Below are 56733 nucleotides of genomic sequence, written 5' to 3'. Positions count from 1 at the left end.
CTTGACGGCGATAACGAATTCGTGACTGACTCTGATGCTGGTGACTTGGCGTGAGTCCGCGTCTCCGGCCCTTCTTCGCCATCTGTCGGCAGCGTGCTCATGTGGTTCGGTACTCCTTGAATGGTAGGCGAATCTGGCACATGTACACTCTTCCCACAGTGGTCTAATGTCCTGTGGGCCGAACCCTTGAAGCTTGCTTTCGCTTGCGCTAAAAGGGGAACGGAGGAGGAACATGAAGGCAGTGACTCGGGCTCATGATGTATCGGCATTCATCGTCGATTGGTTCGCCAAGGACGAGATGAGCGACCTTGTGACCAATCTGAAACTCCAGAAGCTTCTGTACTTTTCACAGGGCTTGTTCGGGGCTCTCTACGACCGTCGCCTGTTCGATGAAAGCATTGAGGCATGGGATATGGGACCTGTAGTCCCGGACAGTTATCATGAATTCAAGGCATGCGGCCGTCATCCCATCGAGACTGTCGAAGGAGCGATAGCCATCGCCGACAAGGAAGCTGAAATCGCTCTACGGATAACGTGCGAGAAGTTCGGAAAATACTCGGCTGGTTATTTGGTCGATCTTACTCATACGGAGCCGACGTGGATTGGCTCCTACAAGCGGGCGAGGAGCGCGGAAATCGCGTTTGAAGATATGACACAGCATTTTAAAGAATACTGGCTTCCCAAGCTTGACCTGAACGATGAGTATAAAGACAGCTTTGTCGCTCGCGTTCATGGAGCCTTCGAGTCCGCCCAAAAAGCTCCCGAGCAGTCTGCCGACGATTTGCTGGCCGAACTGAACATTTAAACCAAATCATAAAAAGCGCGAACTATGGCGGATGATCAAAAACGAGAAGCAAGCTTCAAAAAATCAATCGAATTTAAGGAAAATTATATCGAACATCTGAAGAAGAATCCTGATATTGCCAAGCGGTTTGCAGAGTTCGTCGCCGCCAAAAAGAAAAGGCCTCCAGACAGGATGCCGAGCGACCATAAGCTCAAGGGTCGCTTAAGCGAGTATTCGGAATGCCATTTGGCTGGCGACTCCTGCCTCGTTTATCGCGACAAAGATAATATCGTCCATCTACTGATAATTTGCAGTCACGATGATCTCTGTGGCCCGCGCGAAAGGTCCATGGCGAAGCGGCTTAGCATGATGTGACGAATCCACCGTTGAGTCCGCTGTGGTGAGTGGCGAAAGTTTGATCCTCGTCAATATAGGTAGTTCTTTATTGTGTCATCGCAGCGCTATGGTAAGAATTGTCGTGGGGCTCATTCGCTTGGGATATCGCTGAACATCATAGTTTATTCAATTCCGCAATGCCGATTTCATTATGTCGCCTCAAGGTTTCAAATGTAAATTCAAGGACAATCTAGATATGTCACAGCCGCTTTGTTTCGTCATTGGTCCCATCGGTGAAGAGGGGTCGGACTTCCGCCAACATGCTGATGACCTATTCGACCTCATCATCAAGCCGGTTGTCGAGTCAACGGAGTTCGGGTACCGAGCTGATCGAGCCGACAAGATACGTAAGCCAGGGCACATCACCAACCAGATTATCAAGATGATCAAAGAAGCAGATCTGGTGGTGGCTGATCTCAGCCACAGGAATCCAAATGATTCTATGAACTGGCATTAAGGCACGCGCTCGGCACGCCGATAATCCACATGATCCGAGACGCAGATACAATCCCATTCGATGTGACATCCTACCGCACGATCAAGTTCAACCTCGATCTAAGAGGGGGTGAGAAGGCTAAGGCTGAACTTGCCAATCAAGTACGAAGCACCAAGGAAGATGGTTTCGAACCCCAGAACCCCATTTTGGATGCACTCGGTGTTATTGAACTGGAGAAAAGCAGCAATCCGGTCGATAATGCTCAAGCTGTTGTCTTGCAGAGCATCACTGATCTTCGGAACCAAGTTACAGAACTTGGCGTAGTATACGCAAATTTGTATGATTATTTGGCTTCAAAAATTCAATTTACGCAGCCACAATATTTTCAAACTCCGCGCGTGCGCACAGCAGCTGAGACCAAAGAAATAAATATTGGCGAAAGTTGGAAAGATTTTCCTGATGCGGAGACAGAATATCAGTTCAATTTTGTGAATGATGCTGCAAGGAAATACGTTCAATCAAGATTATATGCACAGCTTAAAGCAATTTAAAAAAATATATTTACTATAATAGGTAAAAATAAATCATAGTTATTATATATTTCAGTTATGACAATTACTTAGATCTTGCTTGATAAGTATTACACAACATGTCCTATTGTATGTTGCAAGGCACTTAACCACAGCAGGATATATGTTTTCCGAATTATCAAACGGGCTCTAAGCATGCAGCATGCTATCTAGTCGATAGATTACTCGATCAATTCCAGAAAAATGCGTTGATCGTTATCGCTAAAGAACACCTTTTGTGATTTGCTCCCTTTATGCACGAGTTAGTGTGCAGGACCGAGAAGAGAATGGCTTGTGGCGAGCAACATCCAGGATCGCCTTCTAAAATCTCCATTGCCATAGCGTCCAGAAAGCCTGGGCGCAGCGCACGCCTGCGTCCACCCCCCTCCCTACCCCGTCTCAGAACGGCAGAATCACCCGCCCCCAACCCCGCGTGTCATTCCCGCCGTAGTTCTCCTGCGCGACCGTGCTGGTCAAATACGCCTGCACCGTCAACTGGTCGACCCCATACCCAACCAGACCGCCCATGGCGAACTGGCTCTGCTTCTTATAAGTGGCGGTCGGCTTGTTGACATCCCATGACGCGAGAGCGACGGGGCCAACCGACCACTTGCCCAGCGACTTCGTCGCGGTCAGGTCCAGGTTGACGAAGTCGGGGTTGGTCGTCTTGGACACGGAATCCGTGGCGATGCCGTAGATGCCGTTGGCGGTCAGGTTCCAGCCGTCGGCGGTGTAGCTGACGGCGGCGCGCTGGGTGATCGACGTCGTGTCGAAGCCCAGCTTGTTCCCGACCGGCAGGTAGATGCCGAGCATATAGCTGACGCCAAAGCCGCTTCCCAGGTCCCAGGCGAGTTGGGCGGCGAGGAAGGGGTTGTAGAGGCCGCTGTCGTGGTCGGCGTCCTGGACTCCGACTTCAAGTGCCGGCAAGGCGCCCAGCAGTTGCAGGCGGCCTCCGGCGATCGTCGTCGGCGTGGCCCAGGCGAGCACGGGGATGTTGACGCCCAGCGTCACGTCGTCGGCGCCGTTATCGCCCTTGCGGACACCCCAGTTGAGCGTATTGACGAAGTAGACGCCCTCGGGCAGCGGCGCTCCGGCAGCCAGACCGATGGTTTCGCCCGGCTGGGTCACCGATCCGGCAAGAGCCGGCGAGACTACGGCGCAGAATGCCGCCGCGACGGTCGTGCCCAGAAATGCGCGCATGGTTCTACGAGCCTTGACGCCAAGGTTCTTCAGCATTGTTTCCCCCTAAACTCTTAAAAGCGCCGCTTTCCCCAAGTCCTCGCGCATGGCAGCCTCGTTCCGGTCCTTCAGTCGGAAGGATCGGTGAGTAATTGCCGGCTCGGGACTCTGAAACGGCCTCAGGGGTAATACGAAATACGTCATATGTTTGGATATACTACTTTCGGGCTGGCGCAGACCGCCCGCGTCCACCGCCCGTATCATGAAAGACCCGGCATTCGTGAAGCGCGTCCCTGATGATCCTGGTGGAAAGCCGGCGTGCAACGCCGAAGCCTTTTCCATTACGGCGGCGCTGCTCGCTCTGCCAGCCGTGGGTCGGTGGAGCGGGTTTTGTTTTCTGTCGCCGTTCCAGTGAAATGACGGGGTGTCGGGCTGAAGAGGCCCGACCTACGAGCGACATTCCCAGCAGCGTCAACCGTAGGTCGGGCCTCTTCAGCCCGACACCACGTCGTTCGATCATCCACACACCATGCCGGAAAACACCGCCCATATGAATGGGCTTGCGCTTCGCCCAAAATATAGGATAAATTTCCTTATATCGTTCCTAATCCTCCTGCCGAAGAGTCCCCACCATGCCGCCAGTTCCAGCCACCGCCCTGCCCGTCATCCGCCTGACCGACCGGCAGGAGGCTTTCTGTCAGGCCATGGCCTGCGATGTGGGCGGAGCCGAAGCGGCCCGGCGCGCGGGATACTCGGCGAAGGGCGCCAAGCAGCGCGGCGCGTTGCTGATGAGCCAGCCGGAAATCCGCGTCCGGGTCCAGCAACTCCGCGCCAATCGCCGGGCCGACCATCAGACCCTGCTCGACGAAGCCACCGTTCTGGTCGGGGACATCATCACCGACGCGATGGAAAAGAAAAGCTGCGGTCTAACACTCCGCGCCATCGAGTTCCGCCTGAAGCTGGGCGGCGTCATCCAGGACCGGCGCATCGCGCACCACTACAACCTGGACCGGCGCCACCCCGACGCCGATCAGGAAGACCTCGATTGCGATCCGGAAGAGGAACTCGACCCCCTCCCCCAGCCCGCCAAGGCGATCACGCCCAAGGCTGAGGCGTTGCCGTCCCCGATAGTGACGTCGGTTGATGACCTTACTCAAGCGGCAAGGATAGTGACCCCAGTTAATGACCTGTCCCGTGTCCTCACCAAACCACCCGCCGCCAATTCCCTATTCGCCTCAACCGCCATGGCGGCGCTGACGCCGGCATTGACGCCAACGCCAGCAGCCCGCTTCCGCCTCCCCGTTGCGGCCTGACAGGGTGATCCGCCTCATCGATCCATCGGCCCCTTTCCCTTTGCTCCGGCTCCAGATGCAAGCTACCACTTTAGACGGGTGTTGATTTTATACCCTGCAGGGGATATTCTGGAGCATGAAGCGATGGACGAGGAAAAGACCCTTGTATGGATCGGGTCCTCAAAGAAGGATTTGCTGAAGATGCCGGAGGACGTTCGCCGGACAATGGGCTACGTCCTCGGCAAGGTCCAAAATGGAGAGAGCGACGAGGCTATCAAGTTCCTGACTGGACGGAAGGAATTCAAGGGCGGTAAGGTTCGCGAGATTTGTGATGACGAAGGCGGGGATACCTATCGGTCAGTCTTCACAGTTGAGCATGAGGAAGCCGTTTATATCCTTCACTGCTTTCAGAAGAAGTCGAAGCGGGGCATAGAAACACCTCAAGAAGATATCGACAGGATCATAGAGCGCCTCAAGGCGGTCGACCGGTTCCGGGCATCGGTTGATGGACTGAATCTGATCGCATGCTGCAAAGCAGATAAGACGCGTCAATAGATCAGGAGGCTGAAGATGGCCGACGATAAGCAAGTTGTTGACCAGGACGCGACAGGCGACCTGCTTGTTGAAATCGGAAGCGGCAATGTCTTCGCCGATCTCGACTTCGCCAACCCCGATGAAGAGGCGGTCAAGGCCAGGATCGTGCGCAAAATCCAGAAGGTGATAGACGAGCGCGGCCTTACGCAGAAACAGGCCGGTGATATCATCGGCCTGCCCCAGTCGAAGGTGTCCACCCTGCTGCGCGGCAAATGGGACAGCGACTATACTGTGGATCGCCTGACCCGCTACCTGAACAAGCTTGGCGTCAGCGTCACCTATTCCTTCAAGGACCAACCCGATTGGCGCGAAGGCCGCCTGGTGGTGATCGACTGACCACGCGGCCTGCCCTTCCCCACAACCCTACATCATACGCTCCGGCCCAAGCGCCGCGCGTACCGCCGCCGGGGACATGCTGTCGGCCAGATAGCGGGAGGCCACGCGGCGGAGTTCCGCCGGGTCGTCCTGCAAGACCAGTCTCAGGAGTATCTTCTGAGCCTGCGTCAGCAGATCGGCTTGGCCGAAGTCCAGGTCTTCCTCTTCCAGTTCCTCGCCGATGTCGACCGTCTGATTTATTGCACCCATTTCGGCACCCTCGGTTGATGTCCTAGAAATGTCACCCTTTTTCAGGGCCTCGATGAATTAGGATGGTAATGTGTAGCTTCAGGCATGATACCCAACAGTCGTGTTTTGGGTGATACCCTTTTGGGTATCCGGGGGTGTGTTCCGTATGCGACATCACCCTTCTGATATTCCCCGCAAACGGCTGTGAAGCGTTTCTCGCCATGCCTGACCTTTACCATGAAATAGCAGCCGGTTACGGTACCGGCGTCATCGTCTGCGGTGTCGACGAAGTCGGGCGCGGTCCGCTGGCCGGTCCTGTCGTGGCGGCAGCCGCCGTCCTGCCGCCCGAAGGACTGCCGCCGGCCCTGGCGGCCCTGGTCAACGACAGCAAGCTGCTGAAGCCGAAGGTGCGGGAGGAGTTGGCGCCGCTGATATTGGGGTGCTGCCGCGTAGCGGTCGGGATGGCCGATGTCGGGGAGATCGACCGGCTCAACATCTTACACGCGAGTCTGCTGGCCATGAAGCGGGCGGTCGAGGGGCTGGGAATCACCCCCGGCGTGGCATTGATCGACGGCAACAGGACGCCCGACCTGAGTTGCGCCATGCGTACCATCGTGGGCGGCGACGCCGCGTCGCTCTCGATTGCCGCCGCGTCGGTCGTTGCGAAGGTGGAACGCGACCGGATCATGGCAGAACTGGCGCTGGCATATCCCGGCTACGGTTGGGAGAGAAATGCCGGGTATCCAACGATCGAACACCGCAAAGCACTGATTTCACTGGGAATTACACCGCATCACCGGCGCAGCTTCGGTCCCGTCAAGGCTGTGCTGGCGGCAACGGTATGATCTAAAAACGTTTACGACTCGACAAGCCGCAAATAAGGATTGACGCGGATTCGCGCACGACTCATCTTGCGCCGATGAGTCAAGCACTTTCCCCCAAGGCCCTCAGCAGGCCCCTCGCCAAGGCATCACCGACCGTGGTTCCCTTGCACCAAAACCGCATCCTGGTCGGCGACTGCGTCACCGTGATGAACGGCCTGCCGGCCGGCTCTGTGGACATGGTCTTCGCCGACCCTCCCTACAATCTCCAGTTGGGCGGCGACCTGCTGCGCCCGAACCACTCGCGGGTCGAGGGGGTGGACGACGACTGGGACAAGTTCGCCGACTTCGCCACATATGACCGCTTCACCCGCGACTGGCTGTCGGCGGCGCGGCACGCGCTGAAGGACGATGGGTCGCTGTGGGTGATCGGCAGCTACCACAACATCTTCCGCGTCGGCTCGATCCTCCAGGACCTCGGGTTCTGGGTGCTCAACGACATCGTGTGGCGCAAGACCAACCCGATGCCCAATTTCCGGGGTCGGCGCTTCACCAACGCGCACGAGACGCTGATCTGGGCCGCCAAGTCCAAGGACGCCAAGTACCACTTCGCCTACGAGGCGATGAAGAGCCTCAACGACGACCTCCAGATGCGGAGCGACTGGCTGTTCCCGCTCTGCACCGGGCCGGAGCGGCTGAAGGACGCCGAGGGCAACAAGGCGCACCCGACCCAGAAGCCGGAAGCGCTGCTTTACCGCTGCATCATGGCCGGGACCAAGCCGGGCGACGTGGTGCTGGACCCGTTCTTCGGCACCGGCACGACGGGGGCGGTCGCCAAGCGGCTCGGCCGGTCGTGGATCGGGGTGGAGCGCGAGCACCAGTATGCCCAGATCGCCAACGCCCGCATCGCCGCCGTCAGCGAGGCGCCGGACAAGGAACTGCTCTACGCCCCGACCAAGCGTCAGGCGCCGCGCGTGCCGTTCGGCTGGCTGGTCGAGCGCGGGCTGCTGCATCCGGGGACGACGCTGTTCGACCAGCGGCGCAAGCACACCGCCCATGTCAGGGCCGACGGCATGCTGATCGGCACCAACCATCTGGGCAACCATTGCGGCTCGATCCATCAGGTCGGAGCGGCAATGCAAGGGTTGCCCGCGTGTAATGGCTGGACTTTCTGGCACTTCGAGGCCACTTCGGAGGAGTTGCGGCCGATCGACATGCTGCGACAGAAAGTTCTCGCAGAGCTGCATTGCTAGGCCGCTCTTAATTGTTTCACAGGCGACGCTTGGCTTCAGGGGTATGGGGATGATAAATCAGCGCGCCATGAACAAGCTTTTCGCCCAAGTCGTCGCACCGGTGGCCCGTCCCGCCGCCGACCGCCCCCTCACCCATGTCTTCGTCCGTGATCTGGTGCTCGATGCGATGATCGGCGCCTATGACCATGAACGCGACAAGCCCCAGCGCGTCCGCGTCAACCTTGACCTCAAGGTCGAGCTGCGGCCCGGCCCGCCGACCGACAACCTTGCCGACGTGGTGTCCTACGACACCATGATCGCGTCGGTCCGGGAGATCGTGAACGCCGGCCACGTCAACCTCGTCGAGACGCTGGCCGAGCGGATCGCCGACCGCTGCCTGATCGACCGCCGGGTCAAGATCGCCACGGTGCGGGTCGAGAAGCTGGACGTCTTCCCCGAAGCCGCCAGCATCGGCGTCGAGATCGAGCGCAAGCAGGTCTGAGGCATCGATCAAGTGGTGTTGGGCCACGGCCCAACCTACGGAACTTCGTAGGTTGGGCCGTGGCCCAACACCACGTCCGTAAGTGCCGCCTCCCCCTCTCCCCCGCCCGGCACGCCTGAGATTTCCTCGACCAGCTTGTGCAGGATCGCATTCGCGAAGCTGTCGCGGCTTTCCGCTGTGCGGACGAAGGCGAACGGTCCGCCGATCACGCTTTCCACGTAATACTCTTCCAGCCAGTCGTACTCGTCCAGGATCGCCAGCGCGTTGACGGTCACGCCCCGCGCGACAGCACGGTCGCGGGCGCCGGACACATCGACGCCGGCATTGCTGAAGCCGTTGCTGCATATGTCGATCACGCGCCGGGACGCCGTGAAGCCGTTGCCGTCGAACAGGTCCACCGCCCGGTCGATGGCGCTGCCCATCGCGGTGCTGCCGTCGCGCGGCGGGCGCGTCATGTCGGCGATGCTGTCGGCGAACCGCTTGGCATCGGCCGGATCGGCGATCCGGGTCCAGGGCACCACCGTCTCCAGCGTGTTCGGCCCGGCCCACTGGACCAGAGTCACGGCTATCGCTCTGTTGCCGCCGACCGTCAGCGCATCCGCTACCTGGGGGTCGCGGAAGGCGGCGGCATGGCCGCGCAACTGGAACTCCAGCGCGCCGGTCGTGATGCTGCCGGACGCATCGACCGCCAGCACCAGTTCCAAATCCACGGATCTGCCGGCATTGCCGCCCGCCCAGGCGCCGGGCGGATTCGACACCAGCAGCGCCAGCACCGCGAAGACCAAGCCGCGAATCCGCATCGTTCACCCCAATCCCAATCTTACACCGACCCCAGGGCGTGGCGGACGACCTTCCGCATCACCGTGGGGATCGCGTGCTCGGACAGGCGGTCCACCGGCACCCAGATCCCCTCGGCTCGTTTCCAGCCGTCGCCGTCCTTCGGCCCAAATCGCGCCGCCGCGAGGCCAAGTTCAAGGTGAAAGTGGGTGAAGGTATGGCGGACCTGCCCCGGCAGCATCCGCCACGCCGCCTCGACCGGGGCTTGCTCCTGCACAGCACCCAGTCCGGGAGCCGCGCGCTCAAGCCAGTCGCTCGACGGCACCTCGATCATCCCGCCCAGCAGCCCGCTTTCGGGGCGGCGGCGCAGCAGTACCGATCCCTCAGGATTGATCAGCCAGAACGCCATGCCGCGCCGAATCGGCTTCTCCGCCTTGGCGGCCTTGCGCGGCAAGGTTTCGGCGATGCCGGCCGCCCGCGCCGCGCAGGCGTCGTGCCAGGGGCACTGGCCGCAGCGCGGCCGGCGCGGGATGCAGACGGTGGCCCCTAAGTCCATCACTGCCTGAGCGTAGTCGCCGGGCCTGCGCTCAGGCGTGATCGTGTCGGCCAACGCGCGGAGCTTCGGCTTGACGCTGGGCAGCGGTTCCTCCACGGCGAACAGCCGCGACATGACCCGCTCGACATTGCCGTCCAGCACGGTAGCGCGGCGGTCGAAGGCGATGGCGGCGACAGCGGCGGCGGTGTAGGCGCCGATGCCTGGAAGTTGCCGCAATTGCTCTTCATTATCGGGGAAGACGCCGCCATGCTGCTCGGCAACCGTCTTGGCGCACTTATGCAGGTTGCGAGCCCGCGCGTAATAGCCAAGCCCGGCCCAGGCATGAAGGACGGCGTCCAGGTCGGCCGCCGCCAGATCGGTAGTGGTCGGCCAGCGTCGGAGGAACTCCTCGAAATAGGGTCCGACGGTGGCGACGGTGGTCTGCTGGAGCATGATCTCCGACAGCCACACGCGGTAAGGATCGGCTGTTTTGCCGGGAAGCGCCCGCCAGGGCAGGACGCGGCGGTGCTTGTCGTACCAGCCCAGCATGGAACGGGCCAGTTCGGCAGGTTCCATCGGTCTGGCCGATTTGGGAGGAAATAGCGTTGGTTCGGTCTGAAGCGTCATGAGGTGTTGTTGCCCGGCAACAGGTGCTTTATCAATTGTTTCGTTAAGAATAGTCTCGACCTCGCAACAACCCACCCTACCCCGTCAACGCTTCGGAGACCTCCCTATGTCAGTCCCCCGCCCGCTAGCCCGCATCGTGCCCAAGGTCGCCGGAAAGGCGCTGGGCAAGAAGGGCATGGCGTTCGGCACCCTCATCACGGACTGGGCGACGATCATGGGGCCGGAGCTTGCCCGCAGCACCCTGCCACAGAAACTGGCCTTCCCTCCCGGTCAGAAGGAGGGTGCGACATTACACCTCAAGGTTTCAGGATCGGCCGCCCTGGACGTCCAGCACGCCGAACCCCAGTTGATCGAGCGGATCAACGCTTTCTTCGGCTACCGGGCCATCGCCCGGATCAGGCTCATCCAGGGACCGATCCCCGGAGCGCCGCGCCGCCCCAAGGTCCAGCGTCCGATGACGCCGGAGGAGGAAGCCGGAATCCAGCTTGCGACCAGCCCCATTGAGGACGAGGACCTGCGCGAATCGCTGGCCCGCCTCGGACGCGCGGTCTATGCCAAGAACAGCCGTTGACCCGAACGCCCCTTCACCCCCGCGATCCAACCCGTTCATCCGTCCAAAGCTTGCCCGATCGGGTAGGCAACCCTTATACTCACTAGCTCTTGTATGCAGGAGGGCAGCTTGCGCCGCTATATGCTGGGATTGGCCATCGTCACCGTGGTCGCAGCCGGAGCCGGTATCGGCTTCATGAACACGGGCGTCATAGCCAAGGAAAGGCCGGCACCCGAAGTAATCGTGGCCGATTCGGTCGACACCGCGTCGCCGTCGGACTCCGCACCGTCAACGACCAAACCGACCCAGGTGGTCCAGGCACAATTGGCTCAGGCGCAGGCGAAGGCCAGCACCCAGGTCGCCCAGGCCGCCGAGAAGAACGACCCCTTGAGCGAGCGCGTGCTGGGCGATCCCAACGCGCCGATCACGATCCTGGAATACTCCTCCCTGACCTGCCCGCATTGCGCCAGCTTCCACGCCAATACGCTGCCGCAGCTCAAGAAGGACTTCATCGACACCGGCAAGGTCAAGCTGGTGTTCCGCGACTTCCCGTTCGACCGGGCAGCGCTCCAGGCCTCCATGCTGGCCCGCTGCTCCAACCCGGAGCGGTATTTCGGCTTCCTCGACGTGCTGTTCAAAAGCCAGAACAAGTGGGCGGGCGCCAGCGATCCGGCCCAGGCGCTGGCCCAGACCGGCAAGCTGGCGGGAGTCGGCGACCAGCAGTTCAAGGAATGCCTCGCCAACGAGGCGCTGGCGAACAAGCTGATCGAGCGGCGGCTGGAGGCCGAGCAGAAGTATCAGGTCCAGTCCACCCCGACCTTCGTGATCATGCGCGGCGACACCATCGAGAAGGTCGTCGGCGCCCAGCCAATCGCGGAGTTCGCGCGGGTGATCGACAAGCTCGGTTCCTGACCGGAACCGGGCGCCTCTTAGCATGACTGGATTGGGGTCGGCCGCGCCGTGCAGTTCGTAAAGCTCCGGATCTCCGGCTTCAAGTCGTTCGTCGATCAGACGGAGCTGGTGATCGAGCCGGGCATGACCGGCATCGTCGGTCCCAACGGCTGCGGCAAGTCCAATCTCGTCGAAGCGCTGCGCTGGGTCATGGGGGAAACCTCGGCCAAGAAGATGCGCGGCGACGACATGGACGACGTGATCTTCGGCGGGACCGACAAGCGTCCCGCCCGCAACATCGCCGAAGTCTGCTTAGGCGTCGACAACGCGTCCCGCACCGCTCCCGCCGGCTTCAACGACTTCGACGAGTTGGACATCCAGCGGCGGATCGAGCGGGGCTCCGGGTCCGACTACCGCATCAACGGCAAGCTGGTGCGGGCGCGCGACGTCCAGTTGCTGTTCGCCGACAACGCCAGCGGGGCCAACTCCCCTGCCCTGGTCAGCCAGGGGCGCATCGGCACCATCATCAACTCCAAGCCGACTGAGCGGCGAGTCCTGCTGGAGGAAGCCGCCGGCATCACCGGCCTCCATTCCCGCCGGCATGAGGCGGAGCTGAGGCTGAAGGCGGCCGAAGCCAACCTGCTGCGGCTGGACGACGTCATCGTGACGATGGACGCCCAACTCGGCACGCTGAAGAAGCAGGCGCGGCAGGCATCGCGCTATCGCACCATCAGCGAACAGATCCGCAAGACCGAAGCCGTCCTTCTCCACCTGCGATGGGTCGCGGCGGAAGGGGCGCTGGCCGCGTCCCGCCTCGCCTTCAACGATGCCGAGGTGACCGTCCGCGATCACATGCAGGCGGTAGCGGCGGAAACCACGCAACGGGAAGCCGACTCCGAGGGCCTGCCGAAGCTGCGGCAGGCCGAAGCCCAGGCGGCGCAGGCGTTGCAACGGCTGGTGATCGCCCGCGAGGCGCTGGACGCCGAGGAAAAGCGCGTCGCCGAGGCGCGCAACGCCAATCAGCGTCGGCTGGCCCAGGTCGCCACCGACCTTGCCCGCGAACGGGCGCTGGCGGAGGATGCCGGGACGGCACTGACCCGCCTGACCGACGAGCGCGAAGCGCTGGTCGAGGAACAGGGCGACGAAGCCGCCGTCGAGGAGTCGGCCCGCGAATCCCTGGAGGAAGCCCGCGAGGCGGTCGAAGCGCTCGACCGCGAGTTGACGGCTCTAACCGAGCGGACGGCAGCGGACGAGGGCCGACGCGCCGCCTTGCTGCGGCAGGCCGGCGAACTCGACCAGCGGCTTGCCACCGCGACGAAGCGGCTGGACGAGCAGAAGCGCCAGCGCGCGGCGCTGGAAGCGGAAATCGCATCCCGGCCCGACATGGCAACGGCGGAGGAAGCTGTCGCCGCCGCCGAGGAAGCGCTGGATATGGCGCGGGAGCGGGCGGAAGTCGCCGAGCAGGCCAAGGCGACCGCCGAGACGGCGCAGGCCCGCCTGCGCGAGGTCCAGCAGGCGGCGGATGGCACCCGCGCCAAGCTGAAGGCGGAAGCGTCGGCCCTGGCCGAGTTGCTGGAATCCGGTTCCGGCGACCTGTTCCCGCCGCTGATCGACGCGGTGACCGTCGCCCCCGACTACGAGGTCGCGATAGCGGCGGCGCTGGGCGACGACCTGACGGCGCCGCTGGATGAAGCCGCCGCCGTCCACTGGCGCACCATGCCCGACCTGGACGACGTGGCGGCACTGCCGCCGGGCGTCGAACCGCTGGCTTCCAGGGTCACGGCGCCGCCGGCGCTGAAGCGCTGCCTTGGGCATATCGGCGTAGTGGCCGATACCGCGCAGGGCGACGCCCTGGCGGCGCAGCTTTCCCCCGGCCAGATCCTTGTGACCCGCGACGGCGCGTCATGGCGCTGGGACGGTTTGTCGGTCGTGGCCGGCGCTCCGACGGCGGCGGCGATCCGGCTGAAGCAGCGTAACCGGCTGGCGGAACTCCGGCAGGAACTGGACGCGGCGGAGGACACCGCCGCCGAAGCGCGCGAGGCGTTCGAACAGGCGCGCGGACAGGCGGCGGACGCCGCTGCCCAGGAACGCCGCTGCCGCGACGCCATGCGCGACGCCTTCAGCACCGTGGCCCGTAGCCGCGACCATCACGCCAAGCTGGCCCAGGCCGCCGCCGCGACCGCATCGCGCCTGACGGCGCTGACCGAAGCCGTGGAACGGCTGGAAACCGACCGGCGCGAGGCCCAGGCCCAGGTGGCGCAAGCGCGTGCCACGCTGGAAGCGCTGCCGGAAGCGGGCGAAGCGCGCGGGCGGGTTGCCGAGCTACGGGCGGATCTGGCGGAGCGGCGCGGCGAGTTGGCCGGGCGTCAGAACGCGCTGGACCGCCTGCTACGCGAAGCCCAGGCGCGGCGCCAGCGCCTGGGTGCGATCGAGGCCGAACAGCGCGGCTGGACCAACCGTTCTGCCGGTGCCGACGAACGGCTGGCCGAACTGATGGAGCGGGCCGAAGCCGCCAAGGCAGAGTTGGAAGAACTCGCCACCCGCCCGGACGAGATCGAGGCGGAACGCGCCGACCTGCTCAACCGCATCGCCGACGCGGAACGGACGCGGAAGCGTGCTTCCGACACGCTGAAGGAAGCGGAAGTAAAGCTCGCCGCCACGGAAAAGCGGCTGCGTCAGGCCGAAGCGGACCTAGGCGACGCGCGGGAAGCCCGCGTCCGCGCCGAAGCCGCCGTCGCCGCCGCGCGCCAGACGCTCAATGCCGTCCGCGAACGCATCGCCGAACGGTTGGAATGCGCGCCGGAGCAGACGGCGGCACTGGCCGACATGTCGCCCACCGAACCGCGCCCCGATCCGCACCAGATCGAAGCCAAGCTGGAAAAGCTGGTGCGCGAGCGCGAGACCATGGGGCCGGTCAACCTGCTGGCGGAGGCCGAAGCGGCGGAACTGGACCAGCAGATCGCCGGCATGCAGAACGAGCGGGCCGACTTGGTCGCCGCCATCGGCCGGCTGCGCCAGGGCATTTCCAGCCTCAACAAGGAGGCGCGGGAACGGCTGCTCGCCTCGTTCGACATCGTGGACAAGCATTTCCAGGACATGTTCGTCCGGCTGTTCGGCGGCGGTAAAGCCTATCTGAAGCTGACGGAGGCGGAAGACCCGCTGGACGCCGGCCTGGAAATCTACGCCAGCCCGCCGGGCAAGCGGCTCCAGGTGCTCTCGCTGCTGTCGGGCGGCGAGCAGGCCTTGACGGCGCTGTCGCTGCTGTTCGCGGTGTTCCTGACCAACCCGGCGCCGATCTGCGTGCTGGACGAGGTCGACGCGCCGCTGGACGAGGCCAACGTAGACCGCTTCTGCACCCTGGTCGAGGAAATGGCCCGCGCCGGCGCCACCCGCTTCCTCATCATCACCCACCACCGCCTGACCATGGCCCGCATGGACCGGCTGTTCGGCGTCACGATGGGCGAGCGCGGGGTGTCGCAACTGGTGTCGGTCGATCTGCGGCGCGCGGAGGAGCTGCGCGGGGCGGCGTGATTTACCGGAACGTTTCGATCGCCAAATTGAACCGCTTGAGCTTGTCGTAGAGCGTCTTCTTCGGAAGGTTCAGGCTTTCGCTGACCGCCGCGATGTTGCCCTCGTGGCGGGACATCGCTTCCGACAGAATCGCCCGCTCGTACGCATCCACCTGCTCGGCAAACGAGGTGGTGGCGCCCGGACCGTCCTTGATCAGGTCCAGGCTGGTGCCGTGGACGCCCAGGACGAAGCGCTCCGCGACGTTGCGCAGTTCGCGGACGTTGCCCGGCCAGTTGTAGGCCATGAGCTGGCGGCGCTGGGTTTCCGACATGACTGGGGCGTCGCGGCGGTAGCGGGCCGCAGCCTGTAAGACGAAGTGCTCGAACAGCAGCGGGATGTCTTCGCGCCGGTCGCGGAGCGGCGGCAGTTCGACCGAGACGACGTTCAAGCGGTAATACAGGTCGCTGCGAAACTTCTGCTGCCTGCTCAGTTCCCCAAGGTCGTCCTTGGTCGCGGCGACGATGCGGGCGTCGATCGGGATTTCCCGGTTCGATCCCAGCCGCTCGATGGTGTGTTCCTGCAAAGCCCGCAGCAGTTTGACCTGGAGCGACAGCGGCATGCTCTCGATCTCGTCCAGCAGCAGCGTGCCGCCGTCGGCGTATTCCAGCCGGCCGATCCGCTGGCGGCTGGCGCCGGTGAAGGCGCCGGATTCATGGCCGAAGACCTCGCTCTCAAACATGGTCTCCGGCATGGCGCCGCAGTTGATCGCGACGAAGTTGCGGTCGCGCCGCCTTGAGAACTGGTGAAGGCAGCGGGCGACCAGTTCCTTGCCGGTGCCGGTCTCCCCCAGGATCAGCACGTCGGCGGAGGTGTCCGCCACCTGGAGAATCACGCGGCGGACTTCCTGGATCGCGGCGGACTGGCCGAGCATCATGGCCTCGATCCCCTCGCGGTCGGACAGCTTCCGCCGCAGGGTCTCGACTTCCAGCGACAGGCTGCGCCGCTCCAGCGCCCGCTGGACCGAGCTGACCAGACGGTCGGTGGCGAAAGGCTTTTCGATGAAGTCGTAGGCGCCGATCCGCATCGCCTCGACCGCCATGGCGATGTCCCCATGGCCGGTCATCAGGACGACCGGCAGCTTGGGATCGATCCGCATGGCCTGCTCCAGCAGGGCCAGCCCATCCATCCCCGGCAACCGGACATCGGTCACGATGACGCCGGGGAATTCCGGATGGAGCAGGTCGCGGACCGCCTCGGCGACACCGAAGCCCTTGGCTTCGATGCCGGCGATCTGGAGGGTCTGTATGCTGGAAGCCCTGACGGCGTTGTCGTCCTCGACCAGCAGCACGCTCAGACTGTCCGGCATAGCTTTACTCCCCAGGCGGAATCCGGCTCCGACTCTGCGTCACCGGAAGCCGCCGGACAAGTTTCTTAAGCGCGGGCGCCGGAGGTCTGGCCGACGCCGATGCCGGCCTGCTCTTCCTCGGTCACCAGGACGGATTCGGGATCGTCGGCCTCGGCGTCCGTCTCGTTGTTGAGGTGACGGTTCATGCGGTCGACGTCCAGGGCACCTTCCCACTTGGCGACGACGACGGTTGCAACGCCGTTGCCGATCAGGTTGGTGAGCGCCCTGGCCTCCGACATGAAGCGGTCGACGCCCAGGATCAGCGCGATGCTGGCGACCGGGATGTGACCGACCGAGGCGAGCGTAGCAGCCAGCACGATGAAGCCGCTGCCGGTGACGCCGGCGGCACCCTTCGACGTCAGCAGCAGGACGGCGATGATGCCGATCTCCTGGCTGAGGGAGAGATCGACGTTGGTCGCCTGCGCCAGGAAGATCGCGGCCATCGTCAGATAGATGCAGGTGCCGTCGAGGTTGAACGAGTAGCCGGTCGGAATGACGAGACCGACGACCGACTTCTGGCAGCCCAGGTTCTCCATCTTGGCGATCATGCGCGGCAGGACCGATTCCGACGAGGACGTGCCCAGGACAATCAGCAGCTCTTCCTTGATGTACTTGATGAACTTGACGATGCTGAACCCGGCCAGCCGGGCGACCGTGCCCAGTACCAGGAAGATGAAGAGCAGGCAGGTCGCGTAGAACGCCAGCATGAGCTGACCCAGCGACAGCAGCGAGCCGACGCCGTACTTGCCGATGGTGAAGGCCATCGCGCCGAAAGCGCCGATCGGGGCGACCTTCATGACGATGCCGACGATCTTGAAGAAGACGTGGGCGCTCTGGTCGATGATGCCCAGCAGCGGCTTGCCGCGCTCGCCCAGGCTGAACAGGGCGAAGCCGAACAGCAAGGCGATGAACAGCACCTGAAGGATCTCGCCCTCGGCGAAGGCGCCGACCACCGTGCTCGGCACGATGTGCATGATGTAAGCGATGGTGCCCTGCTCGGCGGCCTTCGACGTGTAGGCGGCGATCGCCTTGGTGTCGAGCGAGGCGACATCGACGTTCATGCCGGCGCCGGGCTGCCACAGGTTGACGACGACGAGGCCGATGATCAGGGCCAGGGTCGTCATGATCTCGAAGTAGATCAGCGCCTTGACGCCGACCCGACCGACCTTCTTCATGTCCTCCATGCTGGCGATGCCGTGGACGACGGTGCAGAAGATGATCGGGGCGATCAGCATCTTGATCAGCTTGATGAACAGGTCGCCCAGCCACTTCATGCTTTCGCCGAGCTGCGGGTAGAAATACCCCAGCAGCACGCCAAGGACGATGGCGACCAATACCTGGAAATACAAGTGTTTATAGAACTTCTGGTGAGAAGCCGGCGCTGCCGCGACAGCGCTTCCGGTGGCCTGCATGGTGGTTTCTCCCTCGATGAGGCTTCTTGCTTTACGATCGGTCTGGCGCCTCTATCAGCAGGTTCCGTGCCACATTGGTGCAGCCTTAGATATGCTGGGTGGATCGTGCTAAGCGATTGACGCAAAACACCTATGCCGGAGGCACTGGTCTGGTCTGGCGTTGGACGTTCCGGAATTCCGCACTGTACCCGAATATCGTGTCCGGCCGACCGGAAGGCCGGCAAGCCGCCTGAAGACGCCGAGCACCCGGTGAGAGTTACCCCGATGTAAGGCATCGCCGGGCCATTCACCGCCTTGCAATTAAGAACGATTCTCACTATCAATTAAGTGAAGGCCGGATCGTGGAAGTGCGGCACGGCCAAGGCGGTTGCACGAGGGTCAAGCATGATGAAGCCCGTGATTTTGCTGGCAGCGCTCCTGCTTCTGGCACCGCAAGTGTCGGCGCAGACCTTCCCCCAAACGACCGGGCGCATCGTTTCGGTCGGCGGAGCGGTAACCGAGATCGTAGCCAAGTTGGGGCTCGGCGACCGGCTGGTCGCCGTAGATAGCACCAGCCTTCATCCGCCGGAAATGCGTGCCCTCCCCCAGGTCGGCTACATGCGCGCCTTGTCTGCCGAGGGCGTGGCGGCCCTTCACCCCGACCTTGTCCTGCTGAGCGACAACGCCGGGCCACCCGCCGCGATCGAACAGATGCGCGGCCTTGGGATACCGCTGAAGCTTATCCCGGACCGCCCGACACCGGACGGGGTCGCCGACAAGATCAGGGCGGTCGGCGCCGCCCTCGGCAGGCAAGGCGAGGCTGAAACCATGTCGCGGGAAACCACGGACCGTCTCGCCGCAGTCAGCCGCGTCGTAGAGAAGGCCGCCGGACGCCCCAGGGTCCTGTTCCTGATGGGGCTGGGGGGCGGCGCGCCGGTCGCAGCCGGCCGGAACACGGCGGCCGACGCGATGATCCGGCTGGCGGGAGGCATCAATGCCATCGACGGCTACGACGGCTACAAACCGGCTTCGGGCGAAGCGATCCTGGATGCGGCGCCCGATGTCCTGCTGCTTCCGACCGAAGCCGTGGATGCTGCGGGCGGACGCGACGCCGTCCTCGCATTGCCCCAGTTCGCCGGCACCCCGGCGGCATCGAGCGGCCGACTGGTCGTCATGGATACCCTTTACCTGCTGGGCTTCGGTCCGCGCCTGCCCGATGCGGTGGCCGACCTTGCGCGGTCGCTGCATCCCGAACTGGCCCAGGATCTGGCGAACGATGCCGCCCCCAGGCCGGGCGGACTGTTATGACCTCGCTACCGATGCCCAACTCCGCATGGAAAGGACGCTCCCGGCACGCCGGCATCCTGACATTGCTGTCGCTGCTGTCGGTAGTCGCCGTCATCGCGAGCCTCGGCGTCGGCGCCTCGGCGATATCGCCGGGGACCGTGCTGCGGACGCTTCTTCACACGGCGGACGCCAGCCCGCGCGACGCGGCGATCGTGCTTCATCTCCGGTTGCCGCGAACGCTGCTGGGTTTCGGGCTGGGTGCGGCGCTGGCCGTCAGCGGGGCGGTGATGCAGGGCCTGTTCCGCAACCCACTGGCCGATCCTGGCCTGATCGGGGTGTCGGCGGGAGGAGCCATGGCGGCCGTGGCGGTGATCGTACTGGGAGTGCCCGCCTTGCTGGCCGGAACCGTCGGCCTCTTAGCCCTGCCGCTGGCCGCCTTCGCCGGCAGCCTTTGCACCACGCTGGCGATCCAGCGCATTGCCAGCGACGACGGCAGGACCGACGTCTCGACCCTACTGCTGGCCGGCATCGCGATCAACGCCATCGCGGGCGCCGTGACCGGCTTCCTGATCTTCGGCAGCGACGACCGGCAGTTGCGCGATATCACGTTCTGGTCGATGGGATCGCTTGGCGGAGCGACGTGGACGACGGTGCTCGGGCTGGCGCCCTTCGCCCTCGGCGCGGTCTTCGCGGCCGGCCGCTGGGCCGGCGTGCTCGACGCGCTGCTGCTGGGCGAACGCGAGGCCGGGTTGCTGGGCTTCGACGTCGAGCCCGCCAAGCGCCGTATCGTCATCGCAACCGCAGCCGCCGTCGGGGCCGGAGTGGCGGCGGCCGGCGTGATCGGCTTCGTCGGCCTTGTCGTGCCGCATCTGGTCAGACTGATGGCGGGAGCCGGCCACCGGCTGCTGCTGCCCGCCTCCGCATTGCTGGGCGGAACGCTGATGCTGTGCGCGGACATGCTGGCACGCACCGTCGTCATTCCGGCGGAACTGCCGATCGGGCTGGTGACCGCCCTGCTTGGCGGTCCGTTCTTCCTGTGGCTACTGATCCGCCAGCGGCGGAGCTTCCCGCCATGATCGAAGCCGAAGGCGTCAGCCTGCGCCGGGGCGGAAGGTTCGTCGTCGACGGGGTATCAGTGGCGGTGCGTCCCGGCACCCTGACCGCCGTGCTGGGACCGAACGGGGCCGGAAAATCCTCCCTGGTCCGGCTGCTGTCGGGTGAAGCGTCACCGGACTTCGGCAAGGTTGCCCTGGACGGGCGCGACCTCAAGCGCTGGAACCGGCACGACCTCGCCCGGCGCCGCGCCGTGCTGTCGCAGTCGGTATCGCTGACGTTTCCACTGAGCGTCGCGGAAGTGGTCATGCTGGGGAGGGCGCCGCACCGGGCACGCTCCACCCGTGTCGAGGACATGGCCGCCGCCGAGGCGTCCCTGAAGGCGGCCGATGTGTGGCATCTGGCCGGACGCGCCTATCCGACCCTGTCGGGAGGCGAACGCCAGCGCGTCCAGTTCGCTCGCGTCCTCGCGCAGTTGGAAGACGGCGGACAATCCGGAACCCGGTACCTGATCCTCGACGAGCCGACTTCCAGCCTGGACATCCGCCATCAGGCCCGGCTGCTCGGTCTGGCCGGCGGGTTGGCCCGCAAGGGCTGGGGCGTCCTGGCTGTTCTGCATGACGCCAACCTTGCCGCCATCCATGCCGACACCGTCGTCCTGCTCCGCGATGGCCGCGTCCTGGCGTCCGGCGATCCGTGGAGCGTCATGACCCCGGATAGTCTGACGGCGACCTTCGACCATCCGGTGCTGGTATCGCATCGGGACGATCTGGACCGTCCGCTGATCACTCCCGCCGCCGGCACCGCCGGCTAGGAAAAGTATCGTCATCATGAAGAACTGCGCCGCCGCAGCGCCGGCCTCCTGGAGCATCCACGACCTGAAGCCGTCGGAGCGTCTAGTCCTCTGGAGCCTGCGCTACTGGACCGCCTGCAAACGGCAAAGCAAACCCTGCGGCGACCTGCTGCGGGAGGTCTACGCCAACAACGGCATGACCGGCGCCGCATCCCAGCTCGGCGTTCTGATGGATCTGGTCAGCGCCACGGCCCTGAAGGCGCCCGGCATCCGGTGCACGGCCTGCCCGCTGCTGTCGGCGGACGAACGCGCCATCCTGGATGCCGTCGCCAGCGCCGGAGAACGCCGGCTGAAGGCGGCCGGCGAGATTCTGGAACGCTGGCTGCCGCCACAGTGTGTCAGGATTGCGCTGGTGATGATCGAAAATTTCGCACTTACTGTAACGAATCCCGATACCGGACAGTCATCGGCATAATTAATGTGCAATACCTTGCTCAATTCGGAACAGCCTATCGATCTGCCCTAAACCTTTATTGAGCAGTATTGCAGTCAGCGCATTCCTGTTGCTTGAATTTCATTTGTTAACGCTGGAACACGCCGCGTCGGTAGCGTGTTGCTCGGCAACTGTTCGCGGAGGCGAGAGCCGCAATCCATGGTGCTGCCAGCCAGCCGCGATCGAAATCAGGCAAGGCTAGAGTGCTATGAAGCTGTTTGAATGCCAGAACTGCGGTCAGCCGCTGTACTTCGAGAACACGGTCTGCGAAAGCTGCGGGCACCGGCTGGGCTACATCCCGGATATGAACACGGTGTCGGCCCTGGAGCCGGAAGGCGACCAGTGGCGCGCGCTGGCCTCGTCCGGCCAGCTCTACCGGTTCTGCCAGAACGCCGAGCTGGACGCATGCAACTGGCTGATCCCGTCCGACCATACCGAGACGCACTGCGCCGCCTGCCGCCATAACCGGACCATCCCCAACCTGGCCGACGCCGAGAACATGGCGCGGTACCGGAAGCTGGAGATGGCAAAGCATCACTTGTTCTATACGATGATCAAGCTGAAGCTGCCGCTGAAGAACCGGATCGACGATCCGCAAGGCGGACTGGCCTTCGACTTCCTGTCGGATCAGGTCGACGCCAACGGCAACGTGACCACCGTGCTGACCGGCCACGACGAAGGGCTGATCACGATCAACGTCGCCGAAGCGGACGACGCCGAGCGCGAGAAGCGGCGCACCCAGATGGGCGAACCGTACCGGACGCTGCTGGGCCACTTCCGCCACGAGATCGGCCACTACTTCTGGGACAAGATCGTTCGCGACTGCGGCGAGGAAGCCCTGGAGAAGTGCCGCGCCGTCTTCGGCGACGAGCGGGAAGACTACGGGCAGGCGCTCCAGCGCCATTACAATACAGGCGCTCCTCCCGACTGGCAGAACAACTTCGTCAGCACCTACGCCACCGCCCATCCGTGGGAAGACTTCGCGGAGACCTGGGCGCATTACCTGCACATCGTCGATACCCTGGAAACCGCCCGCTCCTTCGGCATCAAGGTGCGGCCCCGGATCAAGCTGGGCCACGAACTCGAGGCGCAGGTCGATTTCGATCCGCACAAGGCGAACAACATCGACGAGCTGATCGAGAACTGGCTGCCGCTGACCTACGCGGTCAACGCCCTGAACCGCAGCATGGGCCAGCCGGACTTCTACCCGTTCATCCTGTCGCCGGCTGTGATCGCGAAGCTCGGGTACATGCACGAGCTGACGCATTGAGGTGAATGAGTGGTGAGGGGAGTGACGCTTTGCCCCCTCACCCTAGCCCTCTCCCTCAGGGAGAGGGGGTGCAAAGCGTCAATTCGCCCCTTACGCAGGCGGCGATGTCCCCGTCCCGATATCGCTGACCATCGTTCCGGCATCCGGCATCGCCATCACCTCCTCACCGTCATCGAGCTCGACCATCACGGTGCCGTCCGGCTCGACGCTGGCGCTGTAGGTCTTGATGTTGCAGTTGCCGTTCAGCGACGATCCCGTCTTCAGATCGAACAGCCAGTCGTGCAGCGGGCACACCAGTGCGTGGCCGCCGAGCAGTCCGTCGGCCAGCGGCCCCGCCCGGTGCGGACAACTGGCCTGCGTGGCGAAGACGCCGCCGTCGCGGGTGCGGAAGACGGCGACCTTGCGGTCGCCCAGTTTGAAGTTCCGGCCTTCTCCCGCCGGGAGAAGGTGGAGCGGACCCAGGGAATAACGTTCGGCCATGGTTCAGACCTCCACAGGTATCAGGGGCACAGGTATCAGGGGCACAGGTATCAGGGGCACAGGTATCAGGGGCACAGGTACTAGGGCACAGGTATCAGGGATGAGAACTGGTGGCTGGTCGCGGGCGCGTCGCGTTCCAGCCAGGGATCGACATAGGCGTCGATCGACTCCTGCAACGACCGGTCCAGCCGGGCGCCGATGCCGTCGCTGTCATCGACCACGATCGACTTCAGCTTCGCCATGCCGACGCGCTCGACATAAGCATAGGTCCGTTCCTTCCACTTCGCGGTCTCGCGGTAGTACTGGATGAAGCGCCCCATCACGCTCAGCGCCTCATCATGGCTGCCGACCACGCAGAGCAGGTCGCCCTTGCGGATATGCGCTCCCGCCGCACCGCCGATATAGATCTCCCACTTGCCGTCGCCGATGGCGACCGCACCGATATCCTTGACGTAGGCCTCGGAGCAGTTGCGCGGGCACCCCGCCGTCGCCAGCTTCAGCTTGCCGGGACTGTCGATGCCCCGGAAGCGGTTCTCGATCTTGGTCGCCAGCGCCATGCTGTCGCCCAGGCCGAAGCGGCAGTAATCGGTGCCGATGCACGACTTGCAGGTCCGGTAGCTCTTGCCCCAGGCGTGCCCGGCCGGCATGCCGAGATCGCGCCAGACGCCCGGCAGGTCGTCGCGCGGGACGCCGACCAGATCGATCCGCTGCCCGCCGGTCAGCTTGACCAGCGGCACGTTGTACTTGACCGCCACGTCGGCGATCCGCTTCAACTCGTCCGGGGTGCAGACGCCGCCCGGCATCTCCGGGATGACCGAGAAGGTGCCGTCCTTCTGGATGTTGCCGTGCATGCGGTCATTGATGAACTTGGCGTCGCGCTCGTCCTCGTACTCGCTCTTCCAGATCATCGACAGCAGCACGGCAAGGCCGGGCTTGCTGCCGGGGTCTTCCTTGCCGCCGGCCAGCACCTTGAAGACCGACGACACCGATTTCAGGCCGTTGATCTTGATGGCATCGATCAGCTCGTCCGTCGGCAAGGGAACGCCGGGGACGTAGTAGTGGATCGAGGGATCTTCCTCGACCTCGCCGCCGGCGTAGAACTCAACCAGCTCATTGATCAGGCCCTTGCACGAGCCGCAGCCCATGCCGCCGCGCGTCGCCTTCATAACAGCCAAGGCGCTCTTCATCCCGCCGGCGACGCAGGCGCCGATGGCGCCCTTGGTGACGCCGTTGCAGTTGCAGACCTGCGCCTCGTCCGGCATCTCGTCCAGCGTGACCTTTTCCGCCGGCGCGCCGATGTCGAACAGCAGCGACAGCCGCTCCTCCGGCAGGGGAGTGTCGCGGTCGAAGGCTTGCATCAGGTAGGCGGCCTTGCTGATGTCGCCCATCAGGATGCCGCCGACCAGCCGGCCGTCGCGGACGATCAGCTTCTTGTAGGTGCCGCGCTTCGGCTCGGTGAACTGGACGACCTCGTCGCGCTCCTCCACCGGTTCGGTGATGCCCATGGCCGCGACCTCGACGCCCATCACCTTGAGCTTGGTCGCCAGCTTGGAGCCGTGATACGCGGCGTCGCGGTTCCGCCCGGTGATGTTCTCGGCGAAGACCTTCGCCTGATCCCACAGCGGCGCCACCAGCCCGTAGACCCGGCCCCGGTGCTGGGCACATTCGCCGACGACGTAGACGGTGCTGTCGTCGACCGAGCGCATCTTGTCGTCCACGACGATGGCGCGCTCCACCGTCAAGCCTGCGCGCAGGCCGATCTCGGCATTGGGCCGGATGCCGGCGGAAACGACGACCATGTCGCAGTCCAGGGTGGTGCCGTCCTTGAAGGCGAGACCGGTGATCTTCTCCCCGTCATGGGTGACCGCCGTCGTCGCCTTCTTAAGATGGACCGTAACGCCCATCGCTTCCATCGACGCCCTCAGCATGGCGCCGGCGGGGCCGTCCAACTGCTGTTCCATCAGGTGGTTGCCGATATGGATGACGTGGACGGCGCAGCCATGGTTGATCAGGCCGCGCGCCGCTTCCAGGCCCAGCAGGCCGCCGCCGATTACGGCGGCCTGGGTGCTCTTCTTCGCGTGGGCGATGATGCCGTCGCAGTCGTCCAGCGTGCGGAAGGCGAAGACGCCATTGCGCAGTTTGCCGTCGGGTCCCGTCATGCCTTCGACCGGCGGGATGAAGGCCCGGCTGCCCGTCGCGATCAGCAGGTAGTCGTAATGGACATGGACGCCGGCGGAGGAGCGTACCGTCTTGGCGGCGCGGTCGATATCGGTGACCGGCGCACCGCTATGAAGGGTGATGCCGTTCTCGGCATACCAGTCCAGCGGGTTCATGACGATCTCGGCCGGGTCCTGGCTGCCGTTGAGGACGTTGGACAGCAGGATGCGGTTATAGTTGCCGTAGCGTTCGTCGCCGAACATCGTGATGTCGAACATGTCGGCGCCGCCACGGGCGAGCACTTCCTCCACGGCTCGGGCGCCCGCCATGCCGTTGCCGATCACGACTAATTTCCGCTTGCCCATGGCTTACTCCAGAGAAGATGGCAGGAAAGGGGCTTGAGGACTTGAATGCCTCAGATTTCCATCAGGCCGATGTCGAGCACGACCGTGCCGGCCGAGCCTTCAGGGGCGGCGAAGAAGATCTCCAGCTTGGTGTCCGGGAACAGGTCCTCGACCACGGCGAGCGGCACGTGGATGCTCGCCTTGGCGCCGATCGGGAAGTAGCGCATGGGAGCGCCGTTCTTGGTCAGGACCAGATAGACCAGTTCGTCCAGCGAGTTGCCGGCGCGGAGATAGATCAGTTGGGTGCGCTTGTCGGACGGGACGGTGTAGGACAGCGCCGGGTCAAGCTCGGCCGGGCGGCCAAGGCCGCGCCCCTCGAAGTCGAAGACGCCATTCAGGAAACGGGGCGTAGCATCCATCATGTCTTGTTTCTCCCGAAGGTCACAGAGGGGTGGATCGAGACGCGGAGTTCAATGCTTCGGCGGCGCATCGGCTTTCTCGATGCGGACCGCGCAGGCCTTGAACTCGGGGATTTTCGAGACGGGATCGAGGGCGGCATGGGTCAGCAGGTTGGCGCAACCCTTGCCGCCCCAGTGGAAGGGGACGAACAGCGTGTCCATTCGGATCGTGCGGACCAGCCGCGCCGCGACGACGGCGTCGCCGCGCCGGGTGATCAGACGGACCCTGTCACCGGCCCGGATGCCGAAGTTGCGGGCCATCTCCGGGTGGATCTCGACATAGGATTCCGGTTCCGCCTCGTTCAGCGCCACGACGCGGCGGGTCTGGGCGCCGGACTGGTACTGGGACAGGACGCGGCCCGTCGTCAGCCAGAGCGGATAATACTGGTCGGGCTCCTCGGCCGCCGGACGGTGATGGACGACGTGGAAGCGGGCCTTGCCATCGGGCGTCGGAAAAGCGTCCTGGAACAGGCGCGGCGTTCCGGCATGCCCTTCGTCCGGACAGGGCCAGAAGACGCCGTCCTCGGCGGCGATGCGCTCGTAACTGATGCCGGCATAGTCCGCGACGCCGCCGGCACTGGCGCGGCGCAGTTCCTCGAACACCGTTCGCGGATCGTCGGAGAAGAACTGGCCGCGCCCAAGCCGGTCGGCGAGCTCCTTCAGGAAGCTCATGTCGGTCCGTACCTCACCGGGAGGCACAGCAGCCCGCCGCCTGAGCTGGACCCGGCCTTCGAGGTTGGTCATGGTGCCTTCCTCCTCCGCCCACTGGGCGGTGGGGAGGACGATGTCCGCCATCTCGGCCGTTTCCGACAGGAAGATGTCGCTGACCACCAGCAGGTCGAGCGCCTTCAGCCCGCGCTGAACCTTCGAAACGTCGGGCGCCGAGACCGCGATGTTGGACGCGAGCACCATCAGGACCCTGATGCCCGTGTCGTCGTCGCGTCCCAATGCGGCCAGCAACTCGCAGGCCGACAGCCCCGGTCCCGGCAGCGTGCTTTCCTCGACCCCCCAGACGCCGGCGATGTAGGCGCGGTGTTCCGGATTGTCGAGCTTCCGGTAGCCGGGAAGCTGGTCGGCCTTCTGGCCGTGCTCACGCCCGCCCTGGCCGTTGCCCTGACCGGTCAGGGTGGCGAAACCGCTGAACGGCTTGCCGACCTTGCCGAGCGCCAGTGCCAGATTGATGAAGCCCAGCACGTTGTCAACGCCGCTGCTCTGCTGTTCCGGTCCGCGCGCGGTCAGGATCATCGCGGTCCGGGCGGTGCCGATCATGCGGGCGGCGTCCTCGATATCCTTGGCGGGGACGCCGGTGATCCGCTCGACCCGGTCGGGCCAGTAGGACGCGACGGCACGCCGGACGGCGTCGAACCCGGTCGTCCGCTCGTCGATGTAGCGCTGGTCCAGCAGTCCCTTGCGGATGACGACGTTGAGCAGGCCGTTGGCAAGCGCGCCGTCGGTCCCCGGCGTCACCGGCAGGTGCAGCGTCGCCATCGCGGCGGTCGGGGTGACCCTGGGATCGGCGACGATCAGCCGGCCGCCCCGGCGCTGGTGCTCCTCGAAATATTGCATCATCACCGGCAGGGATTCGGCGGGATTGCCGCCGACCAGCAGGATGACATCGGCCTCGGGAATGTCCTCCAGCGGGAACGGCATCCCCCGGTCGAGGCCGAACGCCTTGATGCCGGCGGCCGCGGCGGACGCCATGCAGAAACGGCCGTTGTAGTCGATGTTGGACGTCCGAAGCGCCACGCGGGCGAACTTGCCCAGCATGTAGCTCTTCTCGTTGGTCAGCCCTCCGCCGCCGAAGATCCCGACGGCGTCAGGTCCGAAGGCGTCCTGGGTCACCTTGATCGTGGCGGCGATCCGGTCCAGTACCTCGTCCCAGGATGCGGGCCGCAGGGGGCCGTCCTTGCGGTCGCGTATCAGGGGCGTCGTCAGGCGGTCGGGCGAGGTCAGCAACTCGGCCGCGGTCCAGCCTTTTCGGCACAACCCGCCCTTGTTGGTCGGGTAATCGCGGGACGTGACGGTCAGCCCGCCGGTGCCCCCACCAGCGCCCCCACCGGCGCCCCCACCGGCGCCCCCACCGGCGCCATCGTCCGGCACCAGCGTCATGCCGCACTGGAAGGCGCAGTACGGGCAATGGGTGTCCGTCGTCAACAAACCGGCATGGATCGCGGCGTCCCCCGCCATCCCGTCAGACCTTCGCCGCTGTCATGTGCGCGGCTCCCCAAGTCGTGCGCCAGCGCCGCTTGACGCCGGTAAGGCCGACCAAGGCGAGCAGCGCCAGGATGGCGAAGATCAGGAAGCCCGCCTGATAGTTGCCGAACCACTGCTTCGACAGGCCCAGGCTGGAGGCCAGATAGAAGCCACCGATGCCGCCCGACATCCCGACCAGACCGGTCATGACGCCGATCTCGCGCCGGAAGCGTTGGGGCACCAGCTGGAACACCGCGCCGTTGCCCATGCCCAACGCCTGCATGGCGCAGGCGAAGACGATCAACGCCATCCAGGCCTGCGTCAGCCCGAAGCTGACGATGATCAGGAAAAAGGCCGCCATGGCGTACATGATGCTGAGCGACTTGATGCCGCCGATCCGGTCCGCCAGATAGCCGCCGACCGGCCGCATCGCCGACCCCATGAAGACGCAGGCCGCCGTGAAGTAGCCGGCTTCCACCGGTCCCATGCCATAGACGTCGTTGAAGTAGATCGTCAAGGAGGACGCAAGGCCGACGAAGCCGCCGAAGGTCACGCTGTAGAAGAACATGAACCACCAGGCGTCCACCTCCCGCAGCACGGCCATGTATTCCTTGAACGACTTGGGCGGCGGTGCGTCCGGGCTGTCCTTCGCCATGACGATGAACAGGACGAAGGCGATGCCGAGCGGGATCAAGGCTAGCCCGAAGACGCTGTTCCAGCCGTACCACGCGGCCAGAGATGGTGCGAACAGCGCCGCGAACACTGTGCCGGAGTTGCCGGCCCCGGCGATGCCCAGCGCCGTTCCCTGGTGCTCCGGCGGATACCAGCGCGACGCCAGCGGCAGGGCCACGGCGAACGACGCCCCGGCGACACCCAGGAAGACGCCCAGCAGCATGACCTGCCAGAAGGCCGATAGCCCGACCAGCCACGCGAGGCCAAGGGCAGCCATGACGACGACCTGACCGATGATGCCGGTCAGCTTGGGGCCGAGGCGATCGACCATCAGCCCCAGCACGACGCGCAGGAAGGCCCCGGCCAGGACGGGGGTTGCGACCATCAGGCCCTTTTCGGCCGGACTGATCTCAAGCGTCTGCGCGATCTGGACGCCAAGCGGCCCGAGCAGCACCCAGACCATGAAGCTGACGTCGAAATAAAGGAATGCGGCGAACAAAGTGGGCGGATGGCCCGCTTTCCAAAAACTCGCTTGCATGGAACTCCTTTCACCGAGGTTTCCCGCAGTCCCTGTACGCCGCTCGTCAATACCGTAAAATTTATTACGTTTATTGAGGTGAGTCGTGAGCGGCACTTGGCCTGCTACTTGGCAATAGGCGTGCCAGCGATGAATTCGAGCGCCTTGTCTATCTCGGAAGGGCAGCTTTTGATTACTTAGATGCTTAACTACAGCCCCAATTCTCAAACTAGAAAGTGGTGGAACTTCGATCGATGCCGCACCGCACCTAACGGATGGCGAAGAAGCCGATCCATTGCGGGTTACGGAAAAAGGCTGCACCGGCCATGGTCGATGGCTGGTGCGGCCGGTGGTAAGGCGGTAATGGCACGAGCAGGCAGCCACAGGGCTGCCCGCAATATGATCATTCCGTCAAAGACAGGGCAGTCTGTTTATTCCTTGGGCTTATCGGGCTGCACGGCAGTCGGGTCGTCACGGTCGGCATCCTCGCTCTCTGGTGCTATCCCGGCGACCGCGTCATGGTCGAGCCGCTTGGCCTCTTCGATCAACTCGCGCCCCTCGCCGCCTGTCGCACCGCTTTTTGCCTTCTTCAGGCCTTCCTCGGCCATCTCGCGCGCCTGATCCTGGTTGTCCTCGGCCATGTGCCGTCTCCCTCGCTGAAAGTTTCAAGCCCGAGCCGGGCTGTTGGGCCACGGCGCAACCTACGAAGCAGGAGCCTGTAGGTTGGGCCGTGGCCCAACACCGACGCGCCGACAAGTCAGAACTTTCCGGCTCTGGTCTCACAGGCACCAACGGAGTTGCGAACCGGCTCGTTGCGACCACTTGGTTGGGGAACGAGACGCGCCATAAGATGCTGCGGCGCAATCATTGCTGCGATACAGTCCGCACCTGGAACTTCGGAAAAAAGAGCGAGCCGTCATGCAGGAACATCCATTCGCCCAGTATCTGAGGGCATTGGGTAAGGGACCCAAGCTGTTCCGGGACCTTGAGGAGGACGAAGCGGAAGCCGCCATGGCGATGGTGCTGCGCGGCGACGTCGATCCGATCCAACTCGGCTCGTTCCTGCTGCTGCTCCGCCGCAAGGGCGAAACCGGGGCCGAACTCGCGGGCTTCGTCCGCGCCGCGCAGTCGGTGCTGGCCAAGCCCGACGATACCATCGTGCCCGATCTCGACTGGCCGTCCTATGCCGACCGGCACCGGCAGCAGCCTTGGTTCGTGTTGTCGGCCCTGCTGCTGGCCGCCAACGGCGTCAAGGTGCTGATGCACGGCATCGACGGCGGCAGCGAGGGCTTCGCGCCGACGCCGGCCGCACTCGATAAGCTGGGCATCCGCCCCTGCACATCGCTGACCGAGGCGGCCCGCAACCTGCGCGCCGGCAACTTCGCCTATATCAGGCTCCAGGACTTCTGCCCGGAACTCGAGCGGCTGTTCCAACTCCGTCCGCTGCTGGGCGTCCGCACGGCGGTCAACACCTTCGCCCGCGACATCAACCCGCTCAACGCCCCGGCGCAGATCCAGAGCGTCTTCCACCCGCCCTACCGCCCGCTCCACCAGGAAATCGCTATCCGCCTGGGCCAGCCTCGCGCGGCGATCTTCAAAGGCATCGGCGGCGAAGCCCAGCGCTCCCCCATGAAGGAATGCACGGTGGCGCTGGTGACGGACGGCGAAACCGCCGAGGAGCAGTGGCCGCCGCGCTTCGCCGAGCGGCTGGAGGCGACCTACCAATGGCGCGCCGAAGACCTGGACCCGCGTTTCCCCGCCCTGCTCTGGGCCGGAGAGCTGGACAACCCGGTGGCGGAGAACGCCGTGATCGCTACGGCGGCAGTCGCGCTGAAGGTGCTGGGCCGGGCGTCCACGACAGCGGATGCGGAAGCCATGGCCGAACAGCTCTGGCAAGCGCGTCCAAGCATTGATGGCTGATCGGACCGCAACCTCGCCCCCGACGCGCATCCAGATTCAGTACGGCCTTGCCAGCGAGCAGGGCCGCCGCCCCCGCAACGAGGATTACGCCGGCATCTGGCTCGGCACGCCGGGCCAGCAGGCGACCCAGGGCATCGTGGCGGCGGTGGCCGATGGCGTCGGCGGCTCCAAGGGCGGCAGGGTCGCGGCGGAACTGGCGGTCCGCAGCTTCATCGACGCCTACTACGCCCAGCCGGAGACTGTCGGCGTCCAGCATGCCGCCGCAAGTTCCATCGACGCCTTCAACGGCTGGCTCCACAAGATGGGGCGCACCGACGCCCTTCTGGAAAACGCCGCCTGCACCTTCACCTCCCTGATCCTGCTGGGCCGCAAGGTCCATGTCTTCCATGTCGGCGACAGCCGCGCCTACCGGCTGAGCGACAGTCAACTGACGCTGCTGACCGAGGACCACACGCTCAAGCAGCCCGACCTCAACCACGTGCTGTTCCGGGCGGTCGGGATCGAGCCATTCGTCCGGCTAGACCACGTGGCCGAACCGCTGCGGCCGCATGACCGCTTCCTGCTGTGCTCCGACGGAGTCCATGGCACGCTGGGAAAGAGCCGCCTCCGCGACCTGCTGCTGCGCCGCTCCGCGCCGGAGGAAGCGGCCAGGGAGATCGTCGCCGCCGCCCTGGACGCCGGCAGCCACGACAATGCTACCGCCGTCGTGATCGACGTGATAGCCCTGCCCGCCGTCGAGCATACCGATCTGGCCCCCGCGATCAGTGCCCTGCCGATCCGCGACCCGGCGCCCAAGGCCGGCGAAACCGTCGATGGCTTCCGGCTCGACGGCGTGCTGTCCGACGGGCGCTACAGCAGGCTGTTCAAGGCGGCCGATACGACCGACGGCGACAGGCCGGTCGTCGTCAAGTTTCCCCAGCCCACCGTCGCCACGGAAAAGACCTATCATCTGGCCTTCGTCCGCGAAGCCTGGGTCGCGACGCGCATCCACAACCCCTGGGTCGGCGCAGTGATCGAGGTGCCGCCCGAACATCAGACCTGCCTCTACTCGGTCATGCCGTTCTACGAGGGCGAGACGCTGGAACGGCGGCTTGGACGAAAGCCGCGCCTGACCCTGCGCGAAGGCGCCGGGATCGCCACCCGCATCGCCAAGGCTGTCGCAGCCCTGCACCGGGCCGGCATAGTCCACCGCGACATCAAGCCGGACAACGTGATCCTGGAGAGCAGCGGCGGCCTCCGCCTGATCGACCTGGGGGTGGTCCGGCTACCTCGGGTGGAAGACTTCCCGGCTCCCGACACTCCGGGTACGCCCAGCTACATGGCGCCCGAACTGCTCGCCGGCCAACCCGGCGACGAGCTGAGCGACGTCTATGCCCTGGGCGTCACGGTCTACCGGGCCTTCACCGACCGCTACCCCTATGGCGAGATCGAGCCGTTCAGCCATCCCCGCTTCGGCAAGCCCGTCCCGCTGTCGCGCTACCGCCCCGACCTGCCCGGCTGGCTGGAGGCGATGCTGGAGCGCGCCGTTGCCGCCGACCGCAAGGAGAGGATGGCCGACGCCATCGAGTTCGCGATGGAACTGGAGAACGGCCTGGAGCGTGGCGAGTCGGTCAGCCCGCGCCGGGTACCTTTCTACGAGCGCGATCCGGTCCGGTTCTGGCAGATCGTCTCGGCCATGCTGGCATTGACACTGCTTCTGACCAATCTCTAGACAGGGTGACGCCGCCGCAAACCACCGGAGCCCGCCCCATGACGTTCATCATCGCCGCCGGCCGCCGGCTCGACACCAAGTGGATCGGGCTACGGGACGGTTCCGGGCCGGTACTGGTGTTCCTTCATGAAGGCCTGGGCTCGATCGAGCTGTGGCGCGATTTCCCCGGCAGGATCGCGGAAGCGACGGGGCTTCCAGCACTGGTCTATTCCCGCCACGGCTATGGCCGGTCCGATCCGCTGACGGGAAAGCGGCCGCTCCGATACCTGCATCATGAAGCGCTGGAGGTGCTGCCGGCGGTGCTGGACGCCTGCGGCGTCGCCGATCCCATCCTGATCGGCCACAGCGACGGCGCTTCCATCGCCTTGCTGGCGGCGGGAGCCGGCGTCGTTCCGGTGCGCGGCGCGGTGGTCATGGCCCCGCATGTCTTCGTCGAGGACATCACCATCGCGGGGATCGAAAAGGCTGCAACCGCCTGGAAGGAAGGCGGTCTGGCGCGGGCGCTGGCCCGCTACCACACCGATCCGGAGGGAGCGTTCCGGGGCTGGAACGAAGCCTGGCTTTCGCCTGAGTTCCGCGCCTGGAACATCGAAGAGTACCTTCCCAGCATCCGCTGTCCCCTGCTCGCTATCCAGGGCGTGGACGATGAATACGCGACTCTGGCCCAGATCGACGCGATAGAGCGTCAGGTGACAGGCCCGTTCGAGCGGCAGGACCTTGCCGACTGCCGCCACACGCCCTGGCGCGACCAGCCCGATCCGGTCGCCGCCGCGATCGCCCACTTCGTCGCCAGCCTGCCGAATAGGGTTTTGGGATTTCCTGGCTAAATAAATCTTATGGTTAACGAAATTGAAAGCTTCTTGGCTTAAAACTTCCCTTGCGCCCTTCTCGGTGCGTTTTCTTCCTTGTAAACTTCAAAGCCCCGCGCGCTGTCCGCTGCGGGGCTTCTTTTTACCTTCGATGTCCTGAACGAACGTCAAACGACCCCGTTCCAAGACCGCTCGCGCAACGGCACCCACCAGATGTCCAGGAAGCTCCAGACCATATTCACCGTTTCCCCATCGTCGGAGAGCGGAAACAGGGAGTCGGTCAGCCTGACCACCATTTTGCTCTTGCCCACATAGGGCCGATCGGTCGTCAGCGGCTTTCCCGTATTGGCGACATAGGCGTAGTCGGCCCAGCCCTTGTTTCCTTCGACCAAGTAGGGAAGTTCGGAAAAGCGGACGCCGCGCAGGTTCTTCGTGGTGATGTTGTCGATAGCGGTGCCGAGCAGTCGGAAGCGGAAGTCCAAAGGATCGCGGAGGACGTCGACCAGCGCCGTGGAGGACAGCAGACGAGGGATTTCGACCGGGTCGATATCCTTCCGGGACGGCATGCGCCGGCTTCCTCGCTTCAAGTTCCAATAGGCGGTGGCTTCTTGGACAAGCGGCGAGCAAGGTGGGGCCTGTACGTTCACGTCCCTGTCGGAAAGGCCCGTCCACACTCCAGCCAAGCGGGAATTCTCCTCTGAAGACATGCTCAGCATGGCACTTCTCCGGCCGACTTTTCTACCATCCAAGCATCGCTTTGACTCAGTTATAAATAAATGCTCTGACACTTAAAAGATGATGGGGCAAAACGATGTAGAATAAACCGATCAAAAACAATGAATTCCTCGTACTATGACTCCCGTTATATATGTAAGACCTTGCCATAAGCGCGTAAGCTCCCACTCTTTTGATTCGGTACGAACCGGCCAGATAGTTGTTTACCTGACAAGTCCGGATCAAGCGGGAGACGAGCGTTGAGCGTTCACACGACTGAAACGGCATCAGTGCGGCACATCAAGGCGCTGCTTGTCTTATTCGCCTGCATCATCGGCTATGGAGCCGGTGCTGTCGAACGAACGAGTTTCGGAGATCCCTGGCCGACGGCTGTCCATGTCGATGTTTCCGAATACCGCACCCTGAACAAACCCTCACCACCCCCGGTCATGGTTGCCGAGAAGACGGCTCCGCCGAAGCGGGTCGAGCGCCTGCTCTGATCAACTGAGATCATACCATATCGACCCTTCCCGGCAAATCGTCCCAAGACCGTTTCTGGACACCGTGTCTCGCACATACTCCCGCAGAACGGGACGGCAGGCCACCGAAACGCCGCCCGGCCGGGCATCTCCAGCCTTGGTGTCGCCCAATTCGACGGCCCCGGCAGCGCCTGTCACAGGATTGTTCCAGATCAATCGAGTTCCAGCCGGTTCGTCAGCCAGCTTCAGCAAGGCAGCAGCCTCTATTGGGCGGTCCTCATCCGGCACCAACGCGGTTTCGGCACGGGTAGCCTCCGCCGCCGCATAAGCCGCATCGACCAACACTTGCGCTTCCTGGGCGGCAACCAACTTGTCATGGGCATCGACGGCGCCCGTCGCCATGGACGGAAGTCCGGTGACCATGGCCGCTCCGCCCGTGAAGGCGCTGACCATCATTCGGCGCGCCACGGCGGGACCGTGTTCGGCCGCGATTTCCGTCAAGGCGGCGCGGATAAGGTCGGGCGGGCGCGGTCCCGTGACGGTTCCTCCCGCCAGTTGCGTCAGGGGAACGCCGACCGTGTCGAGCGGCACGTCATCGGTCCCCATCGCTTCGGACAGGCGAGCGGCCGCCGTGTCGGACAAGGCGCCGAGGCCCGTCCGCTCCGCCATCTCCTGGAACACGCCGCTGTCGCGGATCGCGGAATAAGCGTGGTCGGTGACGCTTTCGGTAACGCAGCCCGGAAGCATCGCCAGCATGAAGAGTGTCATGGACTTCGCGGCAAGGGTCTTCACGGGGTCCGGTCCTGTCTGCTGAAACATGGTGGAAAGCGCTCAGTGTTTCCATGTTTCGGGTTAACAGGTCCTTATCGATCCCTGCCGGATTCGGCTTACCCCTTCCGGGCCTTAGGCCCGAGATCATTGTGAAGCGGCGCGGAACGGCGGAGGCGTCAGCCTCCGCCCGCCTCGTCGAGAAGGCTGATCGATCCCTGGTCCAGCTTCAGCTTCGCCGCCCCCGCGAAGTCCTTCAGTTGCTCCACGCTGGTGGCGCTGGCGATCGGAGCGGTGACGCTGGGACGGGCGATCACCCAGGCCAAGGCGACCTGCGTCGGGGTAGCGTCATGCAGCGCCGCAACCTCGTCCAGCGCCTTCAGGATGGCGCGGCCCTTGTCGTTCAGGTACTTGGACACGACGCCCTCGCCGCGTGGGCTCCTGGACGCATCCTCCGGCTTGCGGTACTTGCCGGACAGGAAACCGCTCGCCAGCGAATAGTAGGTGATGACGCCAAGCCCGTGCTCCCGGCACAGCGGCTCAAGCTCGGCCTCGTACCCGGCGCGGTCGAACAAATTGTATTCCGGCTGAAGGCTCTCGTAACGCACCAGTCCGGTCCGGGCGCTGACGTCCAGAGCCTCCTTTAGGCGGGCCGCCGAGATGTTCGACGCTCCGATCGCCCGCACCTTTCCCTGCTCGATCAGCTCCTGATACGTCCCCAGCACGTCCTCGAACGGCGTGTCCGGATCGTCGGCGTGGGACTGGTAGAGGTCGATGTAGTCGGTCTGGAGCCTGCGCAGCGAGTCCTCGACCGAGGCGCGGATATAGGCAGGCGCCAGCCCTTTTTTCCCCGGCCCCATTTCCATCCCGACCTTGGTCGCGATCACCAGGTTGTCGCGGTCGCCCCGACCCTTCAGCCAGGAGCCGATGATCGTCTCGGACTCGCCGCCGCTGTTGCCCGGCGCCCAGCGGGAATACATGTCGGCCGTATCGATGAAGTTGAAGCCTTCGCCTACGAAGGCGTCCAGAACGCGGTGCGATGTCGGCTGGTCGATGGTCCAGCCGAACACATTGCCGCCAAAACAAAGCGGGACCACCTCAAGGCCGGACCGGCCAAGCTGCCGCTTCTCCATTGGATCTTTCCTCAATTTGCGGAACGGGAGTTATGGACGGGAGAATGGACGGCTTTTTCCGGCCGCCCATTCCGCCAACACGGTGCCACCGAAGGACGTTCCGGCCTCAACCGCCCGCTTCGACCTCGCTCAGCTCTCGACGCCGGAGAAGATCGCCTTCTTGATGATCGCATGGACGCCCCAGTTGCCGTCCACCACCTGCGTGATGCCGAAATCGACCCCGAGTGACATCAGCGACACCGCCTCGTCCTCGCTCAAGCCCTTGGCGTTCATCAGGAACTGCCGCATCTTGCGGAAGGCGTCACGCATCGCGAGATCGACCGACGACTTCTCGTAGATCGCCGACTGCGCCTTGTCGCCCAATTGCTCCAGGTAGTTGGGATAGCTGAAGCCGTGCATGACCCAGTCGTCGGCGGTTTCCAGCATCGGGAAATCCAGCCCTTCCAGGGCGGTGCCGCGCAGATCGGCTGATTTGTGCAGGATGAACTGGAAGGTCCCGGTGAAGGAGCACTCGATCGCGGTGCCGCACAGTTCGGAATCACCCTGCGATGCGTGCGGGTCGCCGACCGAGAACATCGCTCCCGGAACCGCCACCGGGTAATACATCGTGGCCCCTTTGCCGAGCCGCCAATTGTCCATGTTGCCGCCGAAATAGCCGGGCGGGATGCTGTCCACCATGTCGGCCTCTTTCGGCGCCACCGCCAGCACGCCGAAATGCGGGCGGACGGGGATGCGGATGCCCTTCAGCACGTCGAAGTTCTTGGTGATGGTGGAGTGATCGACCGGCACGCCGGGATAGTCGATGATCTTGTGGACCACGCCGAACGGATCGGTCTGCGGCGTCCAGCGGTAGTTGTAGACCGCCTTGGCCCAGTTCCGCTCGCCGCGCGCGTCGATCTCGTAGATCGTGACGACTTCCCGCTCTTTCGGCTCGGTCAGCAAGTCCTTGTAGTGATAGCCCCACCACGCGGCGGCATTGCTGCCGAAGGTCTTGCCGGCGAATTCCGGGTTGGCGCTGGGGCGCGGCTTCATGTCCACGATACGGACTTCCAGCACGTCTCCCGGCTCCGCCCCCCGGATCGCCACCGGCCCGGTGCAAATATGGACGCCCAACCCCTCGCCGGCGCCCCGCCCGAACAGGGAGGCATCCATCGGCCCGGCCCCGCGCCGGTCCACGTTCTTCTTGTCCTTGCTCCAGTGAAAGACGCTCTCGGCGCCGGGATCGCCCTTGACCATCCGTTCGGCGTCGTCGTTGGCGTGATGGGTCAGCGCCTCGATCGTGACGTAGTCGCCGGGCGAGATCTCGACCCTGGCCGGCAGCGACTTGCTGAAATAGCCCCAATGGACCGTCTCCGCCGTCGCCGGCAGGTGGTAGTGGTTGGTCCGCTCCGGCTGGAGCGCCTGGGCGGCTGCCGCCATCGACGGCGTCACGAGCGACAGCCCGCCCGCTCCCAATACCCCTGCCCCGCCGGCCGCCGCGAAGGCGCTCTTCAGGAACGAGCGCCGCTCATGATCCATGGTGCTGAGAAAGCTCCGGCGATGCTCCTCGAAATCCGGACAGTTCCGGTCGTCGCCCTGGCACATGCTTTTCTTCTCCGTTCAGACACATGGACCCCTTGCTTCAGGTCCATTCGCGCTGATGCGCATAAAATAGTATGCAATTTACGGACCCTGCGTCCTCCATCCTGGCCGGTACACCCATTCGCGCCATGCGGGAACCTGAAGGGGCACAACCTTGTTGAGCAACCAACACTCGTTTTGATTTCAGGATTCGCCGCATGCGTATGCTATCTCCGGCCTCGCTCTTCCTTGCTGCAACCGCGGTCGCCCTTGCCGGATGCGGCGAGGAAGCGACGCTCCCCGTGGCCGCCGGCACTGGCCCGCAGCCGCAACTGCCCGCTCCCAATGCAACCCTCATCCCGACCGTCAACGTGGCGCCCGCCAAAGGCTGGCCCGATGGCGGCATGCCTGCCGTAGCACCCGGTCTCCAGGTCGCGGCCTTCGCCGACGGCCTGGACCACCCGCGCTGGCTCCACATCCTGCCCAACGGCGACGTGCTGGTGGCGGAATCCAACGCTCCGCCCAAAGAGGGTGAGACGTTCAGCATCAAGGGCTGGGTTCAAGATCTGCTGATGAGCCGCGCCGGCGCCAAGACGCCGAGCGCCAACCGCATCACCCTGCTGCGCGACACCAACGGCGACGGCGTCGCCGACACCAAGTCGGTCTTCCTGGAGAACCTGTTCTCGCCGTTCGGGATGGAACTGGTCGGCAACGACCTCTACGTCGCCAATGCCGACGCGATCGTGAAGTTCCCGTACGAACCGGGCCAGACTAAGATCACGGCGCCCGGCACCAAGGTCACCGACCTTCCCGGCGGCCCGCTCAACCATCACTGGACCAAGAACATCATCGCCAGCAAGGACGGGCGCTTCCTCTATGCGACCGTCGGCTCGAACAGCAATGTCGGCGAAAACGGCATGGAGATGGAAGAAGGCCGCGCCGCGATCTGGGAAGTCGACCTGTCGAGCGGCCAGAAGCGTATCTTCGCCTCCGGCCTGCGCAACCCCAACGGCATGGGATGGGAACCGGTGACCGGCAAGCTGTGGACGGCGGTCAACGAGCGTGACGAGATCGGCAGCGACCTTGTGCCCGACTACATGACGTCTGTTCAGGACGGCGGATTCTACGGCTGGCCCTACAGCTATTACGGCCAGACCGTCGATACCCGCGTCGAGCCGCAGAAGCCGGAACTGGTCGCCAAGGCGATCTCGCCGGACTACGCGCTCGGGCCTCACACCGCCTCGCTCGGACTGTCGTTCGGCAACCCCGACACGCTCAGCGAGCAGTTCGCCAACGGCGTCTTCGTCGGCCAGCACGGTTCCTGGAACCGCAAGCCACACAGCGGCTACAAGGTGATCTTCGTCCCGTTCGCCGACGGCAAGCCGGCCGGCACGCCGGTCGATGTCCTGACCGGCTTCCTCGACGGCGAGGGTAACGCACTCGGCCGCCCGGTCGATGTCCGCCCCGACGGCAAGGGCAGCATCCTGGTGACCGACGATGTCGGCAACCGCGTCTGGCGCGTCTCCGCCACCCCGGACGCAGGCGTCGCATCGCAGCAGTAAGCTGACGGAAAACGAAACGGCGGCGGGACCATCCCGCCGCCGTTTTCTCTTGTAGCCGACGCCGTCACTCGCTGAAGGCTTCCTCCCGCTTCGACCGGATATTGGGCAGAAGCACCGCCGTCAGCAGCCCCAGCGACACCAGCAGCAGTCCCAGGCTGAGCGGCTGCGTCACGAACACCGTGGCGTCTCCCCGGCTCAGCAGCATGGCGCGGCGCAGGTTCTCCTCCAGCATCGGCCCCAGGACGAAGCCGAGCAGCAGGGGCGCCGGCTCGAAGTCCAGCTTGATCAGCGCGTAGCCGACCAGCCCGAACAACGCCATCATGAAGACGTCGAAGGTGCTGTTGTTGACGCTGAAGGCGCCGATGCAGCAGAACGCGATGATGGCCGGGAACAGCAGGTGATACGGGATCGTCAGCATCCGTATCCAGAGCCCGATCAGCGGCAGGTTGAGCAACACCAGCAGCAGGTTGCCGACCCACATCGACGCGATCATGCCCCAGAACAGTTCCGGCTCGTCCGTCACGACATTGGGACCGGGGGTGATGCCCTGGATGATCATCGCGCCGATCATCAAGGCCATGACCGGGTTCGACGGGATGCCCAGCGTCAGCATCGGGATGAACGAGGTCTGCGCACCGGCATTGTTGGCCGATTCAGGCGCCGCGACTCCCTCGATAGCGCCCTTGCCGAACTCGGCGCGATTGGACGACAGCCGCTTTTCCATCGAATAGGCCGCGAACGAGGCCAGCATGGCGCCGCCACCGGGCAGGATGCCGAGGACCGATCCCAGGCCGGTACCGCGCAGGACGGGACCCGCGATCCGCTTGAGGTCCGCCTTGGACAGCATCAGGCCGCTGACGTGCTTGACCATGACGCTGCGGGTGTGTTCGTGCTCCAGGTTGCGCAGGATTTCGCCCAGTCCGAACACGCCCATGCTCAGCGCCACGAAGTTCAGCCCGTCGGCCATTTCCGGCATGTCGAAGGTGAAGCGCTGGGTCCCGGTTTCCACGTCGCTGCCGACGAGGCCCAGCAGCAGACCCATCACGATCATCGTGAACGCCTTCAGCAGCGAACCGCTGGCGAGCGCCACCGAGGCGACCAGCCCCAGCACCATCAGCGAGAAGTATTCCGCCGGCCCGAACTCCAGCGCTACCTCGGCCAGCGGCGGCGCCGCGATGGCAAGGAGGACCGTGGCGACCGTGCCGGCGAAGAACGATCCCAGCGCCGCCGTGGCCAGCGCCGGACCGGCGCGCCCCTTCTTCGCCATCTGGTAGCCGTCGATCGCGGTGACCACGCTGGAGCTTTCGCCCGGCAGGTTGATCAGGATCGCTGTGGTCGAGCCGCCGTATTGAGCGCCGTAGTAGATGCCCGCCAGCATGATCAGCGAGGAGACAGGCGGCAGGCCGAAGGTGATCGGCAGCAGCATGGCGATGGTGGCGATCGGCCCCAGCCCCGGCAGCACGCCGACCGCCGTCCCCAGGGCCACACCGATGAAGCAATAGAGCAGGTTGAAGGGGCTGAGCGCGGTGGCGAAGCCGAGCCCAAGATCTCCGAGAAGTTCCACGGGAAATCTCCTATTTGGAAAGGGCTGGCCCGGAAACGGCCGGCAGCTCGGCCGATGCCAGGACGGACGCCAGCGGCGACCCGTGCTCGAGGCTCAGCCACGGACCCGTCAAGGGCAGCGGCAGGCCGAGCATCTGGATGAACAGGAAGGTGCAGAACGCGGCGACGCCGGCCGCCAGGGAAACCGACGTGCGGACCGCCGCATAGCGGCTGGCCCAGGCCGATGCCAGGACCACGCCCAGCAGCACGGGCGCCAGACCCAATCCCCTCACCGCGAAGCCGAAGAAGACGGCGGCTCCGATGATCAGCAGCAACCCGCGCCAGGGCAGCGGGGTCGAGCCGCTTTCCCCCTTCGGGCACCGCAGCGCCAACCCGCTGATGGCAAGCCCCAGCGCGATCATCACGACGCTGAGAACGTTGGGAAAATAGCCGGGTCCCATCCTGAAGGAAGAACCCATGTCGAGATCGCTCCCGACCGTCAGGAAACCGGTACCGACCGTCATGACGATCAGCCCGCCTATGACATCTCTCCGCCTTTGCATTGATGTCATTGCTTTCGCCCTCCCCTTATTCACGGTCCCGCATCGAGTGCGGGACCTTGCTGTCCTCGGGTTCAGTCCAGACCTTGTTCAGTCCAGATTGAGGGTTTAGTCCAGGCCAATGCCGGCCTTCTTGATGACCTCGGCCCAGCGGGCGGATTCCTGCTTCATGAAAGCGGCGAATTCTTCGGGCGTGTTTCCGACCGGCTCGGCGCCTTCGATCGCCAGACGCGGCACGACCTCCGGGCTGTTGATCGCGGCCACCGTCGCGTCGCGCAGCGTCTTGATGATCTCCGGCGGCGTTCCCTTGGGAACGGCGAAGCCGTACCACGCCGCTGCCTGATAGTTCGGCCAGCCGCTCTCGGCGATGGTCGGCAGGTCGGGCAGCCGCTTGGTGCGGTGAGACGTGGTGACGGCCAGCGGCTTCAGTTTCCCGCTGTCGATGAACCCGAAGACGGACGGGATGGTCGTCACCATGAAGTCGAGCCGGCCACCCAGCAGATCGGTGATCGCAGGCCCTGCCCCCTTGTAGGGCGCATGCACCATGTCGAGATTGGCGGTTTCCGCCAGCAGCAGCGTCGCCAGATGGCTGGCCGAGCCATTGCCCGCCGACCCGTAGGTCATCTTGCCCGGCGCCTTCGCCGCTTCCTCGACAAGCTGCTTGACCGACGTGATATGGGAGTTCTCCGGTACCACGACCACCAGCGGCGCTTCCGCGATCAGGGTGACCGGGTCGAAAGCGGTCAGCGGGTCGATCTTGACGTTCTTGAACAGGTGCGGATTGACGACCATCGGCCCCTGGTTCGCCATCAGCATGGTATAGCCGTCAGGGTCCGACTTGGCGGCCTGCTGCGTCGCCAGATTGCCGCCGGCAGACCCGTTGTTCTCGACCACGACCTGCTGCCCCAGCTGGGCGGTGATCCCCTGCGCCACGACGCGGGCGATGGCATCGGTGCCGCCGCCGGCGGCATAGGGAACGAGCAGCCGGATCGTCTTGTTCGGATAAGTCTGCGCCAATACCGGCGAAGCGAAGACGGAGGCCACGACAGCGGCAGCCGCAATGAAAGTGCTCTTCTTCCTCAGCATTTCCGTTCCCTTTCCTGATCTTTTTCATTCGGTTGCGCGGCCTCAGTCCCGCGCTGTCGATCAATGAATATCAGGTTAAGTTAATTCCGTGAAATGCATATATTTCGATCATTGATGCGTATATCGCATCAACCTTTCCAAGACTCCAGCAGCATATCCAGGAATTGCGCCGCCGTCGGCGACAGCACGCCGCCGTGGCGGCGGACGATTCCGATGGTCCGGGAAATCTCCGGCTGGACCACCGGGATCGTCCGGATGATCGGGTGGTCTCCGGCTGGCGTTGCCAGTTTCGGCAGCAGAGCGACGCCCAATCCCGCCTCGACCAGCCCGAGCGAGCCGGACAGGTGCGTCACCTCGTACGACCAGTTGAGGCGCAGCCCTTGCTGGGTCAGGGCGTTCTCGATCAGGGCGCGGTTGCCGCTGCTGCGTCCGACCGTGATGACGCGGTGCGGTTCCAGCTCCTTCCATGTCACCTGCTGGCGCGAGGCCAGCGGATGGTCGTGTCGGCAGGCCAGCACGAAGGGATCTTCGGCCAGCGGCATGAAATCGATGTCGGGGTGCGACGCCCCGATGAAGTTGATGCCGAAATCGGCATCGCCGCGCGCCACGGCCTCTAGCCCCTCGTTGGCGCTGACATCCAGGATGCGGATGCGGATGCGGGGATAGGCCGAACTGAAGCGGCTGATCGCGCGCGGCAGGAAATAGAAGACGGCGGTCGGCACCGAGGCGATCGACACCAGGCCGCCGCTTCTTGCCCCAAGGTCGCGGATGCTGAGGACCGACGTTTCGAACTCGTCCAGGAAGCGCCGGACCTTCGGGATGAAGTCGCGGCCGACCATGGTCAGCGCCACATGCCGGGTCGAGCGCTCCAGCAGGGGAGCGCCCAGGCTCTCCTCCAGCTTCTGGATACGACGGCTGAGAGCAGGCTGAGACAGGTTCAGCGCCTTGGCGGCGCGGTGGAAGCTGCCCAGGTCGGATACCGCGATGAAGGCCCTGAGATCGACAAGCTCGAAGTTCATCCGGTCCTCCCTGAGTGTGACGTCACGCCGCGACTACGGCTTCCCATTGTTCCGTTAAGCGGAATAATAAAGCAGATCTTTGCATTTCACAAACATCCAGCGAAGCCGGATAGTCCTGCCAACGACGAATTCACAAGCCGGCACAAAACGCCGGTTCCGAGGGAGGACGAAAGACATGACGACAGGCGACCAGATCCAGATCCCCTGCGTCATGATGCGCGGCGGTACGTCGCGCGGACCTTTCTTCCTGGCCTCCGACCTGCCCGCCAACCCCATCCAGCGCGACGCCGTGCTCCTGTCGGTGATGGGCGCCGGCCACGATCTGGAGATCGACGGCATCGGCGGCGGCAATCCGCTGACCAGCAAGGTCGCCATCGTCGGCCCCTCGACCGTCCCCGGTGCCGATGTCGATTACCTGTTCGCCCAAGTGAAGGTCACCGAGCGGACCGTCGACACCTCTCCCAACTGCGGCAACATGCTGGCCGCCGTGGCACCCTTCGCGATCGAAGCCGGCTTGGTCAAGGCACAGGACGGTATCACCTCCGTCCGCATCCACAACGTCAATACCCGTAAGCTGATCGAGGCGCGTGTCCTGACGCCGGACGGCAGAGTGACGTATGAGGGAGACGCCGCGATCGACGGCGTCCCCGGAACCGCCTCCCCCATCCAGCTCGCATTCCTCAACGCCGCCGGCTCCAAGACCGGGCGGCTGCTCCCGACGGGCCAAGCGACCGACTGGATCGACGGGGTGGAGGTATCCTGCATCGACGCCGCCACTCCGGTCATGCTGGTCCGGGCGGCGGATCTCGGCAAATCAGGGTTCGAGGCGGCGAACACATACTGCACGGACCGCACCTTCATGACCCGGCTGGAAAGCCTTCGGATCGAGGCCGGCCGGCGCATGGGCTTTCCCAATGCCGCCGATCTGGTCATCCCCAAGCCGGTGCTGATCGCTCCCGCAGTCAACGGCGGCACGCTTTCCGCCCGCTACTTCATGCCCCATGACTGCCACCGCGCCCTGGCCGTCACCGGAGCGGTCGCGGTCGCCACCGCCTGCGTCACGCCCGGCACCATCGCGGCAGCGATGACCGGGCCGATAGCATTGCCCGCCGACATCACGATCGAACACCCGTCGGGCCGGATCGCGGTACGGCTCGAACCCGACAAGGATCAGGCGGCGCCCGTTGCCAGCATCCAGCGCACCGCCCGCAAGCTGTTCGAAGGCGCGGTCTTCGCCCGGCACTCGCACATGCCCTGCGAGATCGCGCCTGTCCGCCGTACCATGGGATTGGAGAGCGCCTTTCTTCAGCCCGCCCCCCAACCCTTTGCCGCAGGGCCGCGTCCCTGACACTGTGACGGATAGACGGGACCTTCCAGTACGGGATCCCGATCCGGAAGACGCTGTTACGACAAGAAACGAACGAGAGGAACGCGCCCCATGAATTCTCCCGGCAACTCACTCAAGGAATGGATCGGCCGGAGCGAAACGGTTTCGGACGTGGTCACGCCCACCCCCTACGCCGCCCTGTCCGCGACGCTCGACCGCCCAGCCGAAAGGCCCGCTCCCGGAACGCCGCTCCCCGCGCTCTGGCACTGGCTCTTTTTCCTGCCGCTCCACCGCCAGTCTGAAATTGGGCCTGACGGACACGCCAAGCGCGGCGGTTTCCTCCCGCCGATCCCCCTGCCCCGGCGCATGTGGGCCGGCAGCCAGTTCCAGTTCCACGAACCGGTCCGGGTCGGCGACGCGGTAACGCGGGTTTCGACCATCCATGACGTGACGGAGAAGTCGGGGCGCACCGGTCCGCTGGTCTTCGTCAAGGTCCGCCACGAGATCAGCCGCGAAGGCAGCGGAAAGGTCGCCATCACGGAATTCCACGACATCGTCTACCGCGAAGCCGCCAAGCCCGACGATGTCGCCCCGCCGCCCCAGCCGGCACCGAAGTCTTCGGAATGGGAAAAGGGCTGGGTCCCCGACGACGTGCTGCTGTTCCGTTACTCGGCCCTGACCTTCAATGGCCACCGCATCCACTACGACCGCAAATACGTGACGGAGACCGAGGGCTACCCCGGCCTGATCGTCCATGGTCCGCTGATCGCCACGCTGCTGCTCGACCTGCTGCGCCACAAGCTGCCAGACGCCGAAGTCGCCGAATACCGCTTCAAGGCGGTCCGCCCGACCTTCGACATCAACACTTTCTCGGTCCACGGCGAACCTGAAGCGGACGGCAAGACCTTCCATCTCTGGGCCAAGGACCACGAAGGCTGGCTGACGATGGATGCCACTGCGGTCATACGGTGAGGAACGGGAACATGAAACCTCTGGCAGGAATCACGGTCGTGACGCTCGAGCACGCGATCGCCGCACCGTTCGCGACGCGTCAGCTCGCCGACCTCGGCGCCCGCGTCATCAAGGTGGAGCGGCCCGGCGTGGGAGACTTCGCGCGCGGCTACGACGAGCGCGTCAACGGCTTGGCATCCCATTTCGTCTGGACCAACCGGTCCAAGGAAAGCCTGACGCTCGACGTCAAGCACCCGGAAGCCCGGACCATCCTGAAGCGCCTGATCGCCGAACAGGCCGATGTCGTAGTCCAGAACCTCGCACCCGGAGCGGCAGCCCGCCTTGGCCTGTCCTATGAAGCACTGTCCGCCGAAAAGCCGGAGATCATCGTCTGCGACATCTCCGGCTACGGCAACGACGGTCCGTACCGCGACCGCAAGGCTTACGATCTGCTGATCCAAGGCGAAGCCGGCTTCCTGTCGGTGACCGGGACCGAGGAAACCCCGTCCAAGGCGGGTCCGTCGATCGCCGACATCTCCGCCGGGATGTACGCCTATTCCAGCATCCTCGCAGCCCTGATCCAGCGCGGCAAGACCGGGCGCGGCCAGCATCTCGACATCTCCATGCTGGAATCGCTGGTCGAGTGGATGAGCTACCCGCTCTACTACGCCTATGACGGCGCCACGCCACCCGCCCGCGCTGGAGCCAGCCACGCCACCATCTACCCCTACGGCCTGTTCCCGGCCGGCGACGGCAAGACGGTGCTGCTGGGCCTCCAGAACGAACGAGAATGGGCCGCCTTCTGCTCGATCGTGCTGCGGCAGCCCGGTCTTGCGTCCGAAGAGCGCTTTTCCAGCAACTTCCGGCGCAACGCCGCGCGGGACGATCTGCGCGGGATCATCGTCGAGGCCTTCTCGACACTGACCGCCGAGGACGTCATCGCGCGGCTCGACGAGGCCAAGATCGCCAACTCGCGCGCCAACGACATGCACGATGTCTGGGACCACCCGCAACTGAAGGCTCGTGACCGCTGGCGAACCGTGGAGACGGAACGGGGCAGCATCCCGGCGCTGCTTCCGCCCGGTTCCTGGGAAGAAGGCGACCCGCGCATGGACGCGGTGCCGGCGCTGGGCCAGCACACCGACGCGATCCTGACCGCTCTGGGCTATGCGCCGGACCGGATTGAGAGCCTGCGCGCCGAAAAAGCCGTCTGAGTCGCGGCACCGCCGCCGCCCCTTCGAAAATTTCACCTGATTACAGGAAGGCTTGAATCATGCCCTCAACGATCGTGGACTCCGCCATCTTCGGCAACATCTTCAGCACCGACGCCATGCGGGCCGTGTGGTCGGACGAGAACCGCACCCAGAAGTACCTGGACATCGAAGCGGCCCTGGCCCGTGTCCAGGCCCGGCTGGACATCATCCCGCAGGAAGCAGCCGACGAGATCGTCAGCAACTGCACCATAGACAAGATCGATATGGACAAGCTGCGCCAGCAGACGGAGCGGATCGGCTATCCCGTCCTCGGCGTCGTTTCTCAGCTCAACGCGCTGTGCCGCGACAAGCTGGGCGAGTTCTGCCACTGGGGCGCCACGACCCAGGACATCACCGACACCGCGACGGTGCTTCAAATCCGCGAGGCACTGAAGATCGTCGAGGACGATCTGGCGGCCCTGTCAGCCGGGCTGGCCGATCTGGCACGGCGTCACCGCGATACCCCGATGATCGGGCGCAGCAACCTCCAGCAGGCGGTTCCCGTCACCTTCGGCTACAAGATGGCCGGCTTACTCGCCGCCGTCGAACGCCACCGCGACCGGTTGGACGAGTTGCGCGCCCGCGTCGTGGTCGGAGAGTTCGCCGGAGCCGCCGGCACGCTGGCCTCGATCGAGCGCGGCGCCATGGAAACTCAGGAAGGTCTGATGGCCGAACTGGGCCTGGGCCAGCCGGTCATAGCGTGGCACACCGTCCGCGACAACATCGCGGAAGTCGGCTGCTTCCTGGGACTGGTCGGCGGCACGCTCGGCAAGCTGTCGATGGACGTCAAGCTGATGATGCAGACGGAAGTGGGCGAGGTCTACGAGCCCTATGCCCATGGCCGGGGCTCCAGCAGCACCATGCCGCAGAAGCGCAATCCGATCTCAAGCTGCTACATCCACGCCGGCATCTCGGTCGTCCGTCAGCATGCCGCGGCCCTGATGGACGCCATGGTCGCCGATCACGAGCGTTCGACCGGTCCGTGGGAGATCGAGTGGATCGCCCTGCCGGAATCCTTCTGCCTGCTGGCCGGCGCCCTGAGACAGGCCCGCGCCGTGGTGAGCGGTCTGGAAGTCGATGCCGAACGGATGCGCGCCAACCTCGACATGACCAACGGGCTGGTCATGTCGGAAGCGGTGATGATGGGCCTCGGCCCGTACCTGGGCCGCGAATACGCCCATGACCTGGTCTACGACATCTGCCGGGAAGCGCTGCGTCAGAACCGCCCGCTGCTCGACCTGCTGGATGAAACGCCCGCGATCTCCAAGCACCTGACCCGCGCCGAACTGGCGAAGCTGTGCGACCCCGCCAACTACCTGGGCCAGTCCGGCGTCATGGTCGACCGGGTGCTCAGCCGGGTCCGTCCGGCGGCTTAAATCGCCGTCAGGCGATCAGGCCGGCCATCTTCGCCAGGGTCAGGCGCCAGCCGCTTAGGCTTCGGACCTTGTAGCCGATCTCGGCGGCGCTGCGCATCTCCTGGGTTTCCAGGCGGTTGCGCAGCCTCGCCATCTGGTGCTGGTCGCGGCGCGACGCCGCTTCGTCGTCATGCAGCGCCTGATCGCGGCTGGGGGGAGGGTCGGAGGTGTCGAAGCCTCCTCCGGCCCGGCGAAGGGCGGCGATCGGTTCGGCCCCTTCCCGCATCAGTTCGGCCGCCTTCTCGATGAAGGGCTTGCCGGCTTCCGGCACACGGACAGTTACGCTTGCCAACCCGGACGCGGAATCGGACGAGGATGTCTGTGACGCCTGTGCCGCCTGCTGCTGCGCCCGCTGCGTTCCCCGGTTCTTCCGGCGTCCTGACGCGGCGTTGTTCGTTCTTGCCATGGTACCACCGAAAATTGATTTCCCGCCGGGAGCCGCCGGAAGGAAAAACCTGCAAACCTGCGGCAACCCTATGGGATTGCCGCCCGTGGGAAACTTTTATCCTAACCGGGTAGGATGTTCGACCGGAAAAGCGATAGTCATCAGTGCCCGCCCAGGTAGGCGGCCGCCACGTCGGGGTTGTCGGCGATCTCGGCGCCCGGTCCGTGGAGCATGATGACGCCGCTTTCCAGCACATAGGCGTAGTCGGCGATCTCCAGGGCGGCCTGGGCGTTCTGCTCGACCAGCAGGATCGTGGTGCCCTCGCGCTTCAAATCGCCGATGATGCGGAATATCTCCTCGACGAACAGCGGGGCCAACCCCATGCTCGGCTCGTCCAGCAGCAGCAGGCGCGGCGCTCCCATCAAGGCGCGGCCAAGGGCCAGCATCTGCTGCTCGCCGCCGGACAGCAAGCCCGCTTGCTGGGTCAGGCGTTCGCGCAACCTGGGGAAGCGATCAAGCACCTGGTCGCGCCGCCGTCCGAACTCGTCGCCTCCCGGCGCCTGAAGGCCGCCAAGTTGCAGGTTCTCGTCTACGGTCATCTCGGCGAAGACCTGGCGGCCTTCTGGGACCTGACGGATGCCGAGCTTGGCGATGCGGTGGGCGGCGGTGCCGGTGACGTCGGCACCGTCGAAACGGATCGTCCCCGCCGTTGGCTTCAGCAGGCCGGACAGCCCTCGCATCGTCGTCGTCTTGCCGGCGCCGTTGGCGCCGATCAGGCAGACGACGCCCCCCGCCGGCACCGACAGGTCGATGCCCTTGACCGCCGAGGTGCGGCCATAGCCCAGATGCAGGCCGGAAATTTCAAGCAGAGTGCTCATGCGCCGTGCGCCTTCGCCAGACGGGCGGCAACCTTGGTGCCGAGATAGGCCTCGATCACGGCCGGGTTGTCGCGAACCTCGCGCGGCCCGCCCTCGGCGATCTTGCGGCCGAAGTTGAGCACGGTGATGCGGTCGCACAGGTCCATCACGAAGCCCATGTTGTGTTCGACCAGGAGCAGCGTGATATCGCGCTTGGCGACCTGCCGCAGCAGAGTGCCGAGGTCGCGGGTCTCGGTCGGGTTCATACCCGCCGCCGGTTCGTCCAGCAGCAGCAGCCTGGGATCGCCGGCAAGGGCGCGGGCGATCTCCAGCCGGCGCTGATCGCCGTAGGACAGGTCGCCGGAGCGAACCCTGGCTTTGTCGGCCAGCGATACGAACGCCAGCAACTCCATCGCCTTGTCGCGGGCGGCGCGTTCCTCCCGCCGGAATCCCGGCAGGCGCAGCAGCGAGGCCACTCCGGAAGACTTCAGGCGGGTATGCATGCCGGTCATGACGTTCTCGACCACCGTCATGTCGGAGAACATGCGAATGTTCTGGAACGTCCGCGCCACGCCGAGCCGCGTCCGCTGATAGGGTGGAGCGGAGGTGACGTCGCGGCCGTCGAGCGTCAGGGTACCGGATGTCAACGGCAGCAGGCCGGAGATCAGGTTGAACAGCGTCGTCTTGCCGGCGCCATTGGGGCCGATGATACCGTGGACGCTGCCGGCCGAGACCTCGACATCGACTTCGTTGACGGCGAGCAGGCCGGTGAACTGCTTGGTCAGGCGGCTGGCCGAAAGCAGCGTCGTCATGGAGCTCTCCTCAGCCGGAAGGGGATCACGCCGCGCGGCAGGAACAGGACGGCCACGACGATGATCAGCCCGTTGATGACGAGGCGGAAGTCCTGGAGCGGGCGCAGGATCTCGGGCAGCGAGGTCAGCACCAGCGCGCCGATCACCGGCGCTATCGGCGTGCCGATGCCGCCGAGCAGCGCGAAGCTCAGGATCGTCACCGCCATTTCGAAGCCGAATTCGTTCGGGCCGATGAAGCTGTTGCTGTGCGCGGTCAGGCAGCCGGCCAAGCCGGCGAGCATCGCGGAGACGACCAGAGCGCCCATCTTATAGACCGGCAGGTTGACGCCCATGACGCCGGCAACCGCTTCGTCCTCCCGCATCGCCTCCATCGCGCGGCCGATCTTCGACCGCCCGACCGCCCAGAAACCCAGCACCGCAAGAAACAGCAGCAGGTAGATCAGCCAGAGATCCGCCTTGCGCGGAATACCGGAAAGGCCAAGCGCGCCGCCGGTCAGCCACTCCGCATTGATATAAAGGACGCGCAGAACCTCGCCCAGCGCGATGGTCGAGATCGCCAGATAGACGCCGCTGAGCCGGAGCGTCGGACCGCCGATCACCAGGGCGACGACGGCGGGCGCCAGCGCGGACAGCGGCAGCACCAGCCAGAACGGCAGGCCGAGGTTCAGCGTCAGCAGCGCTCCGGTATAGGCGCCAATGCCCATGAAGGCGGCCTGCCCCAGCGACAGCTGGCCGACCGCCATCACGCAATACATCGACAGCGCCAGCAGGCCATGGACGCCGAGCGCGTGGATCAGCGTCTCGTAGGTGAAGAGGAAATCGTCGAGCCATTCGGCCATGGTCATGCCATCCATCGTCAGGCCCTCTTCGCTTGGGCGCGGCCGAACAGGCCGACCGGGCGGAACCACAGGGTCAGCACCAGGATGGTGAAGGCAACGGCTTCCTTGGCATTGGAGGAGATGTAGCCCGCCGTCAGCACTTCCAGCACGCCCAGCAGCACGCCGGCGATCAGGGCGCCCCGGATGTCGCCGAGGCCGCCGATGATGATGACGGCGAAGCCGCGCAGCATCATGTGCTCGCCCATGAAAGGCTGGATGGCGTTGAAGTTGAGGCCGATCAGGACTCCGGCGGCTCCCCCCAGCGTGCCGGACAGGAACGACACCGCCGCGACGGTCAGGCCGACATTGATGCCCATCAGCCGGGCGGCGTCCTCGTTCTCCGCCAAGGCCCGGATCATCAGGCCCAGCTTGGTGCGCTGGAGCAGCAGAAACAGGACGGCCACCAGCACGAAGGTCGTGCCGACGATCAGCATCTGGACCAGGGAGATCCGGATGCTGCCGAACTCTATCGCCGTGTTATCGACGAAGCCGAAGGGGAAACGCTGGATATCGGTGCCGATGAACACCGCCATCAGCGAATAGAGCGCCAGCACCGCACCCAGCGTCACCATCAGGGACGACAGCTCGCCGGCCTTGGCCCGGCGCAGGCGCGTCAGCAGGACCCAGTCCGCGACCACAGCCACCACTCCGGCGGAAAGCGCTCCGACCGGCAGGGCCACCCAGATATTGGCGCCGAACTCGCGAGCGACCGTCAGCGCCACGAAGGCGCCGATCGTAAAATAGAAGCCATAGGTCAGGTTGATGACCCGGAGCACGCCGAAGATCAGCGTGAACCCCAGCGCGAACAGCGCATAGGTCGAACCCAGCACCAGGCCGTTGACCAACTGTTGGGACAGCATGAGTGCGAACGCCAGTTACCTTTTGAGAAGAGCGTCCCGCAAAACGGGAGTGCCGCCTGAAGCGGCGGCACTCCCTTAGCACGGTATGGAACCTGGAACTACTCCAGGATTTCGAAGCGGCCGTTTTTCATCGACAGGACGACAACGCCTTCGTTGGAGGCCGGATCGCGGCCCTCGGTGAAGGTGAACGGCCCCATCACGCCGTTGAAGTCGGTCTTATAGAGCGCTTCCCGGATCTTGTCGCTGTCGGCGGCGCCGGCGGTGTCGATCGCCTTCGCCACGATATACATCGTGTCATAGGCCTGGGCCGCGAACTGGTCGGGGTCCTTGCCGTAGCGCTGCTTGAAGGTGGACACGAACTTCTCGTTGGTCTCGCCCTTCTTGGCGATGAACCAGGGGCTGCCGACCAGCAGACCGTCCGCTGCGGTGCCGGCGATCTCGCCCAGCTTCGGCGAATTGGCGCCGTTGCCGCCGATGAAGCGGACGCTGTCGGGAATGCCGAGCTGACGCGCCTGGAGGACGACGCCCGAGATCGGCTCAACCAGGGCGGAGATCGTGATGGCGTCGACGTTCAGGCCCTTGATCTTGGTGAGCTGGGCCGAGAAGTCGGCGTCCTTGCTGCCGAAGGTCTCGATCGTCGCGATCGTCAGTCCAAGCTGCTCGGCCGCCGCCTTCATCGAATCGAAGCCCGATTTGCTGAAGGCGTCGTCGTTGGCGTACATCATGGCGATGGTCTTGACGCCGAACTTGTCCTTGGCGGCCTTTAGCGTGACCGGCACGACATCGGATTCCGGCAGGGCGGTGCGGAAGATGAAAGGACCGATCTCGGTGATGCCCTTGGCGGTGGTCGAAGTGCCGATGGTCACGACCTTGCGGTCGTTGGTGACGGGACCGACGGCGAACATCTCGTTGGACAAGGTCGGACCGATGACGACCGGCACCTTGTCACGACCAACCAGCTTGCGCGCGGCGTTGACCGCCTGATCCTTGTTGCCGGCGGAATCTTCGACGATGAGCCCGAGCTTCTTGCCGCCAAGCACGCCGCCCGCCGCATTGATCTCGTCCATGGCGAGTTCGAGCCCGCCCTTGATGGCGGTGCCGTAGGCTGCGCTCGGGCCGGACAGGATCTCGATGGCGCCGACGGTGACCGTCTGCTGGGCCATCACCGGCGAGACCAGGAGCGAACCGCTCATCAGCGAACCGAGCGCTGCCGCTCCCACTCTCGAAAGCAACCTGGACATAAAATTTCTCCCTGCGTGCATGACCATGCCGGCCCTTGGTGCGGGAACTTGACCGGATGGACTGGAAAATGCAAGGCCGGCAGGGGTATCCGGGTCAAACGCCAACGATGCTCAACAGCGAACGGTCGCTTGGTTGCGGTACTATCTCCATGTCGGTGACTGCGGTCCCTCCTCCTCGGGTAGGACGATTGGCGGAGCGAATGGCAAAAATTCCCTCGAAGGCACTAATAGTATTTTGAAGGGTTAGTTGCTTCGTTGCGGCACGTGCGCCAAGACAGCCAAAATCCGATAGGGAGGAAGCACTATGGTCGGCCTGATAGGCATTATACTTTCGCTCGCATTACTCATGTATCTGGCATACCGCGGCATCACTGTCTTGGTACTCGCACCGTTTCTCGCTTGCCTTGCAGTGGTATTCGCGGGCGACCTTCCTTTGCTGGCAACTTACACCCAGGTATTCATGAACGCCGCCGGGCGTTTCGTAATAACTTATTTCCCGCTGTTCTTGCTCGGCGCCTTGTTCGGCAAGCTGATGGACGACAGCGGCTCGGCCCGGACGATTGCCCACTGGATCGTAGAGAAACTGGGAGCGGAGCGTTCGATCCTGGCGGTCGTACTGGCCTGCGCCATCCTTACCTATGGCGGCGTCTCGCTGTTCGTCGTGGCCTTCGCTGTCTATCCCATCGCGGTTGCCCTTTTCCGTGAGGCGCAGATTCCCAAGCGGCTAGTCCCCGGGGCCATCGCGCTGGGTTCGTTTACCTTCACCATGACCGCTTTGCCCGGTACTCCGGCGATCCAGAACCTTATACCGATGCCTTATTTCGGCACCGACGCCTTCGCCGCCCCCGGCCTGGGGATACTGGCGGGCGCTATCATGCTGGGCGGCGGCACCGCTTGGCTAAACTGGCGTCATCACCGCGCCCGCACCGCCGGCGAAGGCTATGGCGTGCATCATGGTGATCCGCAGTCTGTAACGCGGCGTCCGCGTTCGGCTGGCGCTATGGCGGTGGAACAGGAAGAGGTCGCCGCTCCGGGTATCGCAATCGCCATCCTGCCGATCATTCTGGTGATCGTGCTGAATTTTGTCTTCACCAACTATATAATCCCAACTTGGGAAACCGGTTACTTGGCCGAGCCTCAATACGGCTCCACCACGGTGGATAAGGTCAAGGGAAGCTGGTCTATCATCATCGCTCTAGTCTTGAGCAGCGTGGTCGTCGTGGCGCTCAATTGGAGTATCATGCGGGAGCGGGTCGTCACGTCGGTCAACGAGGGCAGCCTTGGCTCCCTGCTGCCGATCTTCAACACAGCATCGGAGGTCGGCTACGGCGCGGTCATCGCTTCGCTGGCGGCCTTCACAATCGTGCGCGACTTCGTAATCAACCTGTCGCCCGACAACCCATTGATCTCGCTGGCAGTTGCGGTCAACGTGCTGGCGGGCATCACCGGCTCGGCCTCTGGTGGCATGAGCATCGCTCTGGAGACCTTGGGCCGGACTTATGCCGAGATGGGACAAGCCGCCGGAATGAATCCGGAAATCCTGCACCGGGTCACTTCCATTTCATCCGGAGGTTTCGACGCGCTGCCCCACAATGGCGCCGTCATCACTCTGTTGGCTATCTGCAAGCTGACTCACCGCCAATCCTATGCGGACATCGGCATGGTGGCGGTCGTCATCCCCGTAACGGCTTTGATCGTGATAATCGTGCTGGCAACCATGTTCGGTTCGTTCTAGACAGACGAGCCGCTCCCTTTTGGCAGATTGTCGGCATCGGCTTCCGCCGGAAGGGAGCGGCGGAAGTCGAACGCCACTTCAAGCCCCCTCCCCTACCCGACCGCACAATCCGCCGGTTTACTATACGTCTCTGGTCTGTGGCGTCTGGCACGCAGCTTGAGTGGACCCGAATCGCCACCTGAAAACGGAAAAAAGCCCGTCCGGGCTTGTGGCCTGGACGGGCTGATTTGGTTGCGGGGGCAGGATTTGAACCTGCGACCTTCAGGTTATGAGCCTGACGAGCTACCGGGCTGCTCCACCCCGCGTCAGGGTGTTCGGACATCGGCATGTGAGGTGAGAACGAGTGACGGTTTGGGACACAGTGGCGTCGGCTTTTCGGCTTTG

The 56733-nt window shown here is 64.5% G+C and carries 54 protein-coding genes and 1 tRNA gene; 28 read left to right on the top strand and 27 right to left on the bottom strand.

The genetic code is table 11. The annotated features are described in order from the left end of the window. Positions 1 to 232: 232 nt before the first annotated feature. The 4 genes from N826_RS28195 to N826_RS43425 all read left to right on the top strand — a co-directional run bounded on the left by N826_RS28195 (position 233) and on the right by N826_RS43425 (position 2167). Entirely contained in the window at positions 233 to 805 is a 573-nt protein-coding gene (locus N826_RS28195) for a Panacea domain-containing protein (protein WP_052832191.1), read from the top strand. A 24-nt stretch (positions 806 to 829) separates the two neighbouring features. Continuing rightward, positions 830 to 1159, top strand: a complete 330-nt coding sequence (locus N826_RS28190) for a type II toxin-antitoxin system YafQ family toxin (RefSeq protein WP_044434322.1) — start codon at positions 830 to 832, stop codon at positions 1157 to 1159. A 217-nt stretch (positions 1160 to 1376) separates the two neighbouring features. Further along, positions 1377 to 1637 carry a hypothetical protein gene (locus N826_RS28185; RefSeq protein WP_052832189.1) on the top strand — a complete coding sequence of 87 codons (261 nt, stop codon included), beginning with the start codon at positions 1377 to 1379 and terminating at the stop codon, positions 1635 to 1637. 29 nt (positions 1638 to 1666) lie between these two features. Then, a complete protein-coding gene (locus N826_RS43425) occupies positions 1667 to 2167 on the top strand; it encodes a hypothetical protein (protein ID WP_147040955.1) in 501 nt (166 codons plus the stop codon). 417 nt (positions 2168 to 2584) lie between these two features. On the opposite strand, the gene N826_RS28180 is transcribed toward N826_RS43425, so the two are convergent. After that, positions 2585 to 3421, bottom strand: a complete 837-nt coding sequence (locus N826_RS28180) for a transporter (protein WP_044434320.1) — start codon at positions 3419 to 3421, stop codon at positions 2585 to 2587. A 575-nt stretch (positions 3422 to 3996) separates the two neighbouring features. Here N826_RS28180 and N826_RS28175 point away from each other — a divergent pair. The 3 genes from N826_RS28175 (at position 3997) to N826_RS28165 (ending at position 5586) form a co-directional block, all read left to right on the top strand. Beyond that, positions 3997 to 4677 (top strand): terminase small subunit, encoded by a 681-nt coding sequence (locus N826_RS28175; RefSeq protein WP_044434318.1) that lies wholly within the window; start codon positions 3997 to 3999, stop codon positions 4675 to 4677. Positions 4678 to 4800: 123 nt separating this feature from the next. Then, entirely contained in the window at positions 4801 to 5211 is a 411-nt protein-coding gene (locus N826_RS28170; protein ID WP_044434316.1) for a type II toxin-antitoxin system RelE/ParE family toxin, read from the top strand. A 15-nt stretch (positions 5212 to 5226) separates the two neighbouring features. Further along, positions 5227 to 5586 (top strand): helix-turn-helix domain-containing protein, encoded by a 360-nt coding sequence (locus N826_RS28165; protein ID WP_044434314.1) that lies wholly within the window; start codon positions 5227 to 5229, stop codon positions 5584 to 5586. 27 nt (positions 5587 to 5613) lie between these two features. Here N826_RS28165 and N826_RS28160 read toward each other — a convergent pair whose 3' ends face one another. Further along, entirely contained in the window at positions 5614 to 5835 is a 222-nt protein-coding gene (locus tag N826_RS28160; RefSeq protein ID WP_044434312.1) for a hypothetical protein, read from the bottom strand. A gap of 200 nt (positions 5836 to 6035) precedes the next feature. Between N826_RS28160 and N826_RS28155 the strand changes: the two genes are divergently transcribed. The 3 genes from N826_RS28155 to folB all read left to right on the top strand — a co-directional run bounded on the left by N826_RS28155 (position 6036) and on the right by folB (position 8369). Beyond that, positions 6036 to 6659, top strand: a complete 624-nt coding sequence (locus tag N826_RS28155) for a ribonuclease HII (RefSeq protein ID WP_044434311.1) — start codon at positions 6036 to 6038, stop codon at positions 6657 to 6659. 185 nt (positions 6660 to 6844) lie between these two features. After that, positions 6845 to 7888, top strand: coding sequence for a site-specific DNA-methyltransferase (locus N826_RS28150; RefSeq protein WP_044434373.1), 1044 nt, complete (start codon positions 6845 to 6847; stop codon positions 7886 to 7888). 67 nt (positions 7889 to 7955) lie between these two features. Then, complete coding sequence (gene folB, locus N826_RS28145; RefSeq protein WP_044434310.1) at positions 7956 to 8369, top strand: dihydroneopterin aldolase; 414 nt, start codon at positions 7956 to 7958, stop codon at positions 8367 to 8369. Positions 8370 to 8404: 35 nt separating this feature from the next. Here the strand turns inward: folB and N826_RS28140 are convergent, their stop codons facing one another. Together N826_RS28140 and mutY are read right to left on the bottom strand one after the other, a co-directional pair. Next, positions 8405 to 9169, bottom strand: coding sequence for a DUF1194 domain-containing protein (locus tag N826_RS28140; RefSeq protein ID WP_063772332.1), 765 nt, complete (start codon positions 9167 to 9169; stop codon positions 8405 to 8407). A gap of 20 nt (positions 9170 to 9189) precedes the next feature. Then, the gene (mutY, locus tag N826_RS28135) at positions 9190 to 10308 is read right to left on the bottom strand and encodes an A/G-specific adenine glycosylase (RefSeq protein WP_373866644.1); all 1119 of its coding nucleotides are present in this window, start codon (positions 10306 to 10308) and stop codon (positions 9190 to 9192) included. A 106-nt stretch (positions 10309 to 10414) separates the two neighbouring features. Here mutY and N826_RS28130 point away from each other — a divergent pair, with 106 nt between their 5' ends. From N826_RS28130 to smc, 3 genes are all read left to right on the top strand, one after another. After that, on the top strand, positions 10415 to 10879 hold the full coding sequence (locus N826_RS28130; RefSeq protein ID WP_044434308.1) for a DUF721 domain-containing protein: 465 nt from the start codon (positions 10415 to 10417) through the stop codon (positions 10877 to 10879). 108 nt (positions 10880 to 10987) lie between these two features. Next, the gene (locus N826_RS28125) at positions 10988 to 11770 is read left to right on the top strand and encodes a DsbA family protein (protein ID WP_244619678.1); all 783 of its coding nucleotides are present in this window, start codon (positions 10988 to 10990) and stop codon (positions 11768 to 11770) included. Between the two features lie 48 nt (positions 11771 to 11818). After that, positions 11819 to 15280, top strand: coding sequence for a chromosome segregation protein SMC (gene smc, locus N826_RS28120; RefSeq protein WP_044434307.1), 3462 nt, complete (start codon positions 11819 to 11821; stop codon positions 15278 to 15280). A gap of 1 nt (position 15281) precedes the next feature. Here the strand turns inward: smc and N826_RS28115 are convergent, their stop codons facing one another. Both N826_RS28115 and N826_RS28110 read right to left on the bottom strand, forming a co-directional pair. Next, positions 15282 to 16625, bottom strand: coding sequence for a sigma-54-dependent transcriptional regulator (locus N826_RS28115; RefSeq protein ID WP_044434305.1), 1344 nt, complete (start codon positions 16623 to 16625; stop codon positions 15282 to 15284). Between the two features lie 65 nt (positions 16626 to 16690). Then, positions 16691 to 18076 (bottom strand): dicarboxylate/amino acid:cation symporter, encoded by a 1386-nt coding sequence (locus tag N826_RS28110; RefSeq protein WP_044434303.1) that lies wholly within the window; start codon positions 18074 to 18076, stop codon positions 16691 to 16693. A 384-nt stretch (positions 18077 to 18460) separates the two neighbouring features. On the opposite strand from N826_RS28110, the gene N826_RS28105 reads away from it, so the two are divergent. From N826_RS28105 to N826_RS28085, 5 genes are all read left to right on the top strand, one after another. Further along, positions 18461 to 19363 (top strand): heme/hemin ABC transporter substrate-binding protein, encoded by a 903-nt coding sequence (locus N826_RS28105; RefSeq protein ID WP_044434301.1) that lies wholly within the window; start codon positions 18461 to 18463, stop codon positions 19361 to 19363. Then, positions 19360 to 20418, top strand: a complete 1059-nt coding sequence (locus N826_RS28100; RefSeq protein ID WP_044434299.1) for a FecCD family ABC transporter permease — start codon at positions 19360 to 19362, stop codon at positions 20416 to 20418. Before N826_RS28105 ends, N826_RS28100 begins: the two co-directional genes overlap by 4 nt. Continuing rightward, positions 20415 to 21209: a heme ABC transporter ATP-binding protein gene (locus N826_RS28095; RefSeq protein WP_044434297.1), complete on the top strand. Its 795-nt coding sequence runs from the start codon at positions 20415 to 20417 to the stop codon at positions 21207 to 21209. The genes N826_RS28100 and N826_RS28095 overlap by 4 nt, the downstream gene beginning before the upstream one ends. Positions 21210 to 21225: 16 nt before the next feature. Next, the gene (locus N826_RS28090) at positions 21226 to 21663 is read left to right on the top strand and encodes a hypothetical protein (RefSeq protein ID WP_044434294.1); all 438 of its coding nucleotides are present in this window, start codon (positions 21226 to 21228) and stop codon (positions 21661 to 21663) included. Between the two features lie 226 nt (positions 21664 to 21889). After that, positions 21890 to 22951: a zinc-binding metallopeptidase family protein gene (locus N826_RS28085; RefSeq protein WP_044434293.1), complete on the top strand. Its 1062-nt coding sequence runs from the start codon at positions 21890 to 21892 to the stop codon at positions 22949 to 22951. A 90-nt stretch (positions 22952 to 23041) separates the two neighbouring features. Here the strand turns inward: N826_RS28085 and N826_RS28080 are convergent, their stop codons facing one another. The 6 genes from N826_RS28080 to N826_RS28055 form a co-directional block, all read right to left on the bottom strand. Next, positions 23042 to 23431, bottom strand: coding sequence for a Rieske (2Fe-2S) protein (locus N826_RS28080; RefSeq protein ID WP_044434291.1), 390 nt, complete (start codon positions 23429 to 23431; stop codon positions 23042 to 23044). A gap of 80 nt (positions 23432 to 23511) precedes the next feature. Further along, a complete protein-coding gene (gene nirB / locus N826_RS28075) occupies positions 23512 to 25953 on the bottom strand; it encodes a nitrite reductase large subunit NirB (RefSeq protein ID WP_044434289.1) in 2442 nt (813 codons plus the stop codon). 50 nt (positions 25954 to 26003) lie between these two features. Beyond that, positions 26004 to 26354, bottom strand: coding sequence for a hypothetical protein (locus N826_RS44430; protein WP_044434287.1), 351 nt, complete (start codon positions 26352 to 26354; stop codon positions 26004 to 26006). 48 nt (positions 26355 to 26402) lie between these two features. Next, positions 26403 to 28577, bottom strand: coding sequence for a molybdopterin oxidoreductase family protein (locus tag N826_RS28065; protein WP_044434285.1), 2175 nt, complete (start codon positions 28575 to 28577; stop codon positions 26403 to 26405). Between the two features lie 4 nt (positions 28578 to 28581). Next, a complete protein-coding gene (locus N826_RS28060) occupies positions 28582 to 29793 on the bottom strand; it encodes a nitrate/nitrite transporter (RefSeq protein ID WP_044434283.1) in 1212 nt (403 codons plus the stop codon). Between the two features lie 410 nt (positions 29794 to 30203). Next, entirely contained in the window at positions 30204 to 30413 is a 210-nt protein-coding gene (locus tag N826_RS28055) for a hypothetical protein (protein ID WP_044434281.1), read from the bottom strand. A gap of 277 nt (positions 30414 to 30690) precedes the next feature. Here N826_RS28055 and N826_RS28050 point away from each other — a divergent pair, with 277 nt between their 5' ends. Genes N826_RS28050 through N826_RS28040 form a run of 3 tightly spaced genes read left to right on the top strand, consistent with a single transcriptional unit; the run spans position 30691 to position 34230 of the window. Then, entirely contained in the window at positions 30691 to 31692 is a 1002-nt protein-coding gene (locus N826_RS28050; RefSeq protein WP_044434279.1) for a glycosyl transferase family protein, read from the top strand. Continuing rightward, entirely contained in the window at positions 31685 to 33403 is a 1719-nt protein-coding gene (locus N826_RS28045) for a bifunctional protein-serine/threonine kinase/phosphatase (RefSeq protein ID WP_044434277.1), read from the top strand. Before N826_RS28050 ends, N826_RS28045 begins: the two co-directional genes overlap by 8 nt. A gap of 38 nt (positions 33404 to 33441) precedes the next feature. Beyond that, a complete protein-coding gene (locus N826_RS28040) occupies positions 33442 to 34230 on the top strand; it encodes an alpha/beta fold hydrolase (RefSeq protein ID WP_044434275.1) in 789 nt (262 codons plus the stop codon). A 149-nt stretch (positions 34231 to 34379) separates the two neighbouring features. Here the strand turns inward: N826_RS28040 and N826_RS40595 are convergent, their stop codons facing one another. Then, a complete protein-coding gene (locus N826_RS40595) occupies positions 34380 to 34919 on the bottom strand; it encodes a PAS domain-containing protein (protein WP_280178491.1) in 540 nt (179 codons plus the stop codon). Positions 34920 to 35186: 267 nt separating this feature from the next. Here N826_RS40595 and N826_RS28030 point away from each other — a divergent pair, with 267 nt between their 5' ends. Beyond that, complete coding sequence (locus N826_RS28030; RefSeq protein WP_147040957.1) at positions 35187 to 35426, top strand: hypothetical protein; 240 nt, start codon at positions 35187 to 35189, stop codon at positions 35424 to 35426. On the opposite strand, the gene N826_RS28025 is transcribed toward N826_RS28030, so the two are convergent. The 3 genes from N826_RS28025 to N826_RS28015 all read right to left on the bottom strand — a co-directional run bounded on the left by N826_RS28025 (position 35427) and on the right by N826_RS28015 (position 38890). Then, positions 35427 to 36224 (bottom strand): hypothetical protein, encoded by a 798-nt coding sequence (locus tag N826_RS28025; protein WP_044434270.1) that lies wholly within the window; start codon positions 36222 to 36224, stop codon positions 35427 to 35429. A 128-nt stretch (positions 36225 to 36352) separates the two neighbouring features. Then, the gene (locus N826_RS28020) at positions 36353 to 37306 is read right to left on the bottom strand and encodes an aldo/keto reductase (protein WP_044434268.1); all 954 of its coding nucleotides are present in this window, start codon (positions 37304 to 37306) and stop codon (positions 36353 to 36355) included. A gap of 129 nt (positions 37307 to 37435) precedes the next feature. Continuing rightward, entirely contained in the window at positions 37436 to 38890 is a 1455-nt protein-coding gene (locus N826_RS28015) for an acetamidase/formamidase family protein (RefSeq protein WP_044434266.1), read from the bottom strand. A 194-nt stretch (positions 38891 to 39084) separates the two neighbouring features. Between N826_RS28015 and N826_RS28010 the strand changes: the two genes are divergently transcribed. After that, the gene (locus N826_RS28010) at positions 39085 to 40428 is read left to right on the top strand and encodes a PQQ-dependent sugar dehydrogenase (RefSeq protein ID WP_211099407.1); all 1344 of its coding nucleotides are present in this window, start codon (positions 39085 to 39087) and stop codon (positions 40426 to 40428) included. Positions 40429 to 40492: 64 nt separating this feature from the next. On the opposite strand, the gene N826_RS28005 is transcribed toward N826_RS28010, so the two are convergent. The 4 genes from N826_RS28005 to N826_RS27990 all read right to left on the bottom strand — a co-directional run bounded on the left by N826_RS28005 (position 40493) and on the right by N826_RS27990 (position 44635). Further along, positions 40493 to 41992, bottom strand: a complete 1500-nt coding sequence (locus tag N826_RS28005; protein ID WP_044434264.1) for a tripartite tricarboxylate transporter permease — start codon at positions 41990 to 41992, stop codon at positions 40493 to 40495. A gap of 10 nt (positions 41993 to 42002) precedes the next feature. Next, positions 42003 to 42542, bottom strand: a complete 540-nt coding sequence (locus tag N826_RS28000) for a tripartite tricarboxylate transporter TctB family protein (RefSeq protein WP_084721244.1) — start codon at positions 42540 to 42542, stop codon at positions 42003 to 42005. A gap of 96 nt (positions 42543 to 42638) precedes the next feature. Next, positions 42639 to 43616: a Bug family tripartite tricarboxylate transporter substrate binding protein gene (locus N826_RS27995; RefSeq protein WP_052832183.1), complete on the bottom strand. Its 978-nt coding sequence runs from the start codon at positions 43614 to 43616 to the stop codon at positions 42639 to 42641. A gap of 128 nt (positions 43617 to 43744) precedes the next feature. Next, positions 43745 to 44635 carry a LysR family transcriptional regulator gene (locus N826_RS27990; RefSeq protein WP_044434262.1) on the bottom strand — a complete coding sequence of 297 codons (891 nt, stop codon included), beginning with the start codon at positions 44633 to 44635 and terminating at the stop codon, positions 43745 to 43747. A 175-nt stretch (positions 44636 to 44810) separates the two neighbouring features. On the opposite strand from N826_RS27990, the gene N826_RS27985 reads away from it, so the two are divergent. From N826_RS27985 to pcaB, 4 genes are all read left to right on the top strand, one after another. Next, positions 44811 to 45983, top strand: a complete 1173-nt coding sequence (locus tag N826_RS27985) for a 4-oxalomesaconate tautomerase (protein WP_084721243.1) — start codon at positions 44811 to 44813, stop codon at positions 45981 to 45983. A gap of 90 nt (positions 45984 to 46073) precedes the next feature. After that, positions 46074 to 46934, top strand: a complete 861-nt coding sequence (locus N826_RS27980; RefSeq protein WP_044434260.1) for an HTD2 family dehydratase — start codon at positions 46074 to 46076, stop codon at positions 46932 to 46934. An 11-nt stretch (positions 46935 to 46945) separates the two neighbouring features. Next, positions 46946 to 48127, top strand: coding sequence for a CaiB/BaiF CoA transferase family protein (locus tag N826_RS27975; protein WP_044434258.1), 1182 nt, complete (start codon positions 46946 to 46948; stop codon positions 48125 to 48127). 59 nt (positions 48128 to 48186) lie between these two features. Continuing rightward, on the top strand, positions 48187 to 49542 hold the full coding sequence (gene pcaB / locus N826_RS27970) for a 3-carboxy-cis,cis-muconate cycloisomerase (RefSeq protein WP_044434256.1): 1356 nt from the start codon (positions 48187 to 48189) through the stop codon (positions 49540 to 49542). Between the two features lie 7 nt (positions 49543 to 49549). On the opposite strand, the gene N826_RS27965 is transcribed toward pcaB, so the two are convergent. The 6 genes from N826_RS27965 to N826_RS27940 all read right to left on the bottom strand — a co-directional run bounded on the left by N826_RS27965 (position 49550) and on the right by N826_RS27940 (position 54614). Then, positions 49550 to 49987, bottom strand: a complete 438-nt coding sequence (locus N826_RS27965) for a hypothetical protein (RefSeq protein WP_147040959.1) — start codon at positions 49985 to 49987, stop codon at positions 49550 to 49552. Between the two features lie 140 nt (positions 49988 to 50127). Continuing rightward, positions 50128 to 50844 carry an ABC transporter ATP-binding protein gene (locus tag N826_RS27960; protein WP_044434252.1) on the bottom strand — a complete coding sequence of 239 codons (717 nt, stop codon included), beginning with the start codon at positions 50842 to 50844 and terminating at the stop codon, positions 50128 to 50130. Further along, positions 50841 to 51635, bottom strand: coding sequence for an ABC transporter ATP-binding protein (locus tag N826_RS27955; RefSeq protein ID WP_044434250.1), 795 nt, complete (start codon positions 51633 to 51635; stop codon positions 50841 to 50843). The genes N826_RS27960 and N826_RS27955 overlap by 4 nt, the downstream gene beginning before the upstream one ends. Then, complete coding sequence (locus N826_RS27950; RefSeq protein ID WP_211099406.1) at positions 51632 to 52489, bottom strand: branched-chain amino acid ABC transporter permease; 858 nt, start codon at positions 52487 to 52489, stop codon at positions 51632 to 51634. The genes N826_RS27955 and N826_RS27950 overlap by 4 nt, the downstream gene beginning before the upstream one ends. Before the next feature lie 2 nt (positions 52490 to 52491). Next, complete coding sequence (locus tag N826_RS27945) at positions 52492 to 53373, bottom strand: branched-chain amino acid ABC transporter permease (protein ID WP_044434248.1); 882 nt, start codon at positions 53371 to 53373, stop codon at positions 52492 to 52494. Between the two features lie 98 nt (positions 53374 to 53471). Continuing rightward, on the bottom strand, positions 53472 to 54614 hold the full coding sequence (locus tag N826_RS27940; protein ID WP_044434246.1) for an ABC transporter substrate-binding protein: 1143 nt from the start codon (positions 54612 to 54614) through the stop codon (positions 53472 to 53474). A 304-nt stretch (positions 54615 to 54918) separates the two neighbouring features. Here N826_RS27940 and N826_RS27935 point away from each other — a divergent pair, with 304 nt between their 5' ends. After that, positions 54919 to 56349: a GntP family permease gene (locus tag N826_RS27935; RefSeq protein WP_044434244.1), complete on the top strand. Its 1431-nt coding sequence runs from the start codon at positions 54919 to 54921 to the stop codon at positions 56347 to 56349. Between the two features lie 228 nt (positions 56350 to 56577). Here N826_RS27935 and N826_RS27930 read toward each other — a convergent pair. Further along, a tRNA-Met gene (locus N826_RS27930) sits at positions 56578 to 56654 on the bottom strand. Between the last annotated feature and the right edge of the window lie 79 nt (positions 56655 to 56733).

Origin of the sequence: Skermanella aerolata KACC 11604 (assembly GCF_000936425.1) — a bacterium.
Lineage (GTDB): Bacteria > Pseudomonadota > Alphaproteobacteria > Azospirillales > Azospirillaceae > Skermanella > Skermanella aerolata.
This window is presented reverse-complemented; position numbering and strand designations above follow the sequence as displayed.

Coding starts and splice junctions, on each gene's coding strand:
- N826_RS28195 (WP_052832191.1), top strand. CDS start 233: ATGAAGGCAGTGACTCGGGCTCATGATGTATCGGCATTCATCGTCGAT.
- N826_RS28190 (WP_044434322.1), top strand. CDS start 830: ATGGCGGATGATCAAAAACGAGAAGCAAGCTTCAAAAAATCAATCGAA.
- N826_RS28185 (WP_052832189.1), top strand. CDS start 1,377: ATGTCACAGCCGCTTTGTTTCGTCATTGGTCCCATCGGTGAAGAGGGG.
- N826_RS43425 (WP_147040955.1), top strand. CDS start 1,667: ATGATCCGAGACGCAGATACAATCCCATTCGATGTGACATCCTACCGC.
- N826_RS28180 (WP_044434320.1), bottom strand. CDS start 3,421: ATGCTGAAGAACCTTGGCGTCAAGGCTCGTAGAACCATGCGCGCATTT.
- N826_RS28175 (WP_044434318.1), top strand. CDS start 3,997: ATGCCGCCAGTTCCAGCCACCGCCCTGCCCGTCATCCGCCTGACCGAC.
- N826_RS28170 (WP_044434316.1), top strand. CDS start 4,801: ATGGACGAGGAAAAGACCCTTGTATGGATCGGGTCCTCAAAGAAGGAT.
- N826_RS28165 (WP_044434314.1), top strand. CDS start 5,227: ATGGCCGACGATAAGCAAGTTGTTGACCAGGACGCGACAGGCGACCTG.
- N826_RS28160 (WP_044434312.1), bottom strand. CDS start 5,835: ATGGGTGCAATAAATCAGACGGTCGACATCGGCGAGGAACTGGAAGAG.
- N826_RS28155 (WP_044434311.1), top strand. CDS start 6,036: ATGCCTGACCTTTACCATGAAATAGCAGCCGGTTACGGTACCGGCGTC.
- N826_RS28150 (WP_044434373.1), top strand. CDS start 6,845: ATGAACGGCCTGCCGGCCGGCTCTGTGGACATGGTCTTCGCCGACCCT.
- folB (WP_044434310.1), top strand. CDS start 7,956: ATGAACAAGCTTTTCGCCCAAGTCGTCGCACCGGTGGCCCGTCCCGCC.
- N826_RS28140 (WP_063772332.1), bottom strand. CDS start 9,169: ATGCGGATTCGCGGCTTGGTCTTCGCGGTGCTGGCGCTGCTGGTGTCG.
- mutY (WP_373866644.1), bottom strand. CDS start 10,308: ATGACGCTTCAGACCGAACCAACGCTATTTCCTCCCAAATCGGCCAGA.
- N826_RS28130 (WP_044434308.1), top strand. CDS start 10,415: ATGTCAGTCCCCCGCCCGCTAGCCCGCATCGTGCCCAAGGTCGCCGGA.
- N826_RS28115 (WP_044434305.1), bottom strand. CDS start 16,625: ATGCCGGACAGTCTGAGCGTGCTGCTGGTCGAGGACGACAACGCCGTC.
- N826_RS28110 (WP_044434303.1), bottom strand. CDS start 18,076: ATGCAGGCCACCGGAAGCGCTGTCGCGGCAGCGCCGGCTTCTCACCAG.
- N826_RS28105 (WP_044434301.1), top strand. CDS start 18,461: ATGATGAAGCCCGTGATTTTGCTGGCAGCGCTCCTGCTTCTGGCACCG.
- N826_RS28100 (WP_044434299.1), top strand. CDS start 19,360: ATGACCTCGCTACCGATGCCCAACTCCGCATGGAAAGGACGCTCCCGG.
- N826_RS28095 (WP_044434297.1), top strand. CDS start 20,415: ATGATCGAAGCCGAAGGCGTCAGCCTGCGCCGGGGCGGAAGGTTCGTC.
- N826_RS28090 (WP_044434294.1), top strand. CDS start 21,226: ATGAAGAACTGCGCCGCCGCAGCGCCGGCCTCCTGGAGCATCCACGAC.
- N826_RS28085 (WP_044434293.1), top strand. CDS start 21,890: ATGAAGCTGTTTGAATGCCAGAACTGCGGTCAGCCGCTGTACTTCGAG.
- N826_RS28080 (WP_044434291.1), bottom strand. CDS start 23,431: ATGGCCGAACGTTATTCCCTGGGTCCGCTCCACCTTCTCCCGGCGGGA.
- nirB (WP_044434289.1), bottom strand. CDS start 25,953: ATGGGCAAGCGGAAATTAGTCGTGATCGGCAACGGCATGGCGGGCGCC.
- N826_RS44430 (WP_044434287.1), bottom strand. CDS start 26,354: ATGATGGATGCTACGCCCCGTTTCCTGAATGGCGTCTTCGACTTCGAG.
- N826_RS28065 (WP_044434285.1), bottom strand. CDS start 28,577: ATGGCGGGGGACGCCGCGATCCATGCCGGTTTGTTGACGACGGACACC.
- N826_RS28060 (WP_044434283.1), bottom strand. CDS start 29,793: ATGCAAGCGAGTTTTTGGAAAGCGGGCCATCCGCCCACTTTGTTCGCC.
- N826_RS28055 (WP_044434281.1), bottom strand. CDS start 30,413: ATGGCCGAGGACAACCAGGATCAGGCGCGCGAGATGGCCGAGGAAGGC.
- N826_RS28050 (WP_044434279.1), top strand. CDS start 30,691: ATGCAGGAACATCCATTCGCCCAGTATCTGAGGGCATTGGGTAAGGGA.
- N826_RS28045 (WP_044434277.1), top strand. CDS start 31,685: ATGGCTGATCGGACCGCAACCTCGCCCCCGACGCGCATCCAGATTCAG.
- N826_RS28040 (WP_044434275.1), top strand. CDS start 33,442: ATGACGTTCATCATCGCCGCCGGCCGCCGGCTCGACACCAAGTGGATC.
- N826_RS40595 (WP_280178491.1), bottom strand. CDS start 34,919: ATGTCTTCAGAGGAGAATTCCCGCTTGGCTGGAGTGTGGACGGGCCTT.
- N826_RS28025 (WP_044434270.1), bottom strand. CDS start 36,224: ATGTTTCAGCAGACAGGACCGGACCCCGTGAAGACCCTTGCCGCGAAG.
- N826_RS28020 (WP_044434268.1), bottom strand. CDS start 37,306: ATGGAGAAGCGGCAGCTTGGCCGGTCCGGCCTTGAGGTGGTCCCGCTT.
- N826_RS28015 (WP_044434266.1), bottom strand. CDS start 38,890: ATGTGCCAGGGCGACGACCGGAACTGTCCGGATTTCGAGGAGCATCGC.
- N826_RS28010 (WP_211099407.1), top strand. CDS start 39,085: ATGCGTATGCTATCTCCGGCCTCGCTCTTCCTTGCTGCAACCGCGGTC.
- N826_RS28000 (WP_084721244.1), bottom strand. CDS start 42,542: ATGACATCAATGCAAAGGCGGAGAGATGTCATAGGCGGGCTGATCGTC.
- N826_RS27995 (WP_052832183.1), bottom strand. CDS start 43,616: ATGCTGAGGAAGAAGAGCACTTTCATTGCGGCTGCCGCTGTCGTGGCC.
- N826_RS27990 (WP_044434262.1), bottom strand. CDS start 44,635: ATGAACTTCGAGCTTGTCGATCTCAGGGCCTTCATCGCGGTATCCGAC.
- N826_RS27985 (WP_084721243.1), top strand. CDS start 44,811: ATGACGACAGGCGACCAGATCCAGATCCCCTGCGTCATGATGCGCGGC.
- N826_RS27980 (WP_044434260.1), top strand. CDS start 46,074: ATGAATTCTCCCGGCAACTCACTCAAGGAATGGATCGGCCGGAGCGAA.
- N826_RS27975 (WP_044434258.1), top strand. CDS start 46,946: ATGAAACCTCTGGCAGGAATCACGGTCGTGACGCTCGAGCACGCGATC.
- pcaB (WP_044434256.1), top strand. CDS start 48,187: ATGCCCTCAACGATCGTGGACTCCGCCATCTTCGGCAACATCTTCAGC.
- N826_RS27965 (WP_147040959.1), bottom strand. CDS start 49,987: ATGGCAAGAACGAACAACGCCGCGTCAGGACGCCGGAAGAACCGGGGA.
- N826_RS27960 (WP_044434252.1), bottom strand. CDS start 50,844: ATGAGCACTCTGCTTGAAATTTCCGGCCTGCATCTGGGCTATGGCCGC.
- N826_RS27955 (WP_044434250.1), bottom strand. CDS start 51,635: ATGACGACGCTGCTTTCGGCCAGCCGCCTGACCAAGCAGTTCACCGGC.
- N826_RS27950 (WP_211099406.1), bottom strand. CDS start 52,489: ATGGATGGCATGACCATGGCCGAATGGCTCGACGATTTCCTCTTCACC.
- N826_RS27945 (WP_044434248.1), bottom strand. CDS start 53,373: ATGCTGTCCCAACAGTTGGTCAACGGCCTGGTGCTGGGTTCGACCTAT.
- N826_RS27940 (WP_044434246.1), bottom strand. CDS start 54,614: ATGTCCAGGTTGCTTTCGAGAGTGGGAGCGGCAGCGCTCGGTTCGCTG.
- N826_RS27935 (WP_044434244.1), top strand. CDS start 54,919: ATGGTCGGCCTGATAGGCATTATACTTTCGCTCGCATTACTCATGTAT.